At 32.9% G+C, this 57,671-nt stretch carries 52 protein-coding genes (2 of these 52 cut by a window edge); 27 read left to right on the top strand and 25 right to left on the bottom strand.

Going from position 1 to position 57,671, the window contains the following annotated elements:
- Window positions 1-854: the end of an aminopeptidase P family protein gene (locus tag ACVBED_RS06245; protein WP_447119455.1), read on the top strand. The gene continues 919 nt to the left of window position 1, outside the view; only the last 854 of its 1,773 coding nucleotides appear in the window; the start codon falls outside the window, past its left edge; its stop codon occupies window positions 852-854.
- 245 nt (window positions 855-1,099) lie between these two features.
- On the opposite strand, the gene fdhA is transcribed toward ACVBED_RS06245, so the two are convergent.
- The 3 genes from fdhA to ACVBED_RS06230 all read right to left on the bottom strand — a co-directional run bounded on the left by fdhA (window position 1,100) and on the right by ACVBED_RS06230 (window position 3,707).
- On the bottom strand, window positions 1,100-2,284 hold the full coding sequence (gene fdhA, locus ACVBED_RS06240) for a formaldehyde dehydrogenase, glutathione-independent (RefSeq protein ID WP_447119453.1): 1,185 nt from the start codon (window positions 2,282-2,284) through the stop codon (window positions 1,100-1,102).
- Window positions 2,285-2,347: 63 nt separating this feature from the next.
- Window positions 2,348-2,746 (bottom strand): GlcG/HbpS family heme-binding protein, encoded by a 399-nt coding sequence (locus ACVBED_RS06235; RefSeq protein WP_447119452.1) that lies wholly within the window; start codon window positions 2,744-2,746, stop codon window positions 2,348-2,350.
- Between the two features lie 106 nt (window positions 2,747-2,852).
- Window positions 2,853-3,707 (bottom strand): helix-turn-helix domain-containing protein, encoded by an 855-nt coding sequence (locus ACVBED_RS06230; protein ID WP_473094685.1) that lies wholly within the window; start codon window positions 3,705-3,707, stop codon window positions 2,853-2,855.
- A gap of 252 nt (window positions 3,708-3,959) precedes the next feature.
- On the opposite strand from ACVBED_RS06230, the gene ACVBED_RS06225 reads away from it, so the two are divergent.
- A complete protein-coding gene (locus ACVBED_RS06225; protein WP_473094684.1) occupies window positions 3,960-4,220 on the top strand; it encodes a hypothetical protein in 261 nt (86 codons plus the stop codon).
- A gap of 198 nt (window positions 4,221-4,418) precedes the next feature.
- On the opposite strand, the gene ACVBED_RS06220 is transcribed toward ACVBED_RS06225, so the two are convergent.
- Entirely contained in the window at window positions 4,419-4,712 is a 294-nt protein-coding gene (locus ACVBED_RS06220) for a hypothetical protein (protein WP_473094683.1), read from the bottom strand.
- Window positions 4,713-4,801: 89 nt separating this feature from the next.
- Window positions 4,802-5,359: a DUF1572 family protein gene (locus ACVBED_RS06215; RefSeq protein WP_473094682.1), complete on the bottom strand. Its 558-nt coding sequence runs from the start codon at window positions 5,357-5,359 to the stop codon at window positions 4,802-4,804.
- Window positions 5,360-5,453: 94 nt separating this feature from the next.
- Here ACVBED_RS06215 and ACVBED_RS06210 point away from each other — a divergent pair, with 94 nt between their 5' ends.
- The 8 genes from ACVBED_RS06210 (at window position 5,454) to ACVBED_RS06175 (ending at window position 12,106) form a co-directional block, all read left to right on the top strand.
- Complete coding sequence (locus ACVBED_RS06210; protein ID WP_447119441.1) at window positions 5,454-5,660, top strand: AtpZ/AtpI family protein; 207 nt, start codon at window positions 5,454-5,456, stop codon at window positions 5,658-5,660.
- Window positions 5,661-6,058: 398 nt separating this feature from the next.
- A complete protein-coding gene (gene atpB, locus ACVBED_RS06205; RefSeq protein WP_447119439.1) occupies window positions 6,059-7,222 on the top strand; it encodes a F0F1 ATP synthase subunit A in 1,164 nt (387 codons plus the stop codon).
- Between the two features lie 33 nt (window positions 7,223-7,255).
- Entirely contained in the window at window positions 7,256-7,456 is a 201-nt protein-coding gene (atpE, locus tag ACVBED_RS06200; protein WP_447119437.1) for an ATP synthase F0 subunit C, read from the top strand.
- Between the two features lie 98 nt (window positions 7,457-7,554).
- Window positions 7,555-8,052 carry a F0F1 ATP synthase subunit B gene (gene atpF, locus ACVBED_RS06195; protein ID WP_447119435.1) on the top strand — a complete coding sequence of 166 codons (498 nt, stop codon included), beginning with the start codon at window positions 7,555-7,557 and terminating at the stop codon, window positions 8,050-8,052.
- A 1-nt stretch (window position 8,053) separates the two neighbouring features.
- Window positions 8,054-8,593, top strand: coding sequence for an ATP synthase F1 subunit delta (atpH, locus tag ACVBED_RS06190; RefSeq protein WP_447119433.1), 540 nt, complete (start codon window positions 8,054-8,056; stop codon window positions 8,591-8,593).
- Between the two features lie 15 nt (window positions 8,594-8,608).
- Entirely contained in the window at window positions 8,609-10,186 is a 1,578-nt protein-coding gene (gene atpA / locus ACVBED_RS06185) for a F0F1 ATP synthase subunit alpha (protein ID WP_447119431.1), read from the top strand.
- Window positions 10,187-10,271: 85 nt separating this feature from the next.
- Window positions 10,272-11,129 carry an ATP synthase F1 subunit gamma gene (atpG, locus tag ACVBED_RS06180; RefSeq protein WP_447119429.1) on the top strand — a complete coding sequence of 286 codons (858 nt, stop codon included), beginning with the start codon at window positions 10,272-10,274 and terminating at the stop codon, window positions 11,127-11,129.
- 110 nt (window positions 11,130-11,239) lie between these two features.
- Window positions 11,240-12,106 carry a DUF808 domain-containing protein gene (locus tag ACVBED_RS06175; protein WP_447119427.1) on the top strand — a complete coding sequence of 289 codons (867 nt, stop codon included), beginning with the start codon at window positions 11,240-11,242 and terminating at the stop codon, window positions 12,104-12,106.
- Between the two features lie 44 nt (window positions 12,107-12,150).
- Here the strand turns inward: ACVBED_RS06175 and ACVBED_RS06170 are convergent, their stop codons facing one another.
- A complete protein-coding gene (locus ACVBED_RS06170) occupies window positions 12,151-13,059 on the bottom strand; it encodes a hypothetical protein (RefSeq protein ID WP_447119425.1) in 909 nt (302 codons plus the stop codon).
- A gap of 278 nt (window positions 13,060-13,337) precedes the next feature.
- Entirely contained in the window at window positions 13,338-13,760 is a 423-nt protein-coding gene (locus ACVBED_RS06165; RefSeq protein ID WP_447119424.1) for an Lrp/AsnC family transcriptional regulator, read from the bottom strand.
- 127 nt (window positions 13,761-13,887) lie between these two features.
- On the opposite strand from ACVBED_RS06165, the gene ACVBED_RS06160 reads away from it, so the two are divergent.
- On the top strand, window positions 13,888-14,604 hold the full coding sequence (locus tag ACVBED_RS06160) for a sulfite exporter TauE/SafE family protein (protein WP_473094681.1): 717 nt from the start codon (window positions 13,888-13,890) through the stop codon (window positions 14,602-14,604).
- 217 nt (window positions 14,605-14,821) lie between these two features.
- Here the strand turns inward: ACVBED_RS06160 and ACVBED_RS06155 are convergent, their stop codons facing one another.
- The 4 genes from ACVBED_RS06155 to tamL form a co-directional block, all read right to left on the bottom strand.
- The gene (locus ACVBED_RS06155; RefSeq protein ID WP_447119422.1) at window positions 14,822-15,070 is read right to left on the bottom strand and encodes a hypothetical protein; all 249 of its coding nucleotides are present in this window, start codon (window positions 15,068-15,070) and stop codon (window positions 14,822-14,824) included.
- Window positions 15,071-15,469: 399 nt separating this feature from the next.
- Window positions 15,470-17,518: a M16 family metallopeptidase gene (locus ACVBED_RS06150; RefSeq protein WP_473094680.1), complete on the bottom strand. Its 2,049-nt coding sequence runs from the start codon at window positions 17,516-17,518 to the stop codon at window positions 15,470-15,472.
- 6 nt (window positions 17,519-17,524) lie between these two features.
- A complete protein-coding gene (locus ACVBED_RS06145) occupies window positions 17,525-18,838 on the bottom strand; it encodes a M16 family metallopeptidase (protein ID WP_447119420.1) in 1,314 nt (437 codons plus the stop codon).
- A 119-nt stretch (window positions 18,839-18,957) separates the two neighbouring features.
- Window positions 18,958-21,546 carry a translocation and assembly module lipoprotein TamL gene (gene tamL / locus ACVBED_RS06140; protein ID WP_447119418.1) on the bottom strand — a complete coding sequence of 863 codons (2,589 nt, stop codon included), beginning with the start codon at window positions 21,544-21,546 and terminating at the stop codon, window positions 18,958-18,960.
- Between tamL and ACVBED_RS06135 the strand changes: the two genes are divergently transcribed.
- Window positions 21,532-22,257 carry a TrmH family RNA methyltransferase gene (locus tag ACVBED_RS06135; RefSeq protein WP_447119416.1) on the top strand — a complete coding sequence of 242 codons (726 nt, stop codon included), beginning with the start codon at window positions 21,532-21,534 and terminating at the stop codon, window positions 22,255-22,257. The genes tamL and ACVBED_RS06135 overlap by 15 nt on opposite strands.
- A gap of 93 nt (window positions 22,258-22,350) precedes the next feature.
- Window positions 22,351-22,578: a hypothetical protein gene (locus ACVBED_RS06130; protein ID WP_447119414.1), complete on the top strand. Its 228-nt coding sequence runs from the start codon at window positions 22,351-22,353 to the stop codon at window positions 22,576-22,578.
- 311 nt (window positions 22,579-22,889) lie between these two features.
- Here ACVBED_RS06130 and ACVBED_RS06125 read toward each other — a convergent pair whose 3' ends face one another.
- From ACVBED_RS06125 to porQ, 5 genes are all read right to left on the bottom strand, one after another.
- The gene (locus ACVBED_RS06125) at window positions 22,890-23,387 is read right to left on the bottom strand and encodes a phosphoribosyl-ATP pyrophosphatase (RefSeq protein WP_447119412.1); all 498 of its coding nucleotides are present in this window, start codon (window positions 23,385-23,387) and stop codon (window positions 22,890-22,892) included.
- A 3-nt stretch (window positions 23,388-23,390) separates the two neighbouring features.
- Window positions 23,391-23,699 (bottom strand): phage holin family protein, encoded by a 309-nt coding sequence (locus ACVBED_RS06120; RefSeq protein WP_447119410.1) that lies wholly within the window; start codon window positions 23,697-23,699, stop codon window positions 23,391-23,393.
- Between the two features lie 74 nt (window positions 23,700-23,773).
- Window positions 23,774-24,193 carry a YtxH domain-containing protein gene (locus ACVBED_RS06115; RefSeq protein WP_447119408.1) on the bottom strand — a complete coding sequence of 140 codons (420 nt, stop codon included), beginning with the start codon at window positions 24,191-24,193 and terminating at the stop codon, window positions 23,774-23,776.
- A gap of 79 nt (window positions 24,194-24,272) precedes the next feature.
- Entirely contained in the window at window positions 24,273-24,947 is a 675-nt protein-coding gene (cmk, locus tag ACVBED_RS06110) for a (d)CMP kinase (RefSeq protein ID WP_447119406.1), read from the bottom strand.
- A 42-nt stretch (window positions 24,948-24,989) separates the two neighbouring features.
- Window positions 24,990-25,970: a type IX secretion system protein PorQ gene (porQ, locus tag ACVBED_RS06105; RefSeq protein WP_473094679.1), complete on the bottom strand. Its 981-nt coding sequence runs from the start codon at window positions 25,968-25,970 to the stop codon at window positions 24,990-24,992.
- A 228-nt stretch (window positions 25,971-26,198) separates the two neighbouring features.
- On the opposite strand from porQ, the gene pyrH reads away from it, so the two are divergent.
- The 3 genes from pyrH (at window position 26,199) to tpx (ending at window position 28,210) form a co-directional block, all read left to right on the top strand.
- The gene (pyrH, locus tag ACVBED_RS06100) at window positions 26,199-26,906 is read left to right on the top strand and encodes a UMP kinase (protein ID WP_473094678.1); all 708 of its coding nucleotides are present in this window, start codon (window positions 26,199-26,201) and stop codon (window positions 26,904-26,906) included.
- A gap of 60 nt (window positions 26,907-26,966) precedes the next feature.
- On the top strand, window positions 26,967-27,521 hold the full coding sequence (frr, locus tag ACVBED_RS06095; RefSeq protein ID WP_447119401.1) for a ribosome recycling factor: 555 nt from the start codon (window positions 26,967-26,969) through the stop codon (window positions 27,519-27,521).
- A gap of 110 nt (window positions 27,522-27,631) precedes the next feature.
- On the top strand, window positions 27,632-28,210 hold the full coding sequence (gene tpx / locus ACVBED_RS06090) for a thiol peroxidase (RefSeq protein WP_473094677.1): 579 nt from the start codon (window positions 27,632-27,634) through the stop codon (window positions 28,208-28,210).
- Between the two features lie 127 nt (window positions 28,211-28,337).
- Here the strand turns inward: tpx and ACVBED_RS06085 are convergent, their stop codons facing one another.
- Together ACVBED_RS06085 and lolA1 are read right to left on the bottom strand one after the other, a co-directional pair.
- Window positions 28,338-29,792: an LptF/LptG family permease gene (locus ACVBED_RS06085; RefSeq protein WP_447119397.1), complete on the bottom strand. Its 1,455-nt coding sequence runs from the start codon at window positions 29,790-29,792 to the stop codon at window positions 28,338-28,340.
- 70 nt (window positions 29,793-29,862) lie between these two features.
- On the bottom strand, window positions 29,863-30,504 hold the full coding sequence (gene lolA1, locus ACVBED_RS06080; RefSeq protein WP_447119395.1) for an outer membrane lipoprotein periplasmic chaperone LolA1: 642 nt from the start codon (window positions 30,502-30,504) through the stop codon (window positions 29,863-29,865).
- A gap of 360 nt (window positions 30,505-30,864) precedes the next feature.
- Between lolA1 and ACVBED_RS06075 the strand changes: the two genes are divergently transcribed.
- On the top strand, window positions 30,865-33,306 hold the full coding sequence (locus ACVBED_RS06075; RefSeq protein ID WP_447119393.1) for a TonB-dependent receptor plug domain-containing protein: 2,442 nt from the start codon (window positions 30,865-30,867) through the stop codon (window positions 33,304-33,306).
- Window positions 33,307-33,384: 78 nt separating this feature from the next.
- Here the strand turns inward: ACVBED_RS06075 and ACVBED_RS06070 are convergent, their stop codons facing one another.
- A complete protein-coding gene (locus tag ACVBED_RS06070) occupies window positions 33,385-35,805 on the bottom strand; it encodes an FtsK/SpoIIIE family DNA translocase (RefSeq protein WP_447119391.1) in 2,421 nt (806 codons plus the stop codon).
- A gap of 133 nt (window positions 35,806-35,938) precedes the next feature.
- Here ACVBED_RS06070 and ACVBED_RS06065 point away from each other — a divergent pair, with 133 nt between their 5' ends.
- The 5 genes from ACVBED_RS06065 (at window position 35,939) to ACVBED_RS06045 (ending at window position 42,222) form a co-directional block, all read left to right on the top strand.
- Window positions 35,939-39,307 carry a cytochrome c biogenesis protein gene (locus tag ACVBED_RS06065; protein ID WP_447119389.1) on the top strand — a complete coding sequence of 1,123 codons (3,369 nt, stop codon included), beginning with the start codon at window positions 35,939-35,941 and terminating at the stop codon, window positions 39,305-39,307.
- 300 nt (window positions 39,308-39,607) lie between these two features.
- A complete protein-coding gene (locus ACVBED_RS06060) occupies window positions 39,608-39,865 on the top strand; it encodes a SemiSWEET transporter (protein ID WP_447119387.1) in 258 nt (85 codons plus the stop codon).
- Window positions 39,866-40,018: 153 nt separating this feature from the next.
- Window positions 40,019-41,377 carry a hemolysin family protein gene (locus ACVBED_RS06055; protein ID WP_447119385.1) on the top strand — a complete coding sequence of 453 codons (1,359 nt, stop codon included), beginning with the start codon at window positions 40,019-40,021 and terminating at the stop codon, window positions 41,375-41,377.
- A 2-nt stretch (window positions 41,378-41,379) separates the two neighbouring features.
- Window positions 41,380-41,688 (top strand): ATP-dependent Clp protease adaptor ClpS, encoded by a 309-nt coding sequence (locus ACVBED_RS06050; RefSeq protein WP_447119384.1) that lies wholly within the window; start codon window positions 41,380-41,382, stop codon window positions 41,686-41,688.
- An 81-nt stretch (window positions 41,689-41,769) separates the two neighbouring features.
- Entirely contained in the window at window positions 41,770-42,222 is a 453-nt protein-coding gene (locus ACVBED_RS06045) for a hypothetical protein (protein WP_447119382.1), read from the top strand.
- Between the two features lie 69 nt (window positions 42,223-42,291).
- Here ACVBED_RS06045 and uvrA read toward each other — a convergent pair whose 3' ends face one another.
- Entirely contained in the window at window positions 42,292-45,075 is a 2,784-nt protein-coding gene (uvrA, locus tag ACVBED_RS06040) for an excinuclease ABC subunit UvrA (protein ID WP_447119380.1), read from the bottom strand.
- Window positions 45,076-45,304: 229 nt separating this feature from the next.
- Here uvrA and ACVBED_RS06035 point away from each other — a divergent pair, with 229 nt between their 5' ends.
- The 5 genes from ACVBED_RS06035 (at window position 45,305) to ACVBED_RS06015 (ending at window position 51,996) form a co-directional block, all read left to right on the top strand.
- Entirely contained in the window at window positions 45,305-47,122 is a 1,818-nt protein-coding gene (locus ACVBED_RS06035) for a TonB-dependent receptor (protein ID WP_447119378.1), read from the top strand.
- Window positions 47,122-47,844: a DUF2490 domain-containing protein gene (locus ACVBED_RS06030; protein ID WP_447119376.1), complete on the top strand. Its 723-nt coding sequence runs from the start codon at window positions 47,122-47,124 to the stop codon at window positions 47,842-47,844. Before ACVBED_RS06035 ends, ACVBED_RS06030 begins: the two co-directional genes overlap by 1 nt.
- Window positions 47,845-47,941: 97 nt before the next feature.
- Window positions 47,942-49,072 carry a DNA polymerase III subunit beta gene (gene dnaN / locus ACVBED_RS06025; protein ID WP_473094676.1) on the top strand — a complete coding sequence of 377 codons (1,131 nt, stop codon included), beginning with the start codon at window positions 47,942-47,944 and terminating at the stop codon, window positions 49,070-49,072.
- An 89-nt stretch (window positions 49,073-49,161) separates the two neighbouring features.
- Window positions 49,162-51,558 carry a phenylalanine--tRNA ligase subunit beta gene (gene pheT / locus ACVBED_RS06020; protein ID WP_473094675.1) on the top strand — a complete coding sequence of 799 codons (2,397 nt, stop codon included), beginning with the start codon at window positions 49,162-49,164 and terminating at the stop codon, window positions 51,556-51,558.
- Window positions 51,559-51,588: 30 nt separating this feature from the next.
- The gene (locus tag ACVBED_RS06015) at window positions 51,589-51,996 is read left to right on the top strand and encodes an META domain-containing protein (protein WP_447119374.1); all 408 of its coding nucleotides are present in this window, start codon (window positions 51,589-51,591) and stop codon (window positions 51,994-51,996) included.
- A 126-nt stretch (window positions 51,997-52,122) separates the two neighbouring features.
- Here ACVBED_RS06015 and ACVBED_RS06010 read toward each other — a convergent pair whose 3' ends face one another.
- The 5 genes from ACVBED_RS06010 to ACVBED_RS05990 all read right to left on the bottom strand — a co-directional run.
- Window positions 52,123-53,985 (bottom strand): CocE/NonD family hydrolase, encoded by a 1,863-nt coding sequence (locus tag ACVBED_RS06010; protein WP_447119372.1) that lies wholly within the window; start codon window positions 53,983-53,985, stop codon window positions 52,123-52,125.
- Window positions 53,986-54,562: 577 nt separating this feature from the next.
- Window positions 54,563-54,814, bottom strand: a complete 252-nt coding sequence (locus tag ACVBED_RS06005) for a hypothetical protein (RefSeq protein WP_447119368.1) — start codon at window positions 54,812-54,814, stop codon at window positions 54,563-54,565.
- A gap of 40 nt (window positions 54,815-54,854) precedes the next feature.
- A complete protein-coding gene (locus ACVBED_RS06000) occupies window positions 54,855-56,174 on the bottom strand; it encodes a hypothetical protein (RefSeq protein WP_447119367.1) in 1,320 nt (439 codons plus the stop codon).
- A gap of 100 nt (window positions 56,175-56,274) precedes the next feature.
- Entirely contained in the window at window positions 56,275-57,168 is an 894-nt protein-coding gene (locus tag ACVBED_RS05995) for a 3-hydroxyacyl-CoA dehydrogenase family protein (protein WP_447119366.1), read from the bottom strand.
- A gap of 16 nt (window positions 57,169-57,184) precedes the next feature.
- Window positions 57,185-57,671, bottom strand: the 3' portion of a protein-coding gene (locus ACVBED_RS05990; protein ID WP_447119364.1) for a M23 family metallopeptidase. It continues 332 nt past the right edge of the window; 487 of the gene's 819 nt are visible here — the last part of the coding sequence; its start codon lies off the right edge, out of view; the stop codon is at window positions 57,185-57,187.

The following is a 57,671-nucleotide window of genomic DNA, read 5'->3' as shown; positions in this document are numbered from 1 at the left end:
AAGGTTTTAGAACAGTAATGCAAAGAGACGGGGTAGCGATGGTGAAATTTCTTTTTTGGCTGACTCGTCAAGCTGGAAAAGAAACGATGACCGAATATTCTATCGGCGAAAAACTGCGAGGATTTCGCGCAGAAGGTAAAAACTTCGTAGGTGAAAGTTTTGGAAGTATTGTCGGTTACAATGAAAATGGTGCAATTATGCATTATTCCGCTAAAAGTGAAGGTAGTAAAGAAGTGACCAACGCAGATACAATTTTAGTAGATTCTGGCGGACAATATTTAGAAGGAACAACAGATATTACCAGAACTTTTGCTTTGGGAAAAGCTTCAAAAGAATTTAAAAGTGATTGTACTTTAGCGTTTAAAGGATTGATACAATTGTCAATGGTTAAATTTCCGAAAGGAACACGTGGCGTCCAGCTTGATGCGTTTGCAAGAATGGCGCTTTGGAAAGAAGGAAAAGATTACAACCATGGAACTGGGCACGGTGTGGGAAGTTTTATGAATGTGCATGAAGGGCCACAAAACATCCGAAAAGATATGAATATGCAGCCGCTAATTCCGGGCATGGTTTTGTCAAATGAACCAGGTTTTTACTATGACTATCATTACGGAATTCGTCATGAGAATTTATTTGCTGTTCGTGAGTTGGAAACAACAGATTACGGAACATTCTATGATTTTGAAACTTTAACCGTTTGTCCGTTTGATAGAAATGTTTTAGATACTAATTTAATGACGCAACCGGAAATAGATTGGCTTAATAATTACCACAATTGGTGTAAAGAAAAGTTAGAAAATCATTTAGATGGCGATGTTAAATCTTGGTTTTTAGAACAAGTAAAACCGCTTTAAAAATAGGAAAGTGCAAATTTTAAAATCTGCACTTTTTTTATTTTAAATTATTTGATTGATTTTGCCAGTATTATTTTAAAATTTAAATTTTTCTTAATGGTAACTCCATCCATTGCTATCCGTATTTAATTTGTTCAATTATTTTTATTTATGAATTAATAAATCATCTTTCGCCTGAAATTAATTTTAAAATAAAAAAAAGTCCGGTTTATTTTTAAACCGGACTTTCAATATCTGAAAAATAATTAGTAAGCCATCCCATGCGGGTTGATCACAAATTTTTTCGCTGCACCTTTATCAAAATCAGCGTAACCTTTTGGACCATCGTCCAAAGAAATTACCTGCACATTTACGGCATCTGCAATTTTAATTTTATTATTCATGATGGCGTGCATCAGGTCTCTGTTGTAAGTCATTACGGGACATTGACCCGTGTGGAAATGATGAGATTTTGCCCATCCCATCCCAAATCTTACACTTAAGCTTCCTTCTTTTGCAGCTTCAGTTTTCGCACCCGGATCACCAGTTACGTAAAGCCCCGGAATTCCGATTCCACCTCCTGCTCTTGTAATATTCATTGCATCATTAAGGACGGTTGCAGGTTGCTCTTCAGCACCAGCGCCGTGGCCTTTTGCTTCAAAACCCACACAGTCTATAGTATAGTCCACTTCAGGGATTCCCAAAATTTCTTCGATCTGGTCTGCTAATGTTGCGTCTTTACGAAGATCAACAGTTTCACAACCAAAACTTCTCGCCTGTTCTAAACGTTCTGGAATCATATCACCTACGATGACAACTGCAGCACCAAGTAGATGACATGAAGCAGCGCACGCTAATCCAACAGGTCCAGCTCCGGCAACGTAAACTGTTGCGCCAGGTTTTACTCCCGCTGTTACTGCACCATGATAACCCGTGGGAAGTATGTCTGACAATAATGTAAGATCACGTATTTTTTCCATCGCGGCATCTTTGTTTGGTAATTTTAACAAATTAAAATCAGCATAAGGAACCATTACATATTCGGACTGTCCACCAATCCAGCCGCCCATATCAACGTAGCCATAGGCAGCGCCGGGACGTGCATCATTTACATTAAGACAAATACCGGTTTGTTGTTCTTTACAGTTTCTGCAACGGCCGCAGGCAATATTAAAAGGGACGGAAACGAGATCGCCGATATCCATAAATTCTACATCACTGCCTTTTTCTATAACAAGACCTGTTATTTCGTGGCCTAGAACTAGTCCGGACGGTGCCGTAGTTCTACCTCTCACCATGTGCTGGTCACTTCCACAAATATTAGTAGAAACTACTTTTAAAATCACACCGTGATTACATTTTCTGTTTCCTAGCGCCAGTTTAGGATAACTGATATCCTGCACTTCTACTACACCAGGCTTTATATATACAATTGCTCTGTTCGTTGCCATTTGTTTTTATTTTTTAATTAGAATTTTAATAGCCTAATAAATGAATATTTTTATTGACTTTTTTTAAAGTGCTGAAACACCTGCTTCTGCAACAGCATGATCATTTTCTACAGAACTTCCGCTCACTCCGATTGCACCAATGATCTCACCACCCGCGTTTTTGATTGGGATTCCACCAGGGAAAGTAATCAGACCATGGTTAGAATGTTCGATGTTAAATAAAGGACCGCCTGGTTGGGAAGCTTCACCTAGACTTCCTGTGTTCATGTCAAAAAATCTTGCAGTCTTAGCTTTCTTGATAGATATGTCTAAGGAGCCTAACCATGCACCATCCATACGTGCGAATGCAACTAAATTTGCTCCTGCATCTACAACGGCAATGTTCATTTTTGTGTCAATTTCTACTGCTTTGCTTTTTGCTGCTGAAATCAATTTTTCAGCTTGTACTAATGTAATGTTCATACTTTTTGGGTTTAAATAATTAAGTAAATTAAGTTAAGTAAAGGTAATTACTTAACCAAATTGTTAACTCACTAAAAAAGTTCAAAAAGTTATGAAAAAAGACCAATTATTTTGAAAAGGACTTACTTTTTACATTTTTCGGACTAAAGCCAAATTTATTTTTAAAGGCAATACTGAAGTTTGAGAGATTGTTATAACCGGAATCCAGATAAATTTCAGTGGGTTTAGAACCTTCGTTTTCGAGTAATTCTTTTGCTTTCTGAAGTCTCTTATCCTGCAACCATTTGCCGGGAGAGAATTTGTATTCCTTTATAAAATGACGTTTAAATGTAGACAGGCTCATGTTACATAGAAAGGCAATTTCCTCCAGTTTTAAATTGGAGTACATTTTACTCTCAATAATTTTCTTGAAAGAGGAAACTTCATTGTTAATTAAAGAACAGAGATAATTTTCAAAATTTTTACCGTAATTCTGCAGGAGATAAAGTAGAAGTTCTTCAAATTTTACTTGTAAAAGATTGTTTAAAAGCGGAGTTGAAGTTTCACTTAAAGTAGAAAGTGATTTTAAATACGTTTTAATATAACGGTCATTTCTTATAATAAAATAGGGAATTTCACTTTCAGTTTTGTTTTCCTCAAAAGAATGTTTTAGCAGAAAATTGCGAAGTGTTTTCTCTGAAAAAAAAAGAAGTTTACAATAGTAGATTGCTTCCACATCCAACAATTCTGTCCAAAGCCAGTTTCCTTTTTTTAGAAGTAATGACTGATTTTTATTAACGGCAACCGAAGTACCCGCAAAATGAACCTGTTTTTTGCCAACCTGCAGAAAACTGAACATATTCATACTTAGATTTACCTTGCTGTTTACGACGTCGCTACTCATCTTAAAATCATAAACTAGCAAATCAGGAGATTCCTGACCATTCTTTAAGTAAGCTTCCGGTATGTTTTCTATTGCCATAAATTACTTTAAAATATATTTTCTACAGTATAAATTCAATTCCTCTCAAATATACCTAAAATCATTAAATTAAAATCTGCTGTAATTATAGATTATTCGGATAAGTGAAGGTAGCGAAGAAGTCAAAAATTCAGGTATCATATTAGTTGATTCTGGCGGTTAATATTTGGAAGGAAAAACAGATGTTATCAGAATTTTTGCTTTAGGTACAGCTTAAAAAAAATTTAAAACTGATTGTTTCTTAGCTTTTAAATGACTGATACAATTATCAATGGTTGTTTTCCGAAAGCAACGCGGGGAGTACAACTTGATGCGTTTGCAATAATGGCGCTTTGGAAAGAAGGAAATGACTATAATTACGGAATTGGTTATGGTGTAGGAAGTTTCATGACCGTGCACAGGGGACGGCAAAATATCCGAAATGATATGAAAACTTATTTACTGGTCGTGAGTTGGAAACGAGATATTATGAAACATATTGTGATTTTAAACTTTGACATTTCGTCCGTTTGATAGAGATGCTTTAGATATTAGTTTAATGGAAAATCCGGGAAATGATTGGTTCAATAGTTACCACAATTATATTTAAAGAAAGATCAGAAAATGAATTGGAGGATGATGTGAAGAGTTGGTTCTTGGAGCAGACAAAACATCGATAAAATAGAAAAGTGCAAATTGAGAAATTCGCACTTTTTTTAAAAAAACAGAACTCTATTTTGTCGGAGAAACTGTTACTTTTTTATCCATGTCACCAACTTTTTTTGTTTTAATTTTAGTGGTGTGATCCATAGTATTTACTTTTTTTACGTATTTTCTACCGTGTTTAGTTTTTCTTTTAACCTTATAACCATTATGTTCCTTATCATTTGGATATAAGACATTGTGCACCTTCTGTACGGGAGTTTCTGTCTTTTTAACTTCTTCCTTTTGTTTAGGAGCTGTTGTTTGAGCTTGTGAAACAGTTAATCCTGCAAATAATGCAAGAATAGCGACAAATTTTTTCATAAAAGTTTATTATTTTGATTAGTATTAGTTTGGTATCAATAATGATACCGTTAAATTATTAAAAATTTAATACTATAAAATAATTTTAATTAAAAATTCATCAATCTTCTGTGATAATTAATTTGCCCCAAATGATAAGAAAGATGAGAATACAGATGCATTAAAAAAAATTCTGTAGAAGTGTTTTCTTTAAAAACTAAAATTGGATATTGGTCCTGAAGTTTATTTGTGTCTAAAGTCTTAAGTGTCTTATTTACTATTATTTTAGTGTCTTCTATCTGTTTAATAATCGTTTCCCGACTGACGTTTTTTAAAGAAAATTCACGTTCCCGGGTTCTAACATAATTTGTTCCGCCTAATTCTTTGCCAATAAAATGCTGTAAATTTCCTACGAGATGTAGTGCGAGATTTCCTGCAGAATTGGTAATATCTCCATGTACTGTCCATAGATTATTTTCATTCTTGTAAAGATTAAGTTCGTTTATAAGACCATCTAAATCTCTGATAAAAAGTTTATTTAAATTTTCTGTGAGCATTTTTTTACGGCAAGTTTTTAAGTAGTTTTTATTGGATAAACTTATGAAATATTGTGCTAAATATTCCACTACTTTTAAATTATTAAAATTATTATAAAATTGAATCTGCATCCAAATAAAATCTTCATAAATTAAAGCTATAAAAATTTACTATTTTTGCAAAAACGGAGAAGAAAATACTTTAAAATATATTATTCAATTATTAATGAAAGATTACGGTTTTTATTCCACAGTCGTTTTCCAGATGTTAGCAACAATTGGTTTAGCTTTTTGGGGTGGAAACTGGATCAATCATTATTACGGCTTTCAAAATAATCTGCTAACTGTTGCAGTCGGATTTGCCGGACTTTCGCTGGCGCTTTACAACACTCTAAGATTATTAAAAAATAAGGAAGAACACGACAAAAAATGAAAAAAACGACACTTTATATTATTTTGTATTTCCTTATGTTTTCAATTCATTTTGGCATTTGGTATTTCTATAATTTGGGATATAAATTAACTTTTATAAAATATTATTTATTTCTCACCCTTCTTTTTATGATGGTAATTACCATTTTGTCAATCTTTAGAATGATTAATCCGACCAGAATCGGCTTTGTGTTTTTAGGTTTGGTGTTATTTAAATTGGCAATCGTTTTCCTCATAAAATTGAAACTAAATCTGACGGAAATCCCCAATTATAAATTGCACTTTATCCTTCCTTATTGCGTTTGTTTAGTGTTGGAAACACTGTATGCGATACAATTAATTAAAGATGAAAAATATCAGTAAATAATGGCTTTTTTATTCTAAAAATTTGTTATATTTTTGCAAAACTTAATACATGATACAGGGATGCTGAAGAGAATAATACTAATTCTGGGTTTTTTATCGATATTTTCAAATTCTTTTGCGCAGCATAAGAGCCAAAAAACGGTTTCTACTTTAGAAAATACAGAAGCTGTAAAACCTCTTTCTGAGGGCGAAAAAATTAAGGCAGAAAATAAAGAATATATTGATCATCACCTTTTGGATGGGCATGATTTTGATATTATGGCTGTTAAAAATGCAGACGGTACAGAACATCATGTCGGTTTTCCTCTACCTGTAATTTTTTACGATAAGGCGAACGGTGTACATTCTATGATGAGCTCTGCTTTTAATCACGGGGAGGCCGTTGTAGAAAGTAAAGGCGCTTATTATAAAATGGCTCACGAGAAAATTTTTATAACGGATGCCGCAGGAACTATTTCATTGGATAAAGAAGGGAAAGTTTCTAACGAACGCGTTTTGTTTGATTTTTCTCTGACAAAAAGTGTTTTAATGATTTTAGTAACATGTTTGTTATTGATCATTATTTTCACGTCAATGGCGAGGAACTATAAAAAATCTCCAATTCCTGCAGGTGTCAGCAGAATTTTTGAACCTTTCGTTATTTATATTAGAGACGAAATTGCTAGACCAAATATCGGTAAGAAATACCATAAATATATGGGTTATCTTCTAACAGTATTTTTCTTTATTTTATTTTTAAATATTTTTGGCTTAATGCCTTTTGGTGTAAATGTCACAGGAAATATTGCAATTACATTTGCGCTGGCACTTGTCACATTTTTAGTAACTCAGTTTACCGCCAACAAAAATTATTGGCAACATATTTTTTGGATGCCAGGTTTGCCTTTGCCAATGAAAATTGTTATGATTCCTATAGAAGTTATTGGTATTTTTATTAAACCTTTTGCACTTCTTATACGTCTTTTTGCAAATATGAGTGCTGGTCACATTGTTGTGATGAGTCTTATAGCATTAATTTTTTACTTTGGTAATATTATCGCTGGTGTCGCATTTCCATTTTTAACTTTTGTTATTTATTTATTAGAAGTATTGGTGGCATTTCTACAGGCTTACATTTTCACCATGCTTTCAGCAGTTTATTTTGGAATGGCTAATGAGGAACATGGACACGAGGGGGAAGAAGGAATGGTACATTAATTAAACAGAAACTAATTTTTTAAAATATATATTATGAACGAATCAATGCCAAAAATTATCGGTGCAGGTTTAGTAGTTATCGGAACTGGTATCGGTATCGGTAAAATCGGTGCTGCTGCCTTAGAAGGTATGGCTAGACAACCAGAACAAGCTGGGAAACTTCAGACAGTGATGCTTATTGCTGCAGCTCTTGTAGAAGGAGTTGCTTTTGCTGCTTTATTTGCAGTGAACTAAGAAGTTTTAAAAAAATACCACTTGGCGGGAACGGTTGGTTACGGCAAGTGGTTTTTTAAAAAATTAATTAACAAAAACAATTTTATTATACCACTCATATGGGATTATTAGAAAATTTTTCATCGGGTTTATTTATTATTCAGAGTATTATCTTTTTGATTTTACTTTTCGTGCTGCACAAATTTGCGTGGAAACCGATTTTAGAAGCTATTAATGAAAGAGAAATCACAATTGTAGATTCTCTTAACCAAGCAAAATTGGCAAAAAAAGAAGTTGAAAATTTAAAAACTGAAAATGAAAATATAATCCGCGCTGCTAAAGTGGAGCGTGATGCAATTTTAAAAGAAGCCAGAGATATTAAAGATCAAATTGTAGGCGATGCCAAAGGTATTGCTAAAACTGAAGCTGATAAGATGATTGAAGGTGCTAGACAGTCTATACAATCCGAGAAATTAGCGGCAATGGCTGAGATCAAAAATCAAATTGGTGCTTTATCAGTAAATATTGCAGAATCTATTTTAAAACAGAAATTAGATAACTCAGCAGCTCAAAATTCTTTAGTAGAAGATTATCTTAATAAATCAAACCTAAACTAAAATGCGCACCTCCAAAGTAGCAAAAAGATACGCGCAAGGTTTACTAGATTTTTCTAAAGATTCTAACACAACGTCTGAACTTTTCAGCGAGATGAAAGATTTGGTAAAAATTCTAAAATCTTCAAAAGAATTAAACAGCTTTTTTGCAACTCCAGTTCTTGACAGTAAAAAGAAAATCGCAATCTCAGGTGAGATTTTTAAAAACTTTTCTGCAACTGCAAAAAACTTTATCAGTTTGATCATTAAACAAGGTAGAGAAAATTCTATGCAGCAAATAGCACAAGAATATGTTAACAAAGTAGAAATTTTAGAAGGTGTACAAAGAGTCTCTTTAACATCTGCTATTCAGCTTTCTTCAGAAAATGTGGAAGCTATTTTAAAATCTACAAGTTTGGTGAATTCAGCACAAAAATTTGATTTGCAGACCAATATTAGTCCAGATATTTTAGGTGGTTATATTTTAAGAGTAGGTGATCAGCAAATAGATGCATCTGTAAAATCTAAACTGACCCAATTAAAAAAAGAATTTCAATTAAATTAAGAAAATAAGCATAAAATGGCAGAAATAAATCCGGCTGAGGTTTCAGCAATTTTAAAACAGCAGTTAGCTAATTTTGATACACAATCTAATGTAGAAGAAGTAGGAACTGTTCTTACAATTGGTGATGGTATTGCCAGAGTTTACGGTTTGGAAAATGTACAATACGGTGAATTGGTAAAATTCGAAAGTGGTGTAGAAGGTATCGTTTTAAATCTTGAAGAAGATAATGTGGGTGTTGCGCTTTTGGGAGAATCCAGATTAATTAAAGAAGGTGATACCGTTAGAAGAACCGAAAGAATTTCTTCCATCAACGTTGGTGAAGGAATGCTTGGTAGAGTTGTAGATACTTTAGGAAATCCTATTGATGGAAAAGGTCCTATTGAAGGAACAACTTACGAAATGCCTTTGGAAAGAAAAGCACCCGGCGTTATTTTCCGTCAGCCTGTAACGGAACCACTTCAAACTGGTATTGTTGCAATTGATTCAATGATTCCAATCGGAAGAGGCCAAAGAGAATTAATCATTGGTGACCGTCAAACAGGTAAAACTGTCGTTGCGATTGATACTATTTTAAATCAGAGAGAATTTTATGACGCAGGTCAGCCAGTATATTGTATTTATGTTGCGATTGGACAAAAAGGTTCAACAGTTGCACAAATTGTAAAAACTTTAACGGATAAAGGCGCAATGGCTTATACAACAGTTGTTGCTGCAAACGCCTCGGATCCGACACCGATGCAGGTTTACGCACCAATGGCAGGAGCTGCGATTGGCGAATATTTCCGTGACACTGGTCGTCCAGCATTAATTATTTATGATGATTTATCTAAACAAGCAGTTGCTTACCGTGAATTATCTTTATTATTGAGAAGACCACCGGGCCGTGAAGCTTATCCCGGGGATGTATTTTATTTACACTCTAGATTATTAGAAAGAGCTGCAAAAGTGATCGCAGATGATACAATTGCAAGTCAAATGAATGATTTACCGGATTCTTTGAAGCCGATAATTAAAGGTGGTGGCTCATTAACAGCATTGCCAATTATTGAAACACAGGCAGGGGACGTTTCAGCGTATATTCCTACAAATGTTATTTCAATTACTGATGGACAAATCTTCTTGGAAACTGATTTATTTAATTCTGGTGTTCGTCCTGCAATTAACGTTGGTATTTCAGTATCAAGAGTTGGTGGTAATGCGCAGATTAAATCTATGAAAAAAGTCTCAGGTACTTTAAAATTAGATCAGGCTCAATATAAAGAATTAGAAGCTTTTGCAAAATTTGGTTCAGATTTAGATGCGGCAACTTTGTCGGTTATTTCTAAAGGTGAAAGAAATGTTGAACTTTTGAAACAACCTGTTAATTCACCATTACCGGTTGATAGCCAGATAGCAATGATTTATGCAGGAACAGAAAATCTTTTAAAAACGATTCCGATTAGAAAAGTAAAAGAATTTCAAAAAGAATATGTTGATTTTTTAAGATCGAAACATCCAGAAACGATGGCAGCCTTAAAAGCAGGAAAAATTGATAACGATATTACAGGAGTTCTAAAACAGGCTGCTGCAGAATTAGCTTCAAAGTATAATTAAAATTAGTTGATGGTTTTTGGTTGATAGTTGGTGGAATTTTTCTCAGACTAACAACCAACAACCGACAACCAACAACTAAAATAGAATGGCAAATTTAAAAGATATACGCGCAAGAATTACCTCCATCTCTTCTACGATGCAGATTACAAGCGCCATGAAAATGGTTTCTGCTGCAAAACTAAAGAAAGCACAGGATGCAATTGTAATGTTAAGACCGTATTCCGAAAAGTTGCAGGAATTAATAGAAAACGTAAATTCTAACCCAGATCCTGACAATATTTCGCTTTATTCAAAACAAAGAGTTGCAAAGAAAGTGCTTTATATTACGGTCACTTCAAACAGAGGTTTGGCGGGAGCATTTAATTCTTCAGTAATCAAAGAATTAAATACGAGAATTTCTAACGAAAATTGTGAGGTTGAAATTTTGACTGTTGGTAAAAAAGTTCACGATGCTGTTCAAAAAACACGGAAAGTTTTTGATAATCAAAGTGCAGTTTTTGATACTTTAACTTTTGAGATGGTTTCTAAATTCACTAAAAATGTGATGAATGAATTTACTTTAGGAACTTTTGATAAAGTGTATATCGTTTATAATAAATTTATTAACGCCGCAACTCAGGAAGTTCACACTGAGCAGGTTCTTCCAATTGCAATGCCGGAAGCGAAAAACTCCACAAATACAGACTATGTTTTTGAGCCTAATGCTAAAGAAATTTTGGATGTTTTAATTCCGAAATCTATTAAAACACAAGTTTACAAAGCAATCTTAGATTCTGTAGCTTCTGAGCACGGTGCGAGAATGACTGCGATGCATAAAGCAACTGATAATGCCGAAGCTTTAAGAAATGATTTAAAAATATTTTATAATAAAGCACGTCAAGCAGCAATTACAAACGAAATTTTGGAAATTGTTTCTGGTGCAGAAGCCTTGAAGGATTCTTAAAATATTAATTTTATCTAAAAAATACTAAGCATTGGATTAATTTTCAGTGCTTTTTTTAAATTTTGTTTTAAAACTATACCTACTACAATTTTCACTTTAATAAGATTAATATGGCTTCAGGATTTTTCGCAGTGTTAGATGATATCGCAGTTCTGTTGGACGACGTAGCGATGATGAGTAAAATAGCAGCAAAAAAAACTGCGGGAATTTTAGGTGATGATTTAGCGGTTAATGCAGAGAAAGCTTCCGGATTTGCCTCTACCAGAGAACTTCCTGTTTTATGGGCAATTACCAAGGGTTCACTTTTAAATAAATTGATAATTCTGCCTGTTGCATTTTTGTTAAGTGCATTATTTCCAATTGCAATAACTGTAATTTTAATTTTGGGCGGTATTTATTTGGCTTTTGAAGGTGCAGAAAAAATTTATGAAGTTGTATTTCCGCATTTTCATTACAAAAATGAGGATTTAAGCAAAATCGGAAGTGAAGCAGATATTTTAGCTTTGGAAAAATCCCGCGTAAAATCTGCAATTTTAACCGATTTTATTCTTTCAGTAGAAATTATAATAATCGCAATGAGTACGGTAGTAGAAAAACCTTTAACTTCTCAGATTTTAGTCGTTTCAGCGATTGCAATTCTTGCAACAGTTGGCGTTTATGGTATTGTTGCTTTGATAGTTAGAATGGATGAAGCTGGATTTTACTTAATTAAAAAAAGTAAAAAAGAAAAAGGTTTTCAAAAAATATTGGGGAATATTTTAGTTCAGGCTTTACCTTTCGTTATTAAAGGTCTTAGTATTATTGGCACTTTCGCATTACTTTTAGTTGCTGGAGGAATTTTCTCTCACAATATTCCGATTCTTCACAATGTCTTAGCCAGCCTTCCAAGTATTATAAAAGATTTTATTTTGGGAATTCTAGTGGGTGGGATCATATTTTTATTTCTTGAAATTGGCAAGAAGATTTTTAGAAAATAATTTATTTATTTCTAAAGTGTTTCTAAGGAAATTAATTTAATACGCTAATTGTCAGACTCATTTGAGTGTTCGTATGAATTGTGAATGAGCAAAATTAAAAAGCCAAAAATCACAGCACCTAAAATTAGGGCGTTATTTATTAGTCCTTCTACTGAAAATGATAATTTTATTAAGATGGTGGAAATTACAAAACCTGAATTTCTGATGATTTTGTGGAAACTATCTGAGTAAAAAAATGAAAATAAAAGTAATATTACATCAATGATAATCAATAAAATAAAAAAATCTTCGAAAAATATATTATTGATATTTTTAAAATTGGTGAGATCATGCCAATTCGTTTCTGTGCTGTTAATGATCCAGTTGAAAAAAGAGTAGAAGGCAAGAATAATAACCACGGGAATTAATATGGCCGCGATGGTTTTTTTTAACTGTATAAAATCATTTACTCTTGTTATTTCGTGTTGATCAGGTGTTTTGGTGGTAACTTTTACAGTTTGTTTTTTAAGGTTTTTATAGAATTGCTGAATCAAGAAAAACAGAATCACTGCAGTTGCCAAATCATACGTGATCTGCAAATCGTTGCCTAATTTAAACCAATCAGTCGATAACTTCATATAACCAATATCTTTAAAAATTCTTCTAATGACAATCAGCGTGATGATTTCGTATTGCTTACCAATATAACTGGAGATAGACCGTGGCAGGTAAAAGACAAGTAAAAACACTTCATAAACCAAAATGAAAGAAAAGGGCGTATATATCGCGGAAATCGGGTTTACTGCAAGTTTAGAAGTAAGATGAATGAAGTCTTCATTGACGAGAAAAATAAGCAATAAGTGTAGAAGAAAACTCGCAATTGCGATCCAAATTATAATGCGCTCAAGACTTTCCCGAAAGTTCTCGGACAAAAACTTGTCAACTATTTTCTTCATAAATGGAGTTATAGTCATAATTAAATTTTAATTACCAAAATTATTGACATCTCCTTTAATTTTATTTGATGAATCTAAATTACGAAAAAAAACAATATCAAAATAAATAGTTGTAAAAATGAGAAATAATTAACGATTTTTTTTGTTTAGTTTTGAGTATTTATTTCAGAAGAGTTTTTTGTTTTTATATAATTAAAATTAAGTCATTTCGTGAGTCATTGATTTCAATTTCCTTAGTGATATAAACAGATTGCTATAAATTTTTCATTTCAATCAACAGTAATTTTTAAAGAAAATTAATTATCTTTTTTTAGTTCAGACAATATAAGATGTGTGGTTGGTGTTCCGTATTTTATGAGTTTATCTATGAATTGCTGTAAGTGCAACTGATCTTCTAAAAAAACATGCATGTGAATGTTATATGGTCCAGTAATTCTATAAACTTTTTCCACCTCACTATAAGTCGTAATTTCTGAAAGTATTTCCTGAAGTTTTCCATCGAAAATTTTCAACATAATAAAAACTTCCAGACCTTTTCCCAGTAAGCTTTGATTAAGTTTTACATTATAAGATTCAATGATGGCTAGATCCTCTAATTTTTGAATTCTTTCCCGTACGGAAGATGGTGATAAGGCTACTTTTCGACCTATTCCGGCAAAAGATAATCTTGCATTTATTTTTAAAATATTAATTATTTTTTGATCTATTGTGTCAATCATTGATTCAGTTTTTATAGCAGCTAAAATACATTATTTCGGTGGTATATTAATCATTATTCCATTAAATCAATTGCATCAAAAAATATCAAGTATTTACATTTGCACCATCAAAATAAAATAAATTTAAATGAATATCGAAGTTTTTATAATACTGATAATTGGGATTTTTGTGGGATTTTATGTACAAACAATCGTTGGTTTTGCCGGTTCTTTGATTGCCCTACCGATTCTTCTATTTAAATTACCTCTGCAGGACGCAGTTTGTTATATTTCAATTTTCTACATGTTTTCCAGTCTTTTGCTTTTAACTAAAGAATGGCGAAATATTGACAGACCGATTATACTTCAACTTTCTCTCTCAACTATTATCGGTGTTGTAATAGGAATTTTAGTTTTAACTTACACCAAGCCAGTATTTTTAAAAACCGCACTTGGAATTTTTATTTTAGTTTATGTGGCTTACATTTCATTTGGGAAACAAAAGATAAAACTAGGAAAAATTGGTACTTACATCTTCGGACTTTTAGCGGGATTTTTCTCTGGTGTTTTTTCTTCCGGCGGACCTTTGCACGTTGTCTGCCTGGAAAATTCAATTAAAGATGTCAAAACCTTTCGTGCGACAATGATTGGTTTATCTGCTGTAATTACAGTGACGAGAATCCCGGCTTTAGCAATTAGCGGGATTTTAACTTCAAATCATTTAAAAATGTCATTGCTTGTTTTGCCTGTATTTCTATTCGCGCAGTTTTTAGGAAAAAGAACCTTTGCAAGTATTAATGAAATATTTTTTAGAAAAATTTTAACAGTTTTACTCTGTATTTCAGGTTTGCTTTTAGTATTTTAGTGAGGTGATATATTTTTAATATTAATAATTTCTAATAGTTTTCCAAAACCAATTTGAAATTTAATATTAAAAAAGAGAGAGAAAATAACTCCTTCTTTTTGTGTGTAAAATTGATCCAAATGTTAGTTTTTTTAAACTCTGCAGTTTGCATTTCGCCTGTTATCAATTTAGAAAAGATTCGTAAAAGGCTTTTGAAAGAACTTTAAAATAAGAGAGATTAATTTAACTTTCTTTTTACTATTTCTTTCTTAAAATCTCTCAATGACTGCACATTAACCACAAAGATACTGAAGAGTCCTAAACAGACTGCCACCATAGTGAAATTGCCTTTTGAAACACTTAGGTAAATTGCAGTTGCGAAAAGTAACAAAAGTACAATTCCATAAACTGCATTCAATTTTTGTAATTTTTTTTGTTCTTTTAATAGAACGCCATCGGAGATATTTTCAAATTTACCTTTTGTCATATTTATTCTTTTAAATATTAGATTTTTCATGTTCTTCTAAACCTTCATTTAAAAGACGGAACAATTCATCAAAATTAGTTTTCATATAATTAGATGAAATATTGATGGGTGAAATACTCGTTTTATATTTCAGATACTAATTTGGTTTAAAACAAAAATAGTAAAACTTAAACAAAATTTTTTTGAAATTTAAAAAAAATATCTCTGTACCTTAGCTGCGATGAAAGCGGCATCCTTCTTTTTATTGAAATTTTCAGTTTAAAAATTTTGGTCTAAAAAAAAGATACAGCGGACAACGGGACAGAATTTAAAAGAAATTCAACCTTTTTTGCTTCCAAAAATTTAAACAAAAAAAACGGCACTTTACAGTACCGTTTTAATTTTGCAAACACTTAAAATTTATTTAAAATCGTCTGCTGTTGCTTTGTTTATATCATATGACGCGACATCCATTTGCATATCCTGTCCCATTTGATTCACTTTCATGGTGAAAGGAAACATCACTCCATCCACCGTTTTGTAGTTGGAAAAGTAAGTAGGAACTTCCATTTTTTGACCGTTCATTTCTGCTGTTTTTATCTCTGCAGTTTTTAAGCCCGTCTTTACATCGTAGTAATATTTGGTATCAGGACCTTTAACAACATATGCGTCTGTACCATTGATTTTCTCGATTCCACCTAAAGTGTAATCTTTAGAAGTTGTAAACATAAGTTCTGGGAAAATTTCTTTTTGTCTTGCGTAAGACGCCATCATTGCTGCTGGCATGTCCATTTTATTTCCCTGCTGAACCATGTAACCTTTTGTACCATCGTAAGTCATTTTTTGAACAACATTACCCATGGCTGAAACCTCCTGATTTTTTTTACCGCCGGTCGCTTCTACACTTTTAATGGAAATATCCATTCCCTGAAATTTTGTAGCAGAAGTAGAGCTAACAGAAGTTATTTTTGATACTTTCTCCTTGCCTCCGATTGCCGCGATATAATTTTCACCCACAGCTGCTAAAGTGACGCTGGAATCCATTTTTTTTGTTTCTGGTTTTGCAACAGGATTTCCGTAAGCGTCGAAATATTTTACTGGATAACCTAAAGCATCAAGCGCACCTGAGAACTGACTTGTTTTGCCCGCCACAAATATTCTCATATTGTTTGGCTTGATGAATTCGCTGGAAATTTTTTGAACCTGATCGACCGTTATTGCATCCACAGATTTCAAATAATTGGTATAGAAATCTGCAGGAAGATCCTGCGTTATTAGGTTTAAAGCAAAACGTGCAACAGTTTCTGGTCTTTCTAATGATAAAATAAAACTACCTTTTAGTTTTGCTTTGGCATTGTTTAATTCTAGAGGTGTGATGGTTTTAATGCCATTAATTTCCTTCATGAATTCTTTTATGGCTTTATCCGTCACTTCACCGCGAACGTTCGCAGTACCACCAAAGTTAGAATCGTATTTTGAAGTGTCTAAAGAAGTATATGCTCCATAAGTAAAGCCATTTTTCTCACGAAGATTCATATTTACTCTGGTTTCTAAACTACCACCTCCTAATATATAGTTAGCTGTTGTCGCTGCAAAATATTGAGGATCTTTCATCTTTAACTGGTGAAGATCTCCCAATAAAATAACAGATTGTGCTGCTGTTGGAACATCTACAACATCGATTTCAGTTTTTGATGCGTTCGAAAATTTAGGTAATGTTTGGAATTTAAAATCTGATTTTTTCCAGCCATCAAAAGCTTTCTCAATCATCTTTTTGGCGTCATTAAATTTTACATCTCCAATTACTACTAAATAAGCATCTTGCGGTGCATAATATTTTTTGTAATCTGATTCAACATCTTGAAGGCTAATTGCATTCAAAGATTTTTCAGTGTCAAATTCTCCTAGCGCTGTATTTTTTCCGTAGCTTAAAACGTTAAAAACGCGGTTTGCAATTGTCTGCGCACTTTTTTCATCCACTTTCAAACCTTCAATTGTTCTGGCTTTAGATTTTGCAAGTTCATCTGCTGAAAATTTGGCATCCGTAACTCCAGCTGCAAAAAGAGTTAAAATTTCTGGATAATATTTTGAAAGACTGCTTGCAAAAGCTCCATTCGCGCTATAATTAATGGACGCTCCTAAAAAATCCACTTTTTTATTAAAGTCATCCTTGGAAATGGTTGAAGTTCCTGAACCCAAAAGATCGGACATTATTCCGCTTAAACCAGTTTTGTCACCTTCATAAACCGGAGGATGATCAAAAGTTAAAGATGTACTTACGCGCGGCAGTTTGTGATCTTCAACAACTAAAACTGTTAAGCCATTTTTAAGTTTAAAAGTTTGAGGTTTTGCGATATTTACGGTTGGAGTTGGTCCCGGTTTCGGCATCTGGTTCAAGTCAATTACTTGAGCATTTATTACGCCAGAAATAAAAAATACGGTTGCAATACTATATAATGATTTTTTCATTTTCGTTTATTTTTTTTCTGGTAAATAATTAATAATAACTCTTTGATTGCTGTTTAAATACTTTTTAGCAACATCTCTAATATCTTCCCGAGTAATACTTCTGTAAACTTCAATTTCTTTGTTAATTAGATTTGTATCTCCCTGTAAAACATGATAAGTTGCTAAAGAAGCTGCAATACCCTGAATGTTAGAATTAGAATTAACGAACTGATTTTCAAATTGGTTTTGAAGTTTTTGATAATCTTCTTCACTAATTAGAGTAGTTTGTAATTTGGCTATTTCAGCATCGATATCTCCTCTCAAAGTTGCTTCTGTTGTGGCGCCCATTGGTATTGCAAAGAATGCAAAAACGCTGTAATCTTCTTCACCTAAATTTATAGCTTGCACGGAAAGTGCTTTTTTATCCTGATCAACCAATTTTTTGTAGAGAACTGAGGATTTACCATTGCTTAAATACGATGAGATCATATCTAAAACCTTTGATTCACGCGTTTTATCGCTTGGAGTTCTATAAGTATAAAGATATGCTGGAAGCTGAATATTTTTATCATAAGCAGTCATTATAGTTTCTTCGGTAATCGGCGCTTCCTTCGGAAAATCTCTTACGATTGCGTCACCCTTTGGAATTGTTGCGAAATAAGTATCAATCAATTTCTTTGTTTCTACAACATTTATATCTCCTGCAACCACTAAAGTTGCATTGTTTGGGACATAATATTTTTTAAAGAAAGTTTTAAATTCATCCAGTTTGGCCGAATCCAGATCTGCCATTTCGCCAATCGTAGTGTTTTTATAGGGATGATTTTTAAATAATCCTGTTTTGATAGATTTTAAAATTCCTCCGTAAGGTCTGTTATCGTAACTCAACCTTTTTTCTTCTTTCACCACTTCATTTTGAGTTTTTACTCCAATTTCATTGATGACAGGATGTCTCAGTCTTTCTGCTTCCATCCATAAACCCAGTTGTAAATTATTAGAAGGGAAAGTTTCGTAGAAATAAGTACGGTCATCCGTCGTATTTGCATTATTTGTACCACCATTTGCAGCAACGATCTTCATCCATTCACCTCTTTTAATGTTATCTGTACCTTCAAAAAGCAAATGTTCAAAAAAATGAGCGAAACCTGTACGGTTTGCTATTTCGTCTTTTGCACCTACATGATACATTACCGCGGTCGTAACTACAGGCGCTTTATTATCTTGGTGAAGAATAACGTGCATGCCGTTTGGCAAATCATACTCCTGAAATTTAATTTCCTGAGCCTGAAACAAAGCCCCAAAAAGAACTAAGCCTAAGACTGAAAAAGATTTTTTTTTCATAACTTTTTATTATATATCTGTTTAAAAATAAGTGTAAAAAAACCTACTAATGTTACATTAACACAAATAAAATTTACGAAATTTAAAATAGGAAATCAATGAATGTCTTAAAATGATGATTAAAATGGATAACCAAATGCGAAATTAAGTGTTGGTTTTAAAGGTTGAATTTTACTAAATCTCCAGCGGTCTCCTTCAGGCTTATTAGGATCGTAGATTTTATAAGCTAAATCTAAACGCAATGTAATATATGCGACATTTATTCTTAAGCCAACACCACTTCCAACCCCCATCTGTGAGAGGAATTTGGAAAATTTAAACTGATCACCTAGTCCATTATCTTTTAAACTCCAAATATTCCCAGCATCCGTAAAAACAGCACCTTCAAACATTTTTGTGAAAGGCATTCTGTATTCAATGGAAGTAGTTAGTTTTACGTTATCCAAAATGTACGAGCGAATTCTTTCATCCAGTTGAGAATCAGCCGGACCCAAACCACCAAAAGCCGTCCATGCGCGGATATCATTAGAGCCGCCATTAAAGTAAGACCTCACAAAAGGCATATTTACTGAGTTTCCATAAGGAATTCCGACACCAATTAATTGGCGAAGCGCCAAAGTATTTTTCGAGCCGTTCTTCATTGAAAATGTAAAATATTTTCTGAACTCTAGATCAAATTTTACAAATTGTGAGTATGGAATATTAAAAACAGTTTTAGTTTTATCTGCAAAAACATTATTTTGATTCTCTTTTTTACTTAAAAGTGAAAGTAAATTACCGGCAAATTCTACTTTACCATTAATAAAAAAGGGATTTTCATATTCTTTTTTACCAATTTCATTATAGGTGTAGTTATATATAAGTGAACTGATCAAGACATCCTGCGTCTGTCTTTCTTTATTAAATAAACTTTGAGCAAAATTATTATAAGTATTAAGCTGCTCGGCATTAAGTGATTTTGAAAATACAGGATCATTATATATAATTGCAGAAACCTGATCATTTGTAAGCTGTCCACTTTGTAACGCCGATTGAATAGCGGGATTTGTTAGGAAATAGAGATTAAAAGTATCTTGCCGAAATCCAAAATCTGCAGGGAAATAATCAAAATATTTGTCTTTGTTTTGGGTCAAACTCAATTGGGTATTAAAAATTGATAATCGGTGCGTAACGCGGTCATCTATATTAGCAAAATAATTTAAACCTGCATTGAAATTAATTCTTCCAAGACCTATATTATTTTGTACTGATGCACCTAAAGTAATGGAGGAAGTAGGTGAGAAACGTTTTGGAATGATTTTCCAATAAGCAAATGGCAACAAAAGGCGCGGAAAACTTAAAGAAAACTGCGTCGATAATTCATAGGCCAAACTTCTTTTATCCAGATTTTTTGCGCTTCTGATTGATCCAAATGTTCCGGAAATACTCGATGAAAGATTTTCTGCACCTCCAAAAATATTTCGACTTGTAAGATCAACCGAGGGAGAAACGCCTAAATTTAATAATTGACTGTAATTAATATCTGTGGCTACTTTTAGTTCAAATTTTGGAAGTGGTTTTAAGAGATATAAAACATCTATAATACTGTCATTTGGCGGGGCTTTGCCGCCTTCACGCAGATCAATCTGAGAAGATAAAATACTGAAATTATTCATCGCTAACAAGTTCCGACGGGTTAAATCAAGATTTTTTTGATCATAAATTTCACCCGGAGTAAGAGTGACAGTTCTCCACAACGCATTTGTTTTATATTGATTGTCTGTTAAATGGATCTTGATTCCCCGTAAGCTGTCCGTAGTAGTGTTTTTTGGATAGTCTTTTACTTTTCCAACGACAGCAATATCGATTTTTCCGATAGTTGCTTTTTTATAAGTAGAATCAATCTTCATCGTTAGTGGTACTTGCTTTCTGCTGCTCAAAGTGTCTGCCGTAAAATAGATTTCTTCATTAGTATTGTTAAATGAAAAGTAACCGTTTTGCTTCATCAGTTCATCAATGCGTTTCACTTCATCTTCTAACTTTTGCTGATTTAAAATCTCGCCCTGTCTTATTAAATTTTTGTCAATATTCCACTCGTAAAGTTCTTTAACGTGCGGATCTTTGATGTCGTAAAGATATTCTTTTATGAAAGTAGGATCTTTATGTGTGATTAAGTAATTGGTCTGCGCTTTTTTAGCGGCCGAATCGAGATCATGTTTATATTTTACTTCAGAATCCCAATAACCGTGAAATACCAAATATTTTCTAATTAAATTTGCGCTCGACTGGGTTTTACCCTGATCTAAAATTACTGGAGGGTCACCTAAAGTATGAAAAAAACGATTCCAGAATAAATTTTTGCCGAAATATTCAGGATGATCAAACTTGACGAAAAGTGAATCCCGAAGTTTTTGATTTCTAATCGCACTTGGATAGGTCATATACTCATTAAGAATACTGTCATACTTGGGATTTGTAGCATTGTAAAACCACAAACTTAACGGAAATAGCATAACTGATTTTTTGTTGGGTTTTTGACTGACTAAAGTTGCGATCTGGTCGCTGTAAATTTTACCATCATTAAATTTAAAATTATTTTTTGTCAATAAAAATTCCCCTTCAGGAACTTTTTTTGTGGTACTGCAGGCAAAAATTAGAAGTAGGGCAGTTGCAGAAAAGATTAATATGTAATACTTTTGAAGATATTTTAAAAAATGCTGTCGTCTCATAAAATAAAAATTATTCAGTCTCTGGATAAAAAGAAGTTCAGACAAAAATACAAATTGTTTTTGGTTGAGGGTAACAAAATTATCCGTGAAATGGTTAATTCACCCTTTATAATTAAGGAAATTTTTTCTACAGATCTGGATAATTTTAATTTCAAAAACTGTGAAATTAATGAAGTTTCCAACTCTGACTTAAAAAAAATCAGCTTTTTACAACATCCAAAAGATTCTGTTGCATTGTGCGAAATTCCTAAAGAAAGAATTTTTGAAGAGTTTACAAAACAAATTATTTTAGATGGAATTCAAGATCCAGGAAATTTGGGCACTATTATAAGATTAGCAGATTGGTTTGGTATCGAACAAATTATTTGCAGTGAAGACACCGTAGATTTTTTAAATCCTAAAGTGGTGATGGCAAGTATGGGCAGTTTTTTACGCGTTAATATTGTTTATAAAAACTTGGAAAATTATCTGTCGGAAACTAAAAATATTAATATTGGTACGGATATGGAAGGCGAAAACATTTATAATTTTCATTTTCCGGAGAGTTTTAATCTAATTCTGGGTAATGAAGGAAACGGGATGAGAAGTGAAACTTTTAGTAGATTACACCATAAAATTAATATTCCAAGGTTTGGTAAATTTAAAACTACAGAAAGTCTAAATGTTTCAATGGCGACTGGAATTATTTTAGGGCAAATATTCTCAAAATGATTTATAATTTAATCTGTAATGGTTTATTAAGTTTAAAAAAATATTCTAAAAGTAATTTTTCCGAACAGGTTTCTTTTTAAATATAAAGAAAATTTGCGTAAAGTTTTATATTCATTATATGAATGGAACAATTGTGAACGCAATACTTATAAAAGCAAATTAAAAGCCTTTAAAGTTTTGGATAATGGGGATTTACTTTGCTTGATTTGTGGCAGTCTGCCAACAACAAAAAGATTATGGAAAATTTTGAATGAAGGTTATTTAAATAAACCAGGAAATACTATTTTAGATTTTTCACCTTTAAGATGTATATTTAAGTAGTTGAAAAAAAACAAGGAAATCAATTATTTCCAGACAGATTTTGCAGACGAGTTTTTAAATGAAAGCAGAATCAAATAAATTTGATCTTATCATTAACTATGATATTTTAAACGACTTTTCAGCGGTGAAAGAAGTTTATAGAGTTTTAAAATTTGGGCGAACTTGTCTGATTCTAAGACCTTTTAAAGAAGGTAAAATTTTGAAGATTTCACTAAAGAAAGTGAAAAGAAAGTTTAGATTCTTTGGTTCAAGTAGACCACATTAGAAGTTATTCCTTGAATAGTTATACAGAAAGACTTCAAATAGCAAACTTAAATAAGTTGTTCCATCGAACTAATTCTAGCATTTTTATGAAATTCCTGTAATTTTTTACGAATGAATCTTAAAATTGAAGGTGCTAAATAAATTAAGACCAGCCCAATTAATTTCTTTTTGACACTTGTATCTTCCAAGCTTTTTTTGGCATAATTACCTACAAATCCTACAATTGCAAGCTTTACAGCATTCTCTGCGAGACTGCTCCCTAATTCACTTTTCGCAAAATCGAGCAAAGTGTCTTTCTTGGTGAATGTATTTTTAACACCGTCTGCGACAGAATCAACAATCTCTTTCGTTTTTAAGGAAATGGACGTCTCGCCGTCCTCGTTGACAACTTCTTTAAGAAAGCTATCAGAAAAACCGCCAGTTAGAACACTTAGACTTTCTTTAGCATTATCAAAAGTTAGTAGGCTTTCTAAATGGTCAACCTCTGATTGGAGCAATTTCTTCTTTCTGCGAAGTTCATCTAAACTATTATATTTATTAGCCATAATTTAGGAGTTTAAACTTTTTAAAATAAAATTCGATACTTTGTTCTTAATGGTATTTTTCGCAAGAATTGTCAATACAATGATAATAAGATAGAACGCTGCAACTATAAGTATTCCATAGGCATAATTTCCCATTAAATGTCCTATGTAAAGACCAATACCGATGTTTAAAAGTATAACAAATAATACAAAAACAATTACTAAAATCATTAAGAAGGCTAAAAAACTGAAAATTATTACTATTTTTTCAGCCGCTTCCATTCTCAAAAGCTCCAATTTTTTAGAGATAAATTCTTTTAAAGTTTCAAGCATATTAAATTTTTATAAAGTTACAAAAAAAGGAACTTTTACAAGTTCCTTTCTAATAAATTCCTCTTAGATATTCTCTAAGATTTTAAGCTGTCAAGCTCGTTTTCCAAATCTTTAGAAAGATCTGCCATTTTACTTCCAGCCTGATCTTTATATTTATCATAGCCTTCTTTAACGTTGGTAGCAACTTTATCAGCAGTGCCTTTTACATTTTCTGAAAGATTTGTATAGGTGTCTTTTGCTTTTTCAGAATAATGATTATATTTATCTTTTGCTATTTCAGAAACTTCAGCATATTTATCTTTCGCTTTTTCAGAAACTTCAGCATATTTTTCTTCTGCCTGGCTTTTAAGATCCTTCGCTTTGCTTTTAATTTTTTTTCTTGTTTCAGTTCCTTCTTCTGGTGCGTAAAGCATTCCTAAAACCACACCTGCAGCTGCACCAGCTAATAATCCAGCTAAAACACCAGCTACATTATTGTTACCTTTTTTTGACATGTTTATAATTTTTATTGTTAATAATTTGTCCAGATTAAATTACAACAAACGTACCAAAAAGGAGCAATGTATATTTTTGTCAGATTTTCTTTATTTTTGATAATATCAGATCAATTGTTTCCTCTTTTGTAAGAAAAGTATTGTCAATTAATAAGGCATTTTCCGCTTGTTTTAAAGGTGAAACTTTTCGTTCACTGTCAATTCTGTCTCTTTTAATTAAATTGTCGCGAACCGTTTCTTCATCAGTGTCTACTCCAGAATTTTGTAACTCGCGAAACCTTCTTTTAGTCCGTTCTTCAATGCTTGCCGTGAGGAAAAATTTAAAATCAGCGTTAGGTAAAACAAACGCACCAATATCTCTTCCATCCATAATTACACCTCCATCATTAGCAATGTCTTTTTGGAGATTTAAAAGGAATGATCTAATCTTCGGTTGTTTTGCGATAAAGCTAACGTGGTTATTTACTTTCATTTGCCGAATTTTCTGAGACATTCTTTCCCCGTTTAAATAAATTTTCAATTCGTGATTTTCTTCTTTAAAGGTGATTTTTATTGTCGGAAAATCTTTGTAGAGAAGTTCTAAATTTATTTTACCATCAGGATTTAAACAATTTTTCAAAGAATAATAAGTGATAGCGCGATAAAGCGATCCTGTGTCCAGATGAACAAGATTTAATTTTTGAGCAATTATTTTAGAAATCGAACTTTTGCCGGTGGACGAATAACCGTCTACCGCAATCACTGGTTTTCTCATATCACAAATTTGCTTAAAAATTTTTAAATATCAAAACGGAAATTATCTGCGGCCGCCTGTAAGTTCAATCATATCCAAACTTACACCTATCAAATTGACGTTTGAGGAATTATTATAACGCACATGAGAATAATCAAACCTGAACGAGGATATTTTTATTCCAAATCCCGCAGAAATCCCTGAAAAATTTCTTTGGTCTAAAATGGCTAGCTCATTGCCACGCTTCACATTATAACCTAAACGAACATTAAAGGCCTGTTCTGGAAAAAGTTCTACGCCAAAAGAAAAATGATCTGCTACTTTTCTGGTCCATCGGATAGGTTCTCCATTAATATTGATATCCTGTGAAATATTTAATTGCTGTAAATCGTGCGCAGTAATGGTAACAGCTAAAGGAAAATCATCTAAAATCTTAGTATAACCTAAATCTACACGAAATGGAAGTGTCTCGCGTACACCATTAAAAGGTTTAAACTGATAGCCGAAATTTCTAAAAAGCAAAGACGCAGTCTCGTTACTTTTGTCGTTGTGATAAGTGACGCCGGCGCTTGCACCAACTGCCATTGAAGTATAAGTGTCAATTTTGGAAGTAATAAAATTTAAATTCATTCCGATTGTCCAGTTGTCTTCAAACTGTAAAGCGTAACCTGCACCTATTGTGGCATCAATTGCACCAAAATTGCCAAAAATTTGTGAGCTTTCATCAGTTCTGGGCGTTGAACCGTAATCCATATAGCGCGCATTAAAACTTACTAAATTGCCACGTCCTAAATCTTTTACATAGGCAATTGTTCCATATTTGGAACCTGCTAAATAGTTTGCAAAAGTCATGGAAATCCGCTGATCTTGATCTAAATTCATCAAACCGGGATTTATTCCTGCAAAACTAACGTCAAAATCTCTAATTGAAATGGCATCACCACCCAAAGCAGCTTGCCTTGCAGAAACTGGAATGTTCATAAACGGATAAACGTTCTCGCCAGACTGGGCGAAAGTAAAAAAAATGATTATTAAAAAAAACAAAGAAAATTTTCCCTTCAAGTGTGTTAAATATTTACAAAAATAATTGAATTAAATTAAAAATAATTGCTCTCGCAAAAATATATTTCTATAACGATATTATTCCTGATTCCTTATATTTGCAAAAAAATAATCGGTTAAAGACCAATTAGAAACTAAAGATAAAACATTCATGACGAAGAAAATCATGATGAATTTAGCATCTGACCATTAAAAACTAATATAAATAAAATGAAATATAAAAGAATTTTACTGAAACTGAGTGGCGAAGCTTTAATGGGAAATCGGCAGTATGGCATAGACAATGACCGTTTAGTAGAATACGCCCTGGAAATTAAACAAGCCATCGATGCAGGATGCCAAGTTGCAATAGTTATTGGAGGCGGAAATATTTTTCGTGGTTTAGCAGGCGCTGCAAAAGGAATGGATAGAGTACAAGGCGATTATATGGGAATGCTTGCTACAGTTATTAATGGAATGGCTTTGCAAGGCGCTTTAGAGGATGCAGGAATTTATACCAGATTACAATCTGCCATTGAAATGGATAAAATTGCCGAACCCTTTATCAAAAGAAAAGCCACAAGACATTTAGAAAAAGGAAGAGTTGTTATTTTTGGTGCAGGAACCGGGAATCCATATTTTACAACAGATACGGCGGCAACTTTAAGAGCAATCGAAATTGATGCAGATGTTATTTTAAAAGGAACCCGCGTTGATGGGATATATGACAGTGATCCGGAGAAAAATGCCGATGCTATAAAATTCAATTCACTTTCCTTTGACGAAGTTTATAAAAAGAATCTAAAAGTAATGGATATGACGGCTTTCACTTTAAGCCAGGAAAATAATCTGCCGATAATCGTTTTTGATATGAATAAAAAAGGAAATCTTTTAAAAGTCATTAATGGAGAAACTATTGGAACTTTAGTGAAAGCGTAATTTTTGTAACAATCAATTATCAACTAATTAATGTGTCAATTATCAAATTTTAAATATACAATGGAAGAATTAGATCTAATAGTAATGTCCGTAAAACAGGAAATGGACGCTGCTTTAAAACACCAAGAACACGCTTTCCAAAAAATACGTGCGGGAAGGGCTTCTACCTCAATGATTCAAGACGTGATGGTAGAATATTATGGAAGTATGACTCCCATAAACCAAGTGGCAAATTTAATGGTTCCAGATGCTATGACGATTTCCATTCAACCGTGGGATAAAAAAGCAATCGGCGCCATCGAAAAAGCAATCATTAATTCCAATTTAGGTTTTGCACCATCCAATAACGGGGATAATATTATCATTAATGTACCTCCGTTGACAGAGGACCGCCGTAAAGAATTAGCGAAAAATGCAAAAGCGGAAAATGAGCAGACAAAAGTGGTCATCCGTAATGCACGCCAGGAAGGTATGAAAGAATTAAGAAAACTGGAAGGTGTTTCTGAAGATCTTATTAAAAATGTTGAGGCAGACATCCAAGTTTTGACAGATCAATATTCCAAAAAATCTGAGGATACGCTCAAGCATAAAGAGGAAGAAATTCTAAAAGTTTAAAATAATTGTAAAGATTCAGTTTTGCTAAATCTTTTTTTTTACAATAAAAGATTACTTAATAAATTTTAATACTAATAAAATAATTTAAATTTGACCAATAAATAAATATTATGATTAAGAAAATATTGCTTTCAACTATTCTTTGCGGAATGTTTTTTAGTTCTGGTGCCCAACAAACGAAACAATCGGCGGTTTTAGCTGGCGGAAAAACCATTCATATTGTAGGAAATCTGCCTAAAAAAGGGGATAAGGCACCTGATTTTAGTTTAACGGATAATAGCATGATGCAGAAATCGCTAACTGATTTTAAAGGTAAATATGTATTGTTAAATATTTTTCCAAGTGTTGATACGGGTGTTTGTTCTGCGTCTGTGCGTCATTTTAATGAAGATGCAGCTAAATTAACAAATACAACAGTTTTGTGTATTTCAAAAGATTTACCCTTTGCTCAAAAAAGATTTTGTGGAGCAGAAGGAATTAAAAACGTAGTGATGTTGTCAGATTTTCGCTCAGATTTTGGTGAAAAATATGGAGTGAAAATAGCAGATAGCGGCATGAAAGGTTTGCTAAGCAGAGCAGTAGTTATTATAAATCCTGAAGGAAAAATAATTTACGAAGAGCAGGTTTCTGATATTGCTCATGAACCAAATTATGAGGCTGCAATTGCTGCGATCAATAGTAAACCCTAAGATTTGAACAAATTTTATGATAACAAAAAAAGATTCAGTTTGCGCTGAATCTTTTTTTTTTTCGTGTAATTTTTGCAACTCTGATTTTTTCTTCACAATTTATTTTCGATTAAAATTAATTTAAAATCTACTGATATCTTGCATGTTCCTTTTTCTTTGTAAATAAAGCGATAACTGGTTTTAACCAGAGTTTATATTTTTCAACATCGAAAACTTGAGAATCTCTCAAAGCTTTATAAGTAAGCCAAATTCCAAACGGAAATAGAACTAAATTCGGTAGCCAAGTTGCAAAATAAGGATTCATTTTGCCTGCCCAAGCCAAATTTTCAACACTTAGATTTATAACGTAAAAAATAATGAAAACAATTATAGCAATTACTACAGGCAATCCCATACCACCTTTACGAATAATAGAACCCAAACTGGCGCCAATCAGGAAAAAGATAATGCACGTAACTGAGTAGGCAAAAATTCTTTGCTGATACATTACAATTTTACTATAATATTTTACAGATGTTAATATTTCATCCTGTTTACCAATATTTACATTTTTTAAAGCTTCAATTTTTGAATAGGCAGAAAATAGTAATTCTAGCTTTTTCTGCTCTTTCATAGTATCAAATTTTAGCTGCTGGACAACTGGTTTAGTGGGTTTTATAGCGTCCACATAGTTAATGTAATTATTAGTCTGGCTAATAAATTCATCGCTGATTCCGGTAAAATTTACTTTATTATCTTTTCTATTTTGTGCTATTGATTTATTTAATTGGGAGAAGTTTTCAAAGCGGTAGTCATCCGTAATCTTTTGATCTTCGATGGCACTTTTTATTAATTCACTAATATCGAAATGAGATACCAAAGTATCAAATTTTATGGATTGATCGGGCTGTTTTAATCGCTCTTTATAATCTTTATTAGAAATTTCATCTTCATAGACATAACCGTCGTACAGCACTAATTTTAGATAATTTTTATCTTTTCCAGGAGAAAATTTTCCGCGTTTTGCGACGATAGATTGTTGGTTTTCAAAAGAATTTGCTTTCTTATGGACAAAAACACCTTGAATATCCTCTCCCTTTTCACCTATAATTTTATCAAATTTTACCTGAAAACCAGGTATCTGATCAATAAATTGTCCAGGTGTGAAGTTTAATGCAGGTTTTGTTGCCGCAATGTTATAAAACATATTTTTGGCTTTACGTTGAAAATCAGGAATGATGTTATTTGAAAATAAGAATAGTAGGATAGCAAGAAAAGTGACCGTAAAAAAAAGTGGTGCCATAATTCTGGTTAAAGAAATGCCTGCTGCTTTCATTGCTGCAAGCTCATATTGCTCACCTAACGTACCAAAAGTCATAATTGATGACAGTAGAATTGTCAGCGGTAATACTAACGTAATTACACTGACTCCCATGTAAAATAGAAGTTTTAAAATTTCAAAGTAGCTTAGGCCTTTACCTAAAAACTGACCCAGTTGAATCCATATTATATTCACAATGAAGATGAAAAACAAAACACTGAATATAAAAATAAATGGGCCGAAGAAAGTTTTAATGATATACCAATCCAGTTTTTTAAACATGCGTCAAATTTAAACAAAAAGCCTCAAAGTTTTACTTCGGGGCTTAATTTTTAACAGAATTTAATAGCGTTTAAAGTTCTGTAATAATATAATTTTTGTAGTTATTTTTATTAAAAGAAAAGAGATCGGGAGACAGTTTCTGGTTTTCTTTATAATCTGAGATAGCGATTACAGAAATAGTGTTGTCTTTTGAAAACTGTTCAATTTTCACCAACTGATTTTTCGCGTAATTTACATACAGGTACACGTATTTTAAACCATTATTTTTAATCGGGGTCAACTGAATTCTTTCCGCGTTGACACCATTTACACTTATTTTCCCAAGATATTTTACGTTGTAGTCTTTGCTGTAAGAATCTAAATAATTTAAAGGTGAAAACATTGCCTCACTCCCATTTGGCTTGGCAATAGTCACTTCATGTTGTTCAGCGCTGATATTGTATATTTTATTACCATCAAATATCTGTTCAGATCCCATTATTTTTAGCTTATATTTATCATTAGAACTGTAAAAAATTCCAGGTTCAGTTTTGGTGATTTTTCCGCTGCCAGATCCGTAGATAAATTTAAAATAGGAATTACTGTTTGCTTTGTAATTTTTAGTTACGGCATCTAAAATTGTTTTAGATTTTGTATCTATTCTTTGTGCTTTTGGAAAGCCAAAAAGGCAAAAAACGAATAGTGTAAAAGTGATTTTTTTTAGAAATTTCATATATTTTATTTTCATAATTTAGATAAGAAAAATTTGAATAAGTTAAACTACTGTTTAAATTTATTTTTTTTCAGGGTAACTAATTTCAAAAAGTATTCCAAGAATTTTAATTAAATTTTTACTGAAGCAAAGTTGATTTTATTCCGGCAAATATAAGGCTATGTAAATAAATCAATACATAAATGTTCCTCAGAGTATCATCAAGTATAAGGATTTTCAAAATATTTACTATTTTTTAGATAATTTTAGAATGTAGTACAATGTATTAATAAATTTAAATTAAAATTCAAATATTTTTACAAAATAAGCAATAGTTAGACTTAAAATATCTCTACATTTGGTTAAAATTAATCAGAACCCATGAAAAAAATTATTATCCCCGTGATTTTATGTGCGTCAATATTTACATTTGCGCAAGAAAGTACTAAAGCAAATGATTCAATTACTTCAAAAAAAATTGATGAGATAACACTTACTGGAAGCAGAAATAAAAAAAGAACGGTCATCGACTCACCGGTTCCGGTGGATGTGATTGACGTGAAACAGATCAGCCGTGCAACGGGTCAAGTAGAAGTGAATCAACTTTTACAGTTTTCTGCTCCTTCTTTTAATTCTAACAAGCAATCGGGTTCAGATGGTGCTGATTCTGTAGATCCAGCGACTTTGCGAGGTTTAGGACCAGACCAAACGTTGGTATTATTAAATGGTAAAAGGTACCACCAGTCTTCACTGGTCAATTTATTTGGTACTAAGGGGCGTGGCAATACCGGTACTGACATGAATACAATTCCTGTAGACGGTATAAAAAGGATTGAAGTTTTACGAGACGGTGCTGCTGCTCAGTATGGTTCTGATGCTATTGCCGGTGTTATAAATGTAATTTTAAATGACAGGAATAAAGGGTTTGAAGCTAAAGCATTTTATGGTTTAAATTTATTTAGAAGTCCAAAAGGTGGAAATGATATAGTTTCTGATAAAAAACTGGATGGATTAACATTTGACTTTAGTGGAAATTACGGTGCAAAATTGGGTAATAAAGGTGGTTTTATAAATGTAACAGGTGAAATTGTAAACAAAGGTTTTGCCATTAGAAATGCAAATCCAGATCTGTATCAGGCGCCACGACAAAGATTCGGTGATGCAAAATCCAATAATCTCTATTTATTTTACAATGCAGAAGTACCACTTTCTGAGCAAACTAAGTTTTATTCTTTTGGCGGTTATTCTTTTAGAGACACCCATTCTTATGCCTGGACGAGAAGTCCGGATGCCGATGGAAATGTTCCAGCAATTTTCCCTAACGGTTTTAATCCGATTGAACACACTAAAATCAACGATTTTAATTTCAATAATGGATTAAAATTTAAATTGGCAGATTTTGATGTTGATCTTTATAATTCCTTGGGAAATAATCAATTCTTGTATAATATTGAAAATACTGTAAATGCGACCCTTGGCGCAAAATCTAAAACAATTTTTGATGCTGGCGGGCATTCATTATTACAAAATACCACAGGTTTTAATGCGACAAAAGCGTACAGTGTTTTACATGGATTAAATGTGGCTTTTGGATCAGAATTTAGATTTGAACAGTTTAAAATTTATAAAGGGGAGGAGCAATCTTATGCTGCTTATGATGTTAATGGAAATATAGTAACACCAAATACTTCCGCAAATTTACTGGTTACAAACCCTTCCTCGGGAAATGTGAGACCGGCTGGTTCGCAAGGTTTTCCGGGATATTCTATGGGTGTAAAACAAAATAGAAATAATTTTGCAGGTTATGTGGACACTGAATTGGATGTTACCAAAAATTGGATGGTTTCTGCCGCTGCGAGATATGAAAATTACAGTGATTTTGGTTCTACATTAAATGGAAAATTTGCCACACGTTATAAAATCTCTAGTCAGTTTGCTTTCAGAGGGTCAATTTCTACAGGATTTAGAGCGCCTTCTTTAGTTCAAAAATACTATGGTTTAAACTTTACAAATTTCCAGGGCGGAAAGTTGGTTACCATTCAATTAGCATCTAATAACAGTGCTTTAGCAAAAGCAGCTGGAATACCTCTGTTGAAACAGGAAAAATCCGTAAACGGTGGTGCTGGATTTACATTTAATTCTCATAAATTTACAGCAACTGTTGATGGTTATTACGTTAAAGTAAAAGATAGAATTGTTCTTACCGGAAATTTTGATCAAAGTGACAGTCAAATTGGACAAGATTTAGTTAATGCAAAAGTGGATCAGGCACAATTTTTTGCTAACGCAATTGACACCAAAACTTTAGGTTTGGATGTGATTTTAACTTATAATGAAAATATCGGAAGGGGAAAATTAACGGCCAGTTTTGCCGCTAATTTAAATGATATGCAGATTACTTCGGTTCATACACCTACCAATTTAAAGGGTAAAGAAGATGTCTTTTTAAGTGCCAGAGAACGGGCGTTTATTTTGGCTTCAGCCCCTAAAAATAAATTTAACTTGAGTTTAAATTATAAAATTGAAAAATTTAACGTGAACCTACAAGAGGTTAGATTTGACAATGTGACTTTGATTGGGTATAACGGTCCAACTGATTATCAAAAATATGAGGTTAGATACACCACAGATCTATCTTTTGGTTACGATTTTACGAAAAGTTTCAACTTTACTTTGGGCATGAAAAATTTATTTAATCAATATCCAAGTTTACAAAAAGATGCTGTTTCAAATGGTAATACTGAATCCGGCGGTATTTTTGATCCCGTTCAAATGGGTTTCTCAGGCCGACAAATTTTTACGAGAGTAAATTATACTTTTTAAAAAAGTTCGCTCTTTTAAAAGTAAAAAGACCATTGTTATTAATGGTCTTTTTTGTTTGAGTTTTCTAAATTATAAATTCTATTTTCGCAATTCCTGCAAAAAATTATCCAAAGAATGCAGATCAGAAATCTGAACTTCTCTTGCTTTTGCACCATTAAATCCGCCCACAATTCCGCAGGCTTCTAATTGGTCCATAATTCTTCCCGCGCGGTTATAACCGAGTTTTAATTGCCGTTGCAACATAGAAGTTGAACCTTGTTGCGTAGAAACGACAATTCTCGCAGCATCTTCAAAAAGCGCGTCTTTTTCGTTAGGATCAAAAGCACCGACCGTAGAAATTGTTTCATCTGCAGAATATTCCGGTAGCATATATGCACTTGCATAGCCTTTTTGCTCGCCGATAAAATCTGCCAGTCTTTCAACTTCTGGCGTATCTACAAAAGCACATTGTAATCGTAAAATTTCATTTCCGTTAAAATAAAGCATGTCGCCTTTTCCAATCAATTGATCGGCGCCCGGTGAATCTAAAATTGTTCGTGAGTCAACACTTGAAATCACACGGAAAGCAGCTCTAGCAGGAAAATTAGCCTTTATCATTCCTGTAATTACATTTACAGAAGGTCTTTGTGTTGCCACGATTAAATGAATTCCCACAGCTCTGGCAAGTTGCGCTAAGCGTGCAATTGGTTGTTCCACTTCTTTGCCCGCGGTCATAATTAAATCTGCAAATTCGTCTACGACCAAAACAATGTAAGGCAAATAGCGGTGTCCATTTTCGGGATTTAATTTTCGCTGAGAAAATTTTTGATTGTATTCTTTTAGATTTTTACAGAAAGCATTTTTTAATAGATCATATCGCTGATCCATTTCAATACACAACGAATTTAATGTGTTGATAACCTTGTGTGTGTCGGTAATGATTGCATCTTCTCCATCAGGCAGTTTGGCTAAATAATGGCGTTCAATTTTAGAATAAAGAGACAATTCCACTTTTTTTGGATCAACCATCACGAATTTTAATTCACTCGGATGTTTTTTAAATAAAAGTGAGGTTAAAATCGCGTTAATTCCGACAGATTTTCCCTGTCCAGTTGCGCCTGCCATGAGTAAATGCGGCATTTTAGCTAAATCTGCGATGAAGACTTCGTTCGAAATGGTTTTACCAAAAACAACAGGTAAGTCCATGTCAGTATTCTGGAATTTTGCAGAAGAAATAACCGATCGCATAGAAACCATGGTCGGATTTTTGCGTGGTACTTCAATTCCAATAGTTCCTTTTCCGGGCATCGGTGCGATAATTCTAATTCCCAAAGCTGAAAGATTTAAAGCAATATCATCCTGTAATTTTTTTACTGCAGAAACGCGAATTCCGGCTTCGGGAACGATTTCATATAAAGTAACTGTTGGTCCAATTGTCGCTTTAATTTCCGCAATTCCGACATTAAAAGTCTTTAGTAAACCAACGATTTTATTTTTATTTTCTTCTAATTCTTCTTGGTTAACGTGAATTTCTTCGGGTCCATAATCTTTCAATAGATCAATAGTCGGCATATGAAATTTAGCCAATTCCAAACGGTGGTCGTATTCACCATGTTTTTGAACAAGATCCTGTGCTTTTTGATCGTATTCATTTAGATCTTCTTTCGGAACTTCAACTTCAAATTTAAAATTATCTTTAGGTTCAGGTATATTTTCTTTTTCAAAAGTCTCAGGCTCAGAACGAAATGAAGTTTGATTCGGCGTTTTTATGGGTTCAATATCGCTTGTGACATTTAGATTTAAAGTTGTTTCTAAAGATGAATTATGATATAAATTTTCTATTTCTACCGCTGAATTTTCTACCATCTCAGAATCCAGTTCTTCATCAGCATCGAATTTTTGTGCTGAATTTGGCATCATGCTTTTCACTCGACCTAAAGTATTGTCATTTAAATCATTAAGTTTAGATTTTACATTAGAAGCATTAAGATTAAATTCTAAAATAAAATAAAGTCCGATACTTACTAAAAGTACCATCCATAAACCAAAAATCCCGATAATTGAATTTAAAAAATCCATTATTTGGAAGCCATATACGCCACTTAAAACACCGGTTCCCCGAGTAACTGCACCCATGAAAATTGGAAGCCAGCAAATAAAAAAGAGGGAATGTCCAAAAGTTTTCCACGGCTTAAAATAATTTTTCTTCATCACTAAAAGACCTGTCACTAAAAAGAGAAAAGCCACGATGAAAGCTGCAATTCCCAAACTTTCAAAAATGAAAAAATTACCCAGCCAGTCGCCAATTTTACCAAAAATATTGTCAGACTTTATGGTTTTATCTAACAAAGTTCCAGCTTGACTTTGGTCACTTTTCCATTTCATTAAATAAGAAATAAATGAAAAAGTGAGCACAACTGAGGTAATCACGAAAAAAACTCCGAATATAATCCGTGGTTTTGAAAGGATCTTGGATGATTGTAAATTATTTTGGGCGGTGATTTTAGTTTTTTTTTCCATAATGCAAGTAGGGCAAATTTAATATTTTTTACTGAAAATCATTAAATTATCTGATTAATATCAACCTTATAATATCTAAATTATTAGTCTATCTAAATTATCATCCTTATTTTTGTTGTTTATTACTCATCTTATGAATAAAATCCAGAGCATTCTGATTTCAACCAGAACAATGGCGGTTCTTTTATTATTTTACGCCTTCTCAATGGCATATGCCACATTTCTAGAAAACGATTACGGAACGCCTGCCGCGAAGGCTTTAATATATGAAGCAAAGTGGTTTGAAATAATAATGGTTTTGCTTATTTTAAATTTTATTGGCAACATGTTCCGATACAGGCTTTTTCGTCGGGATAAGTGGTCGGTGTTAGGCTTTCACCTGGCTTTTGTGTTTATTTTTATTGGTGGTGCTTTGACAAGATATGTAAGTTTTGAAGGGCAAATGCACATCCGTGAAGGCGCAACAAGTAATGAAATTGTGACAGATAAAAACTTTTTCAAAATTCAGATTGGTGAACTTGGTGATGATTTAAGTTATCCTGAGATTCCATTTATGATGACGCCGGACAAATTAAGAGAAAACTCATTAATAGGCAAAATTTTTCCTAATAAATTTAGTGCAAAATACGAGTATAAGGGAAAACATGTTACTATAAATCAGCTGTCTTACATCCAAAGAAAAAAAGACAGCTTGGTGATTTCTCCAACAGGTGATACTTACCTTCATATCGTAACTGCGGGCGATACGGGCCGACAAAACTTATACATAAAACCAGGTGAAGCGCAAAGTCTGAATGGCACTCTGGTAACTTATAACCGAACTATAGACGGAGCCATAGAATTTAATGACACGAGCGGAACAATGCTTATTAAAACGCCGGAAGACGCGGCTTTTATGACCATGCTAACTAAGAAAACGGGTTCTACAAAGAAGAATGAATTTCAGCCCTTGGTTTTAAGGAGTTTGTATACCATAAAAGATCTAAAATTAGTAATTCCTGAACCTGTAAGAAAAGGAAAGTTAATTTTCTTGGAAGGTGACAAAATGAAAGATAAAAACCTGAATGATATTTTGAGTGTTGAGGTTCAAGGTCCAAAAACAAAACAAATTGTTAATCTTTCTGTAGAAAAAGGAAATCCAAATGCGTACAAACAAATTACCATCGATGGTTTGAATATTATTTTAGGTTATGGACCAAAAATTTATACTACACCATTTGCTTTAAAGCTGGATAAATTTGTGATGGAAACCTATCCCGGCAGTGCTTCACCTTCGGCTTATGAATCGCACGTTCAGATTGTAGACAAAGGAAAATCTACACCTTATAAAATTTATATGAATCATGTTTTAAATAATGATGGTTACCGATTTTATCAATCCAGTTTTGATCCGGATAGAAAGGGAACGATACTTTCTGCAAACCATGATTTTTGGGGTACGCAGGTGACTTATTTTGGTTACAATCTTTTGTTCCTTAGTTTGTTTTTAACCTTGTTCTGGAAAGGAACTCATTTTTGGAAATTGCATAAAAATCTTAAAGCTGTGAAAAGAAAAAAGATGACAATGTTACTTTTATTACTTTTTTCTTTTGGTATGAATGCGCAAGAAATTGCAACACATTCTACAACTGACGGAAGTACTGAACACGTTCACGCGGCAGGCGACGGACATAATCACGAGGACGCGGGCTTAATAACTTCACAAAATCCTGAGAATCAAAAACCAACTGTTGGACCATTAAAAACCGCACAGGTAATTTCGCCTGACGCAATTATTTCTAAAAATCACATTGACAAAGCGCACGCTGTAAAATTTGGTTATTTATTGGTTCAAAATTATGAGGGTAGAATCGTGCCGATGAATACTCAGGCATTAGACGTTTTAAGAAAATTATATAAAAAAGACGAATTTACCGGTTCGGATGGAAAATCTTTGACAGCCAATCAATGGTTTCTCTCAATAAATACAGATACACCAAGCTGGACAATGGTTCCGATGATTAAAGTCGGTCCAAAAGGTGGTGAGTTACTAAAGAAGAAAACCAAAGCAAATGAGGATGGTTACACGACATTAATGTCTATGTTTCCTGCAGATAGTGCCGGAAATCTACACTATGTTTTAGAAGAAGATTATAATGCAGCATTTAGAAAAAAGCCGGGAGATCAAACCAATTATGACAAAGAAGTAATTGCGGTAAATGATCGTGTTCAGGTATTTAATGAATTTTTTAGCGGACAGTTTATGCGAATTGTTCCAGTTCAAAATGATCCAAATAATACTTGGCATTCTTGGTTGGACAAAAATATGGAACCCGATGAAACTTCCCAGAAAGTAATGGGTCCATATTTCTCAGAAGTACTTTCTGCAGAACAAACAGGCGACTGGAGTAAAGCAGATTCAGAATTAAAAAAATTATCAGATTACCAGCAATTATGGGGTAAAAATGTAGTGCCTTCTGCATCAAAAGTGAAGCTGGAAGTTTTTTTGAATAAAGTAAATCTCAATTTCAAACTGCTGATTTTTTATTCTATTATTGGAAGTTTGTTACTGCTTTTAGGCTTTGTCGAATTGTTTAAACCAAATAAAATTTTAAATAAGGTCATTAAAGCGATCATTTATTTGGGGGTTGTAGGATATATTTTACACTTTTTAGGTTTAATAGCCCGATGGTACATTTCGGGTCATGCACCTTGGAGTAATGGCTATGAAGCTATTATATTTATTTCGTGGGTCGGAATTACGGTTGGTCTGGTTTTCTATTTTGGATTAGGAAGACCGAATCTGAAAGAAATAAGTGCTGCAAATTCTGCTAAGTTGGTCACTACAACCAATGTTTCTAATGCACTTATTCCAGCAGCAGGATTCTTAGTAGCCGTTATTATGATGGGATTTGCGCATGGCGGTTCGGCTTTAGATCCACAAATCACGCCGCTTGTTCCAGTTTTAAAATCTTACTGGCTCATTATCCACGTGGCAATTATTACCTCAAGTTATGGCTTTTTTGCTTTGTCTATGATCATTGCGGTAATTACGCTTGTATTTTATATTATCGCAAACAAAAAACTTTATCATTTTCACCATGATACAACTTTAAAAGAATTAACGATCGTTTCAGAAATGTCTCTTACAATTGGACTTTTTGCTTTAACTGTTGGTAATTTCTTAGGGGGAATTTGGGCAAATGAATCGTGGGGAAGATATTGGAGCTGGGATCCAAAAGAAACTTGGGCATTTATTTCAATTATGGTTTACGCTTTCGTTTTGCACATGAGATTAGTTCCTGGTTTACGAAGCAGATGGGCATTTCACGTGGCTGCAATGTTTGCATTTTGTTCCATGGTCATGACTTATTTTGGGGTAAATTATTATCTTTCCGGACTGCATTCTTACGCAACTGGAGATCCAATTCCGGTGCCATTATGGGTTTATCTTGGTTTGGCATTCATGCTGTCTTTGGCAATTGCTTCTTACATAAAATTTAGATATTTAAAAAGGTCTTAATAAGAAAATCCTGAAATTAATTTTCAGGATTTTTTTTTGAAGCAACGTATTTTCGCATTTAATGATAACCTGTCCCGTGTTACGCTGTATCTTTTTCGGCGCTCGCTTCGCTCGCGCCAAAAAAGGATGCCGCTTCACTCGCGGCTAAAATAACTAATTAGTTATTTTTTCACTGGACAAAAATAAAAGTACGGTGTTCGCATTTGAATTTAAAACGGGAACTTTTAGTAAAATAAATTGAAAAGTTTAATTATAAAATCCTGATATTAATTTCTTAAATTCGCTTTATCATAAATTAAAATGAACGAAAATATTTTAGGGCTAATTGCAGGCGGAATTACTTCAGTTGCTATGTTGCCTCAATTGATTAAAGTTTTAAAAGAAAAAGATGTTGACGATTTATCATTGGCGATGATTTGTACTTTGGTGGCTGGACTTTCCCTTTGGGTCTGGTACGGAATCTTAAAGGATGAATTACCAATTATCCTCTCAAATGCATTTGCAGTTTTGGTAAATATCTGTCTATTAGTTTCTTATTTTATTTATCGAAAAAAATAATCGAATTTGTGGTTATGAAATGTAATATTCAATTTTATAACGTGTTAATTTTCAGTCATTAAAAAACTAAAGAACGTTTTTAAAGTATGAAATAGCTGATTTATAATCTTAAAAAAAAAACTATCTTTGCAACTAATTATTTATAATTTTTAAATGGACCCCGACAGTTTCGTCAAGATCTTAATAGCCATTCTTCTAGTTCTGTTAAATGGTTTCTTCGTTGCAGCAGAATTCTCAATAGTAAAAGTTCGATATTCCCAAATTCAGCTGAAAGCAGCTGAGGGAAATAAAATGGCAAAACAGGCAGAAAAAATTATTAAAAATCTGGATGCTTATCTTTCTGCGACACAATTGGGTATCACGTTGGCTTCTTTGGCTTTAGGTTGGGTTGGTGAAAGCGCTTTACACGATATTTTTCTAAGCCTTTTTCATATTTTTAACATTAATTTAGCGGAAACGACTATCACGACAGTTTCTGTGATCTGTAGTTTCTTAATTATTACTATAATGCACATTGTTTTTGGAGAATTAGTTCCGAAATCAATCGCCATCCGTAAATCTGAATCCACTACTTTTTTCATTGCGGCGCCGTTGCGGATTTTCTATAATGTTTTCCGTCCTTTTATTTGGTTGATGAATTCCTTATCTAATTTCTTTTTGAGATTAATGAATATTCATCCTGCCTCAGAACAGGAAATTCATTCTACAGAAGAGTTGCAGTTACTGGTAAAACAGTCAGCTGCGGGCGGTGAAATTGAAGAAGAAAATTACGAAATCATTAAAAATGCTTTTGATTTTACAGACCACTCTGCAAAACAGATTATGGTAGCACGTCAGAATATCTTAAGTATTGATTTTGATGATACTTTGGAAGAAATTATGGAAACTATTATGTCAAGTGGTTATTCCAGAATGCCTGTTTATGAAAATTCGATTGATAATATTATCGGTATTTTTTATACCAAAGAAATCATTCGTGAGTTTGTAAAACGTAAAGGCGAATTATCACATGATGATCTAAGAGGTTTAATGCGTGAAGCTTTTTTCGTTGTTGGAAGTAAAAAGATCTCAGACTTGCTCAAAATTTTCCAGCAAAAAAAACAACATCTAGCCATTATCATTGATGAATTTGGTGGCACTGAAGGTATTATAACTTTAGAAGATATTTTAGAAGAATTGGTAGGAGAAATTCAGGATGAAGAAGATGATGAAGAAACAATTGTTGATAAAGTTGGTGATAATGTTTATTGGATTCAGGCGACACAGCCGTTAGAAGAAATTAATGATTATTTACCGAAAGAACTTCCAGAAGAGGGTGATTTTAATACTTTGTCGGGATTTATTATGCATTATTTAAGTGATATTCCGGAAGAAAATCAAGAATTTGATATTGAAGATTATCATTTTAAAATTCTAAAAATGAAAAATATGAGTGTTGAATTGGTGGAATTAATTTATGAACCCAGAGCTGAAGCAGAAGTTTCACTGGAAGATATTAATACAAATATTTAGCAATGCATTTGTCTTATTTTAATATTAAAGATTACGAAAATCCAAAACGTCAGTATGACGAGGATGTTGCGGTTTTGGAAGAATCTGATTTCGAAAATAAACTCGTGGTTTACAATGACGATGTTAATACTTTCGATTTTGTAATTTCTTGCTTGGTAGAAATTTGTGGGCATACATTGGAACAAGCCGAGCAATGCACGATGCTTATTCATTATAAAGGGAAATGTCGCGTAAAGACAGGTAGTTTGGAAGTTTTGAAACCAATGCACGAAAAACTTCTAAGCCGAAGTTTGACAAGCGAAATCGAGTAGTTTGAGACATGGATGAATGCTTCAAAAAATTGATGGCATCATAATTGAAAATAATATTTAAATAAATTAAAATTAAATATTATGAAAAAAATAATTGCACTCTTCGTTCTTATCGGAACTTTCACTTTTGCAACCGCGCAGTCAAATTATTATAATGATTATCAAAGCAGCATAAATAATGTTAATTGGCAAACGCTCGCAACAGAGCTACTTTTAAACTCTCAGCAGACCAATCAATTAGTAAATCTGAATAATAGATATCCAGATTATAATTCTTGGGACAACCATTATAGAAATAATCCAAATGCCTGGCGGACTGATCGAAATAGAGAAATTCAAAGAATTTTAGGATCCGCAAAGTATAAAAAATTTAAAAATAAAAATTATAAAGGCCAAAATCCAGTTGCTGTTTATAATAGAAACAAACATTATTATAAAAATAAAAACCAGGGTAATCGCGATGACCAGTATGATGGCGAAGAGAATGAAAATGGAAGAGGTCACGGGAAAGGTCACGATAAAGAAAAAGATTAGTATATCAAATTGCTAATTCATAAAAAAACCTGCAATAGCAGGTTTTTTTCTCTCATTTTTTTACGATAATTATAATTTTTCTGCAATGTACCGCGCAGTTTCACTCACTTTATTTTTTGTCAGATCTTCCGGTGTTCCAGCGAAAACTATTTCACCACCATATTTTCCTGCGCCTGGACCGATGTCAATTATATAATCTGCCGATTTTATAATGTCAGGTTGATGCTCGATGACAATCACGGAATGTCCTAATTCTATTAAGGCTTGAAGCGAAGTGAGTAATTTATTAATATCGTGAAAATGCAATCCTGTAGAAGGTTCATCAAAAATAAACAAGGTTTTATCCGTCGTATTTCCTTTCACTAAAAATGAGGCTAATTTCACACGTTGTGCTTCACCGCCTGAAAGTGTGGAAGAACTTTGACCTAATTGCAAATAACCCAAACCAACATCTTGTAAAGGTTTAAGTTTAGTGACGATTTTTTTCTGCTCATTTTCTGTGAAAAATGCAATGGATTCATCAACCGTCATGTGCAAAATATCTGAAATATTTTTTTCGTCAAATTTTATATCGAGAATTTCGTCTTTAAATCTTGTGCCGTGGCAAACTTCACATTCCAATTCAATATCTGCCATAAATTGCATTGAGACGTTGATTACGCCTTCGCCTTTGCATTCATCACATCTTCCGCCATCAACGTTGAAGGAGAAATGTTTCGGTTTTAGATTCATCATCGCAGACATTTTCAGTTTAGAAAATAAATCGCGAATATCATCGTAAGCTTTTAAATATGTCACTGGATTTGAACGACTGGATTTTCCAATTGGATTTTGGTCAATCAATTCAATATTTTTTATAAGTCTTGATGGATATTCGATGGAATCATAATCACCTTTTTTGCCGGTCATTCCCAATTCAATCTGCATTCCGTTGGTTAAAACTTCTTTCATCAGCGTGGATTTTCCACTTCCTGAAACACCCGAAATTACGACTAAACTCTCAAGTGGAATATCAACATTAATATTTTTTAAATTATTTTCCCTCGCGCCTTTTATTCTAATAAATTCCTTAGATTTTCTGCGTTTTGAAGGCACTTTTATTTCCAATTCGCCCGTTAAATATTTTGAAGTTAAAGTATTTGATTTTTTAATTTCTGCATAATCACCCGCAAAAACCAATTCGCCACCTAAATAGCCGGCTTCCGGACCAATATCAATAATATAATCTGCCGCTTTCATGACGTCTTCATCATGCTCTACCACAATTACCGTGTTGCCTAAATCGCGAAGATTTTTTAAAACTTTTATTAAATTTTCGGTGTCTTTAGAATGCAAACCAATCGAAGGTTCATCTAAAATATAAATACTTCCAACTAAAGAACTTCCAAGAGAAGTGGCCAGATTAATTCTTTGAGATTCACCGCCCGAAAGCGTGTTCGAAGTTCTGTTAATCGTCAAATAGCCCAAACCAACTTTCGTCAAAAATTCTAAACGAGACGTAATTTCATAAAGTAACCTTTTAGCAATATCTGCGTCGTGTTGGTTTAATTTTAAACTTTTAACCAAAGGTAAAAGTTCGTCCAAAGGCAATTCAATAAAACTTTGAATGTTATGACCGTCAATTTTCACCCATTCTGTTTCTGGGCGCAATCTAAAACCTTCGCAAGTTGGGCAAAGTGTCTTCCCGCGGTATCTAGAAAGCATTACTCGGTACTGAATTTTGTATAGATTACCTTCCAACATTTTGAAAAAATTATCGATAGTTGGCTCATCTTTATTACCATTTCCTTTCCAAAGAAATTTTTTCTGTTCTTTAGATAATTCGAAATATGGTTTATGAATCGGGAAATCTTTATTTTTTTTAATAAAAGTGAGTTTCCATTCTTTCATAGAATCACCGCGCCAACTTGCGACAGCATCTTCGAAAATCGATAAATTTTTATTTGGCACCACTAAATCTTCATCAATCCCAATTACTTTTCCATAACCTTCGCACGTCGGACACGCGCCAAAAGGATTGTTAAAACTGAAGTAATGAACACTTGGTTCATTAAAAACAATACCGTCTAATTCAAATTTATTTGAGAATTCTTTGGTTTCAGAATTTTTTTCGTTTTTTAAATAACAATAACCGCGACCTTCATAAAAAGCCATTTGAATAGAATCTGCCAATCTTTGAAGAAAATTTTCATCCTCTTCATAAGTGAATCTATCAATAACCAAATTTATAATGGCATCTTTTTCTGGCACAAAACCAAAACTTTCCAAATCTTCAATTCCAACAACATTTCCTGCAATTTCTAAACGCGTAAAACCCGCCATTTTTAAAATTTTAAGTTGCTCTTTAAAATTTTCAACTTCAAAAATTAAGGGTGCACTTAAAGTAAAAGCCGGTTTATTTTTTGTTGCTTTTATAAAATCAATGACATCAGAAACGCTGTCTTTTTTAACTTCCGCACCGGATTCTGGCGAAAAAGTCCGACCAACTCTGGCGAAAAGTAATTTTACATAATCGTATATTTCTGTGGAAGTTCCGACCGTAGAACGTGGATTGGAAGAAATTACTTTCTGCTGAATCGCTATTGAAGGCGCCAGACCTTTAATGTCATCAATTTTTGGTTTTTCTAATTTGCCCAAAAATTGGCGTGCATATGAACTCAAACTTTCTACATAACGCCTTTGTCCTTCGGCATAAATTGTGTCAAAAGCAAGCGAAGATTTTCCGCTTCCGGAAACGCCTGTAATTACAATTAATTTATTTTTTGGGATAAGAACGTCAATATGTTTGAGATTATTGAGGTGCGCGTTCTTTACGAAAATATATTTTTTAATGTCGATTTCTTCAGTTGTCATAATAGCACAAAATTAAGGATTTTAATTCTGATTCTGTCTTCAAATAAAATCTGAAAATGTTAATTTAATAATTAAAAAATTAATAATTAAAAGCCTTTTTATTAAGAATATGTTAATTATATTTGCGCAGAATTTTTAGTAAAATTTCGCACGCATTATTGATAGTAACAAAATAGATTTGTACTAAATTAATAAAGGAATATCAGCTCAGTTTTTTAAATACATTTTTATGATAAATAAATTAAAAATATTATTCTTTCTTCCAATCGGCTTAACTCTTTCAGCGCAGCAAAAGCAATCAGCCATCGATGAGGTTTTAGTGCAAGGAAAATTTTTAAATCTTCCTGTAGAAAAAATCAATGAAAATATTACCATCATTACAAAGGCCGAAATTGAAAGATCGCCCGCAAACAGTATTGATGAATTATTACAATTAAATACAGGTTTAGATATTCGCAGAAGAGGAGCAAATGGTGTTCAAGCTGACATTTCTATTCGTGGAAGTTCTTTTGAGCAGGTTTTGATTTTAGTGAATGGCGTTAGAATAAACGACAGCCAAACGGGACACAATTCCTTAAATATTCCGTTCGATTTAGATTCTGTGCAGCAAATTGAAATTATCAAAGGTCCTGCAGCAAGGCGATTTGGACAAAATGCTTATGCCGGCGTGATTAATATTATTACAAAACCTTTGGCAGAAAAGTCGGTGAAAATTTCCGCAGAAGGAGGAGATTTTAAATCCTATGATTTTGGTGCAAATGCAAATATTGGAAATGAAAAATTTTCAAATTTGATTCAGGTTCACACTTCTGCTTCGGATGGTTACAGATACAACACAGATTATAAAATCAATAATTTTTATTATCAAAATAATCTAAAAATTAAAAATGGCGCTATAAGTTTACAAGCTGGTTTTTCTGAAAAAAAGTTCGGTGCAAATGGTTTTTATTCATCACCAAAAGCAACTGAACAATATGAAGAAGCACAAGCTTCACTCGTAAGTATTTCGCACCATCAAACTTTTAACAAATGGGACATTAATTCTAATATTTCATGGAGACATGGACAAGATATGTATGTTTTTATTCGGAGTAAGCCATCTGTTTATAGAAATTTACACTTGGGAAATAACATTGGCGGCGAGTTTAATGCAGCGTACCATTCAAGTTTAGGAGTTACTGGTTTGGGTGTAGAATTGCGTAAAGAAATTTTAGTTAGTAACAATCTAGGAAGTAGAAATCGCTTTGTTTCGCAAGTTTTTTTTGAACATCATTTTTCTTTGTTAAACGATAAATTAGCCATTTCACCTGGAGTTTCATATGCTAATTATAGCAATGAAGGCAACTTTTTTTATCCGGGATTAGACGCAGGATATACCTTTAACGAACACCACAAAATTTACGGAAATATTGCAAAAGTTCACCGCGTCCCAACATTTACAGATTTATATTATACAAGTGGAACAGAACAGGGAAGTGCAGATTTAAAACCAGAAAGCGCCGTTTCTACTGAAATTGGATATCAATTTAAACAAAATAATTTCTTGGCTAAAACAAGTTTTTTTACTAGAGATTCTAACAATTTAATTGATTGGGCAAAAGACACACCCGCTTCTAAATGGGTTGCGACAAATATCGGAAAAGTATCGTTAAAGGGCGTAGAAGTTGAAGTGAAACAAGAGTTTTTCGGTTTTTTTAAATCTTACAGTTTGGGTTATACTTATTTAGATAATCAGCGAAAAGATTCTGATACAAGGCTTTCGCGTTATAATTTAGAAAATTTAAAACACCAGTTTGTGGCAACTTTAGAAAATAAATTTTTAAAAAATTTCACCAATGTTTTAACATATCGCTACAATGAAAGAGTGAATTTAGGCAGTTATAATCTGCTTGATGAAAAACTAAACTACAATATGAAAGATTTTTCAGTTTACGTTTTGATCAATAATTTAACCAATTCAAAATATGTTGAAACAAGTTTGGTTCCTATGCCTGGAAGATGGTTTCATGTCGGCTTGAGTTATAAAATTAATTTTTCTAAAAATTAATGGATAAAAAGATTTTAGTAATGATCGCAGTTAATATATTTCTCTTTGTAAATGCGCAAAAAGAAAATTTATCTTCGTTTAATGTAATATCTTTAAATTACCAATTTAGTCCAAAGTTTTTTCTGTATTCTGAGTTACAGTCACGCGGTTTTGAAGATTATACTTATCCTGATTATTATGAAATAAAAGGTGGAATTGGTTATAATTTATCCAAAAACAATAAACCTTTACTCGGTATCGGGCGTTATGTAAATTACACCAATAAAAAATTAAGCAAAGAAGAATTGCGCTTTTGGATACAGGATATTGTTAATTTTAATGCGGGAATTTTTAAGTTTGAGAACCGTTTTCGCGCGGAGCAAAGTTACTTTTATGAACCTTTAAAAGATTTAAATTCGAAACGAAACAGGTTTCGTTACAGGTTAAATATTTCGGCACCTTTAAATGCTAAGAAAATTGAGAAAGGAACTCTTTCCGCAAATTTTTACGACGAAGTTTTTTTGATCACGCCTTTAAAACCTGCTTTTGCAAGAAATCGAGTTTTCGCGGGTTTTGCCTATCAATATTCGAAGGAAGTAAGTTTAGCTACAGGCTATCTTTGGCAAAGAGAATTTCAAACTTTAAGTAATCGAAATTTTTACTTTCTATTTTTTGCCGTCAACATAAATATTGATCAGGCGAAACAAGAAGTAGAAAACTTTCATTCAACCGTACCAGATTAATGTTGGTAACTTTTTCAATCTAATTTTATTTAACCAAAATTGGCTTTCGATTTTTAAAGTCAAATCATTATCTTTGTCCACATATAAAAATTTTTGCATGAAATTTATAGTTTCCAGTGGTGAATTACAGAAGGCTTTACAGATCGTAAGTGGCGTAATTTCAACTTCCCAATCCAGACCAATTCTGGAGAATTTTCTTTTTGATTTAAAAGAGAACGTTTTAAAACTCACTGCTTCAGATGGTGAAACAACTTTGATTACTTCGCTTGAAGTGAAATCTGAAGATGAAGGGAAATTTGCAGTACCTGCAAAAATTTTTCAGGATTTCGTGAAAACTTACGGCGAGCAACCTTTGACACTTTCTGTGAAAGAATCTGACGATGGAAACGGCAGTTTATTAGAGATTTTAGATGAAAAAGATAATTTTGCGGTTGCTTTAGATAACGCAGAAGATTATCCCGACGTTCCTGAATTTGAGTCTTCACAAAGTATTACAATGCCTTCCGGAATTTTATCTGAGGCTTTGGCAAACACACTTTTTGCAACCAGTAATGATTCACTTCGCCCAGTGATGACGGGTGTTCTGTTTCAGTTCAAAGAAGATGAAACTAATTTTGTTTCTACAGATTCTCACCGTTTGGTGGTTTACAAAAGAGATGATTTGGTAAATGCAGAACCGATGGAATTCATCATGCCTAAAAAACCTTTGTCAATTTTTAAGAATATTCTTGCTAATTCAAACGAAGATGTAGCCATTGATTTTAATGAAAATATGGCGAAATTTACCTTCGGAAATAATATCTGGATCTGTAGATTGATCGATGGAAAATATCCAAATTATACGGCGGTAATTCCAAAAGAAAACCCGAATGTTTTGACAATTAACAGAGGACTTTTGCTAAGCGCAATTAGAAGGGCATCAATTATGTCTAATAAATCTACCAATCAAATTAGATTTAAGTTATCTGGAAATATTTTACATCTTCACGCAGAAGATACTGAATATGCGAACAAAGCAGACATGCAAATCCCGTGTGATTACAGCGGCGAAGATATCAATATTGGTTTCAGTTCTAAATTTTTAACGGAAATGCTTTCGGTTTTAAATTCTGACGATATCACCATGAAAATGTCGCAGCCAAACCGCCCAGGAATTATTGAGCCAGTGGATGGTTTAGAAGATAACGAACATATTTTAATGCTTTCTATGCCTGTAATTGGGATGTAGAATTATAACAAATATTTTTATAAGATTGAGATTTGAGATGTGTTTCAAATCTCTTCTTATTTAAATTAATTTTTGACAGAAAAAAGTAAATGAAAATTTCAAATAATTGGCTTAAAGATTTTATAGGCACCGATCTTAATACAGATAAAATCAGCGAATATCTTACTGATATTGGTCTGGAAGTGGAAGGTGTAGAGAAATTTGAAAATATAAAAGGCAGCCTTGAAGGAATTGTTGTGGGGAAAATTTTAACCTGCGTGAAACATCCAAATGCTGATAAATTAAATATTACAACAGTAGATATTGGTGGTTCAGATATTTTGCAAATTGTCTGTGGTGCCCCAAATGTTGCGGCCGGACAAACCGTTCCTGTTGCAGTTGTAGGAACAAAATTATTTGATAAAGCTGGTAATGCTTTTGAAATTAAAAAAGCGAAAATTCGCGGTGAAGTTTCTGAAGGTATGATTTGCGCGGAAGATGAATTAGGTTTAAGCGACGATCACGGCGGGATAATGATTTTAAATGAGAACTATAAAATAGGCGAATTATTTAAAAAATATTTCGAAATTTCCCAAGATGAAGTTTATGAAATTGGTTTAACACCAAATAGAACTGATGCAATGTCCCATTATGGCGTTGCTAGAGATTTAAATGCGTTTCTTTCCAGCCATCAATTAAAATCAGATTTCAAAAAATTAGAAGTTGAGGAAGAGGAAATTTCTGGAAGTCATGATTTTAAAATTGAAGTAGAAAATGAAGACTTGGTTCCAAGATATTTGGGCGCAGTTATTGAAAATATTAAAATTTCAGACTCACCAAATTGGTTAAAAGACCGATTGAAAGCCATTGGTTTAAACCCTATAAATAACGTTGTAGATATTACAAATTATACTCTTCACGGACTTGGACAACCGTTGCACGCTTTTGATGCTGCAAAAATTAAAGGTAACAAAATCATTGTTGGAACTGCAAAAGAAGGAACAAAATTCACCACTTTAGATGGAGTAGAACGTACTTTAAATGGTGCGGAGATTATGATAAAAGATGGCGATCAAAACCCGATGTGTATTGCAGGCGTTTTTGGTGGTGCTAATTCTGGTGTTTCGACGGAAACTAAAAAAATTGTGTTGGAAAGTGCCTATTTTAATCCCGTTGCGATAAGAAAAGCCGCAAAATCACACTGTTTAAATACCGATGCTTCTTTTAGATTTGAACGTGGGGTCGATATAAAAAATGCAAGAAAAGCTTTAATAGTTGCGGTAAAAATGATAGAGAAATTCACTGGCGGAAAATTAGTTGGTGAGATTTTAGAATCTTATCCAAAAGAAGTTGAAAATAATTATGTAGTCTTTCGATATTCAAAATTAGACCAACTTTTAGGTATGAAAATTCACCGTGAAAAAGTGAAAGCGATTTTAAAATTTTTAGAAATTGAGATTTTAAATGAAATTAATAATGGATTAGAACTATCAGTTCCTACTTATAGGGCAGATGTGACGCGCGAGATTGATGTGATCGAAGAAATCCTTCGTATTTATGGGTACAATAAAATTAATTTGCCGGAAAAATTTTCTTTCACGCCGGTTACCTTAAGTTTGGACGATCAGGATGCGCTAGAAAACTCTTGGGCGAGAGCACTTCAAAGCCAAGGTTTTAATGAAGTGATGAATAATTCTTTGCGTTCTGTAAAAGACGAAAGTGAAGCTGTAAAACTATTAAATCCTTTAAGCGGCGATTTGGCTTTTATGCGGAAATCACTTTTAGAAGGACTTTTAGAAAATGCAGCGTACAACATTAACCGAAAAAATGCAGATCTGAAATTCTTTGAATTGGGTAAGATTTACCATAAAAAAGAGAAGTATGAAGAACGCAAACAATTAGCGCTTCTAGTAACGGGAAGAAACCACGCAGAAAATTGGATTTTACCAAAATCTGCAACCAATTTCTATTATTTAAAATCTTATGTCATCCTTTTATTAGATAAATTAAAACTGGCTTACCAAGAATTACCTCTAAAGGATTCTAGATTTTCAGATGGTTTAGAATTAACTTTAGAGGGTAAAACTTTAGCAAGATTAGGAAAAGTATCGCCAGAATTTTTGAAAGATGCAGACGTTGACCAAGACGTCTTTTATGCTGAGATTGAAGTGGAAAACTGTGAACGATTAAGAGTGAAAGATAATTTCAAATTTATTGACATTCCGAAGTTCAATAAAATTAGACGAGATTTGGCATTGCTTTTAGATAAACAGATTTCTTACGCTGAACTTCATTCTTTAGCGAAGAAAAACCCTTCAAAATTTTTGAAAAATATTAATCTTTTTGACGTCTACGAAGGACAAAATTTGCCTGAAGGAAAAAAATCTTACGCGCTAAGTTTTGAATTATTAAATGAAGAAAAAACGCTGGAAGAAAAGGATATTTCTGAGGTGATGAATGCTTTGATAAAATCTTTTAAAACGGAATTTAATGCGGAACTTCGATAAAAAAAATTAAGTATTAAAAATTTAAAAATTATGAAAAATACACTTTTAGCATTTTGCAGTTTTATTTTACTTGCATCTTGTTCCTCAATCAACGGTTTAAAATCTAAATCTGGTAAAAGTCAGGCCTCATTAAACAACTCAAGTTGGACTTTAGCAGATACTGTGAAAGGAACGTCACCTACTTTATTAATCAGCGGCGACAGAATTTCTGGAAATGCAGGTTGTAATAATTACTTTTCTACGGAAATTAATTTGGATCCAAAGGTGGGAAATTTTACCGTAAGAAATATTGGTTCTACCAGAAAAATGTGCGACAATATGGATGTCGAAACTAATTTCTTAAAAATGCTTGATGCCACAACAAAGTATGTTGTAAAAGACAATGCGCTAGAGCTTTATAAAGATAATTTGTTGCTTTTAAGATTTAAAAAAATGTAAGAATTTAATTTATATCTAGATTTAAAATTTAGATTTAGAACTAAAAATTTAAATAAAAAAAGTGCAGAGATTAATTCTGCACTTTTTTTTATTTTAAATTATCAACGGTCAAAGATGAACAATTAATTATTTAATTATATCCGCTTCCAGTTTACTATCACCATAGATTTTAATAAACGCTTTTGTATTGTCTGCTTTTGTAGCTAAGTTCACGTTTGGAATATATTTCTGTGGATTGATCGTAAATAAAGGAAACCAAGTGCTTTCAATTTGAACCTGTATTTTGTGTCCTTTTTTAAACGTGTGCATCACATCTTGTAATTTGAAATCAACCGCCGTTTTTTGGTTTGGAACCAAAGCTTCTGGTTTTTCAATCGAGTTTCTAAATCTTGCAGGCATAATTTCACTTCTCACCAACTGATGGTAATTTTGTAAAATGACATTTGGTTTGTCTGCATTTTCTGCTTCATTATCTGGATAAACATCGATTAATTTGACAATAAAATCAGCATCGTTTGACGTTGATGAAATATTTAATTTCGCCATTAATTCACCACCAAAAGTAAGGTCGTCCGTTAAAATATCAGTTGTAAAAGACGCCACATCCGGACGCATTTCTGCAAATCTTTGGTCTTCACTCATGTAATTTCTAGGTGTAAAACCATTAAAATCTTTTAAGTTTTCTGAACTAATAACGGGTTTTGAGGGATCACTGTAATATTCAGTTGTACTTTCTGAAGGTTTCATTTCAATTTTATTATTAACAAAATAGAAATCTTGTTTCTTCGCATTTTCTGGTGGATATTTAGAAAACTCACGCCATTTTTTTGCGCCTGTGTCAAACATAACCGCTTCAGGAATTCCCGAATCTTCTTTTGTGTTTCCTTTTAAATAATGAGCGAAAAATTTCGTCTCAAGATTTTTTTGATAATAGGTGGCGATACTGTCGCCGAAATAAATATCATTATGATAGGCTTTTCCAGTTTCTCGTCCCCAAGCGCCATGAGAAAAAGGCCCCATCACGATTGTACTTTTTGCTTTTGGCGAACTTTTTTCAATCGCTTTGTAAATGTTTAATGGTCCGGAAAGATCTTCTGCATCAAATAAACCACCAACAATCAGAACAGCCTGATTTACATTTTTAAAGTGAGGCAATAAATTCCTTTTTTGCCAATAATCATCATAGTTTGGATGGTCCATAATTTCCTGCATAAAGAAATTATTTTTGTAAAATTTATCTACACCCTCTTTTAAAGTTCCCATATCAGTGTAAAATTTTAGACCGTCATCAGAATATTTTTTAATCATCGAACTTGCGAACCAAGAATCTGGTGTTAAACTTGTTTTTTGCACACCAAAAACTGGGAATGTTCGAAAATAGCCTAACATAAATCTTCCGTTATGTAAGAAATCATCATTCCAAAAATTTGAAATTGGCGCTTGTGGCGAAGATGCGACTAAAGCCGGGTGATTAGATAAAATCCCTGCAGCAGTATAAAATCCTGGATAAGAAGTGCCGTATTGCCCAACTTTTCCATTGTTATCAGGAATATTTTTTACGAGCCAATCTACTGTGTCGTAGGTATCGGTGCTTTCATCTATATCTTTTTTTGTTTTATGTTCTACCTGCGGCGTCATATTTGTGAAAGTACCTTCGCTCATATACCTTCCGCGCACATCTTGTTGAATAAAGATATAACCATCTTTCATCATAAAGGGATTTGGACCAAGTCGCGTCGCTAACTTATCTTCACCGTAAGGCGCGATGCTGTAGCAAGTTCGCATCATTACCATCGGGTATTTTTTACTTTTAGAAATATCTTTCGGCGTATAAACCGAAGTAAATAGTTTCACACCATCTCGCATCGTAATGTACATTTCCTTTTTCGTGTAATGATCTTGCACATAAGGATCAACCGCTCTTTTTTGCTCCTGACTAAAACTGAGAATAAATACAAAAAGCAAGAGAACTGAACTGAATTTTTTCATAGTTTATAAAATTTCCACTAAATTATGATATATTTTTTGGGCATGCCCTTTTTCTCAGAAAAATTTCGTAAAATATTTTGGTTTTGCAGAGTAAAAGGTCGGTTTTCAGCGCTCAATCTTTTTTACGCGTAGTAAAGATGCGCGCAAAAAATTATTTCCGCCTAAGCCTTTATGCGAGAGTTAATTTAAACAACCTGTTAATTTTCAGGAGTTCCGTAAATCTCTTGACGTCGTTTTTCTTTATAATTCTGATCGTCGCAAGTCATTTAAAATAAAATTTAGTTTTTATTCGCATTTTAAATTCGTAAACTATTTACATGAAAAAAAATTTATAACTATAAAAAGAATTAAAGTTGAAATAAAACCTTTGGTTATGCCGCCTGACACAGATTATTTTTCACGCGTTTCATATTTATTATCCGGTAAAATAAAACCCGAAACCGAATCTGACCACAAGATTTTAAAGGAAGCAGAAGAAATTGCAAAAAAAAGGTCATGTTGTAGGAATACCTTTCAACTGAAAACAAAAAAAGAACCCATTTCTGAGTTCTTCATTTATTTAAAGTTAAGCTAAATGTTATGCTTCGTCTTCATCTTCATCTTCTTCGTCATACTTTGCTAATTCATCGTCGCACCATTTAAAGGCCTGTTCTACAACCTTTGTTGCTTCGTCAGCCATAGATTCTTCATCATCGCCTTCTAAATCATCAAACCATTCTACTTCTTCTTCTTCAACATTTAAAACGAATCGAGGATATTCTGTGTGCACCACATATAAATCTTCGGGATTATCGGAATTGTCCGCTAATAAAAACTTTGGTAATTTCATTGTCTTATAATTTTAATTTCGGCTCAAAGGTAAGAAAATCTTACTGAAATTTATTCTTACTAATTTTTATTTTAGATGTCACTTTATATGAAGTTAAAGTAGTTTCTTGCAATGTATCTTGAGGTTTAAATGTAATTGAAAGTCTCGGATTAACCGTACTAATTAATTCTGCAATTTGAATCTTTTTTTCAATGTCCAAACCATTTAATAAAAAATATTTTAAAGGGACTTTATCTAATTTTTCTGTTTTTAAATATTGTGTGATTTTTTTTCTGTTTTCTAAATAGTTGCCGCGTGAAAGCCAAGTAAAAGTTAAACCAGTCAATAAACTTAAAGTAGCAATTGAATAAGTATAAACACCAAAAATTTGAAATAGCTTTTTAAAATAAACCAACCAAATGCTTAATATAAATGGTGATAAAAGTCTGTAGTCCAAAGCATCTACAGAATAAAAATATTGGATAAAATAGGAACAGAAAATACAAAAAATACCCGTAAATAATGCAAATTTTTCTGTTGCTGAAATTTTATTTTTAAGGAATAAGAACAACATTAAAATTAGATTAGCAGCACCAATGCCGTAAATTCCATAATTTAAAATGTTAACATTTGGACTAGCAATATGGATGAAGGGATTAAAGCTGGTGCAAAGTCCTTGAAATAATTCTAATAAAAGTTGGGAGGTTGGCTTTAGAGTAATTTCTAAAGCTTGTTTATAGTAATCTTGGTTAAAATAATTAATGAAAAATATTTGGTATAAACCGATGAATAAAAGCCCAAACAAACTGGAAATTAGAAATATTTTAGCATATTTCTTTTGAAGGTTAAATATTCCAAAAGAGAAAATAGACATCACGAAAAACACTGCGCTGTAACGAATATTGTACATAGCAATTAAAATTAAACTTAGGTAAATAATGGCTTTTCTACCAGAAAGTTCACCAATAATGATTTGTCTGGAAATGTATAAAAAAACGAAAACAAATGGTAAAATTAAGCCTTCACTCAAGCTAAAAGAAAATATAGAAATATAACTGTAAAGTGCAGTTGTTAATAGTATTTCTTTAATATAAAATTTTTTTTTCCACGCAAAATAAATAAGAAATGAATACGCCAAAAGTCCAATAATTTTGCTAGCCCAAAATTCATCTGAAAAGTAGGCGAAAAACTTTATAAAAAGTGGATAACCGAGCGGCGTCGTAGTATTATCGATTACGGGAAATGCTTCTGCTGTGCGAAAATATCGAATCGAATCTGGAGTAGTTCTTCCTTTTTCATTGAGCAAAAAACGCAAAATTACCATCACAAAAGTAATGGCTATTAAAAAATATTGAAATAAGCGTTCTTGTCTTTTTCTCATAAAACTACATTAAAAGCGAAATATTGCAGCCCGACTTGAGCGGAACTCTCCGCCGCGGCGGAAGTGGGAGCGGAAGGCGGAAATTGCTGCCCAAATAATATTATTTCAAAAACATCTTTGAGACAGTTTCAGCTTTTTTACTTTCAGAGTAATCGTAAAATCCTTCGCCCGATTTCACACCTTTTTTACCGGCCATTACCATATTTACTAATAGTGGATTTGGCGCGTATTTCGGATTTTTAAAACCGTCATACATTACATTTAAAATTGCCAAACAAACGTCAAGTCCGATAAAATCTGCCAATTGCAGCGGTCCCATCGGATGCGCCATTCCTAATTTCATTACCGTATCAATTTCTTCCACACCTGCAACGCCGTTGTAAAGGGTTTCTATGGCTTCGTTTATCATGGGCATCAGAATTCTGTTTGCCACAAACCCCGGATAATCATTTACTTCCGTGGGCGTTTTTCCTAACGTTTTGCTGAGTTCAAAAATGGTATCAAAAGTTTCTTTGGACGTACTATAGCCTTTTATAATTTCCACTAATTTCATAATCGGAACTGGATTCATGAAATGCATTCCTATCACCTTATCTGGTCGGGAAGTAGCAGCTGCAATCTGAGTAATAGAGATAGAAGAAGTGTTTGTCGCCAGTATGCAATTTTTTGGCGAAAACTCGTCCATTTGTTTAAAAATTTTCAATTTTAAATCTAGATTTTCTGTCGCAGCTTCAACGATTAGATCTGCATTTTTTATAACTTCTGATAAATCTGAAGACGTAGAAATATTTGCTAAAGTATTCGATTTTTCAACTTCTGAAATTTTTTCTTTTGCCACCATTCTGTCTAGATTTTTTGAAATATTTGCAATTCCATTTTCTAAACTTTCCTTATTTAGATCAACTAATGTTACTTTAAAATTTTTCTGTGCAAAGGTGTGTGCAATTCCATTACCCATGGTTCCGGCTCCAATCACGACTATGTTTTTTAGCATAATATATTTTTTATTTTTAATAATTTTTAAGATAGGTTTTTTTTTCTTCTAAAAGTTCACCTGAAAAATTAGAAGTTTTAAATTTTGTTTTTATAAATACGCGCTCGCCGTCCATTCTATTCAGAAATACCGCAAAATGAAGATGAGGACCCGTTGACCAACCCGTATTCCCGCTATAACCGATGAATTGCCCTTTTTTAATGTCATCGCCAACATTTACTTCTGAGCCGTTTTGTTTTAAATGAAGATATTCTGCAAAAGTACCGTCTGGCTGGATGATTAAAATAAAATTATTGTATTTCGCACATTCTTTTGTTTTACAATTGGTATTATTATGTTCTTCAGTAGCTACAACTTTTCCTTCCCGCGCTGCAAAAACTTTTTCACCAACTTTAAAATTAAAATCTAACGCCGCTTGATTCATGTGGGAAATTCGACCATTATAACCTTGATAGATGCTGTAAGATTTATTGCTCTCAAATGGAAGGTCGTAGATATAATTT

This window comes from Halpernia sp. GG3, assembly GCF_052976925.2.
Note: the sequence above shows the minus strand (reverse complement) of the source record. Positions and strands in the feature narration are given on the sequence as shown.

Bases quoted from the DNA above. Each gene is read 5' to 3' on its own strand.
- ACVBED_RS06035 (WP_447119378.1), top strand. From the start codon at position 45,305: ATGATAAATAAATTAAAAATATTATTCTTTCTTCCAATCGGCTTAACT.
- ACVBED_RS06115 (WP_447119408.1), bottom strand. From the start codon at position 24,193: ATGTCAAAAAAAGGTAACAATAATGTAGCTGGTGTTTTAGCTGGATTA.
- ACVBED_RS06055 (WP_447119385.1), top strand. From the start codon at position 40,019: ATGGACCCCGACAGTTTCGTCAAGATCTTAATAGCCATTCTTCTAGTT.
- ACVBED_RS06150 (WP_473094680.1), bottom strand. From the start codon at position 17,518: ATGAAAAAATCATTATATAGTATTGCAACCGTATTTTTTATTTCTGGC.
- ACVBED_RS06045 (WP_447119382.1), top strand. From the start codon at position 41,770: ATGAAAAAAATAATTGCACTCTTCGTTCTTATCGGAACTTTCACTTTT.
- atpE (WP_447119437.1), top strand. From the start codon at position 7,256: ATGAACGAATCAATGCCAAAAATTATCGGTGCAGGTTTAGTAGTTATC.
- ACVBED_RS06220 (WP_473094683.1), bottom strand. From the start codon at position 4,712: ATGAAAAAATTTGTCGCTATTCTTGCATTATTTGCAGGATTAACTGTT.
- ACVBED_RS06085 (WP_447119397.1), bottom strand. From the start codon at position 29,792: ATGTTTAAAAAACTGGATTGGTATATCATTAAAACTTTCTTCGGCCCA.
- pheT (WP_473094675.1), top strand. From the start codon at position 49,162: ATGAAAATTTCAAATAATTGGCTTAAAGATTTTATAGGCACCGATCTT.
- ACVBED_RS06230 (WP_473094685.1), bottom strand. From the start codon at position 3,707: ATGGCAATAGAAAACATACCGGAAGCTTACTTAAAGAATGGTCAGGAA.
- ACVBED_RS06120 (WP_447119410.1), bottom strand. From the start codon at position 23,699: ATGCTTGAAACTTTAAAAGAATTTATCTCTAAAAAATTGGAGCTTTTG.
- ACVBED_RS06010 (WP_447119372.1), bottom strand. From the start codon at position 53,985: ATGAAAAAATTCAGTTCAGTTCTCTTGCTTTTTGTATTTATTCTCAGT.
- ACVBED_RS05995 (WP_447119366.1), bottom strand. From the start codon at position 57,168: ATGCTAAAAAACATAGTCGTGATTGGAGCCGGAACCATGGGTAATGGA.
- ACVBED_RS06170 (WP_447119425.1), bottom strand. From the start codon at position 13,059: ATGACTATAACTCCATTTATGAAGAAAATAGTTGACAAGTTTTTGTCC.
- atpH (WP_447119433.1), top strand. From the start codon at position 8,054: ATGCGCACCTCCAAAGTAGCAAAAAGATACGCGCAAGGTTTACTAGAT.
- ACVBED_RS06060 (WP_447119387.1), top strand. From the start codon at position 39,608: ATGAACGAAAATATTTTAGGGCTAATTGCAGGCGGAATTACTTCAGTT.
- ACVBED_RS06015 (WP_447119374.1), top strand. From the start codon at position 51,589: ATGAAAAATACACTTTTAGCATTTTGCAGTTTTATTTTACTTGCATCT.
- atpF (WP_447119435.1), top strand. From the start codon at position 7,555: ATGGGATTATTAGAAAATTTTTCATCGGGTTTATTTATTATTCAGAGT.
- ACVBED_RS06215 (WP_473094682.1), bottom strand. From the start codon at position 5,359: ATGCAGATTCAATTTTATAATAATTTTAATAATTTAAAAGTAGTGGAA.
- pyrH (WP_473094678.1), top strand. From the start codon at position 26,199: ATGAAATATAAAAGAATTTTACTGAAACTGAGTGGCGAAGCTTTAATG.
- dnaN (WP_473094676.1), top strand. From the start codon at position 47,942: ATGAAATTTATAGTTTCCAGTGGTGAATTACAGAAGGCTTTACAGATC.
- ACVBED_RS06145 (WP_447119420.1), bottom strand. From the start codon at position 18,838: ATGAAAAAAAAATCTTTTTCAGTCTTAGGCTTAGTTCTTTTTGGGGCT.
- ACVBED_RS06225 (WP_473094684.1), top strand. From the start codon at position 3,960: ATGACTGATACAATTATCAATGGTTGTTTTCCGAAAGCAACGCGGGGA.
- tpx (WP_473094677.1), top strand. From the start codon at position 27,632: ATGATTAAGAAAATATTGCTTTCAACTATTCTTTGCGGAATGTTTTTT.
- frr (WP_447119401.1), top strand. From the start codon at position 26,967: ATGGAAGAATTAGATCTAATAGTAATGTCCGTAAAACAGGAAATGGAC.
- ACVBED_RS06165 (WP_447119424.1), bottom strand. From the start codon at position 13,760: ATGATTGACACAATAGATCAAAAAATAATTAATATTTTAAAAATAAAT.
- ACVBED_RS06155 (WP_447119422.1), bottom strand. From the start codon at position 15,070: ATGACAAAAGGTAAATTTGAAAATATCTCCGATGGCGTTCTATTAAAA.
- ACVBED_RS06065 (WP_447119389.1), top strand. From the start codon at position 35,939: ATGAATAAAATCCAGAGCATTCTGATTTCAACCAGAACAATGGCGGTT.
- lolA1 (WP_447119395.1), bottom strand. From the start codon at position 30,504: ATGAAATTTCTAAAAAAAATCACTTTTACACTATTCGTTTTTTGCCTT.
- atpA (WP_447119431.1), top strand. From the start codon at position 8,609: ATGGCAGAAATAAATCCGGCTGAGGTTTCAGCAATTTTAAAACAGCAG.
- cmk (WP_447119406.1), bottom strand. From the start codon at position 24,947: ATGAGAAAACCAGTGATTGCGGTAGACGGTTATTCGTCCACCGGCAAA.
- ACVBED_RS06125 (WP_447119412.1), bottom strand. From the start codon at position 23,387: ATGGCTAATAAATATAATAGTTTAGATGAACTTCGCAGAAAGAAGAAA.
- fdhA (WP_447119453.1), bottom strand. From the start codon at position 2,284: ATGGCAACGAACAGAGCAATTGTATATATAAAGCCTGGTGTAGTAGAA.
- ACVBED_RS06210 (WP_447119441.1), top strand. From the start codon at position 5,454: ATGAAAGATTACGGTTTTTATTCCACAGTCGTTTTCCAGATGTTAGCA.
- ACVBED_RS06005 (WP_447119368.1), bottom strand. From the start codon at position 54,814: ATGAAATTACCAAAGTTTTTATTAGCGGACAATTCCGATAATCCCGAA.
- ACVBED_RS06075 (WP_447119393.1), top strand. From the start codon at position 30,865: ATGAAAAAAATTATTATCCCCGTGATTTTATGTGCGTCAATATTTACA.
- uvrA (WP_447119380.1), bottom strand. From the start codon at position 45,075: ATGACAACTGAAGAAATCGACATTAAAAAATATATTTTCGTAAAGAAC.
- ACVBED_RS06175 (WP_447119427.1), top strand. From the start codon at position 11,240: ATGGCTTCAGGATTTTTCGCAGTGTTAGATGATATCGCAGTTCTGTTG.
- ACVBED_RS06160 (WP_473094681.1), top strand. From the start codon at position 13,888: ATGAATATCGAAGTTTTTATAATACTGATAATTGGGATTTTTGTGGGA.
- ACVBED_RS06000 (WP_447119367.1), bottom strand. From the start codon at position 56,174: ATGAGAAAAAGACAAGAACGCTTATTTCAATATTTTTTAATAGCCATT.
- ACVBED_RS06070 (WP_447119391.1), bottom strand. From the start codon at position 35,805: ATGGAAAAAAAAACTAAAATCACCGCCCAAAATAATTTACAATCATCC.
- ACVBED_RS06235 (WP_447119452.1), bottom strand. From the start codon at position 2,746: ATGAACATTACATTAGTACAAGCTGAAAAATTGATTTCAGCAGCAAAA.
- ACVBED_RS06030 (WP_447119376.1), top strand. From the start codon at position 47,122: ATGGATAAAAAGATTTTAGTAATGATCGCAGTTAATATATTTCTCTTT.
- ACVBED_RS06050 (WP_447119384.1), top strand. From the start codon at position 41,380: ATGCATTTGTCTTATTTTAATATTAAAGATTACGAAAATCCAAAACGT.
- ACVBED_RS06135 (WP_447119416.1), top strand. From the start codon at position 21,532: ATGCTGTCGTCTCATAAAATAAAAATTATTCAGTCTCTGGATAAAAAG.
- atpG (WP_447119429.1), top strand. From the start codon at position 10,272: ATGGCAAATTTAAAAGATATACGCGCAAGAATTACCTCCATCTCTTCT.
- tamL (WP_447119418.1), bottom strand. From the start codon at position 21,546: ATGAGACGACAGCATTTTTTAAAATATCTTCAAAAGTATTACATATTA.